This window comes from Bacillus sp. EU52 (assembly GCF_037964975.1).
Taxonomy (GTDB): Bacteria; Bacillota; Bacilli; order Bacillales; family Bacillaceae; genus Bacillus; species Bacillus subtilis.
Genome location: NZ_CP150177.1, coordinates 695,052 through 752,722, shown reverse-complemented (window position 1 = coordinate 752,722; position 57,671 = coordinate 695,052). Strand labels below are relative to the sequence as shown.

Here is a 57,671-nt window from a genome sequence, read left to right as displayed (position 1 = left end):
AAAAAACCCGTCCGATCCTGACAGGCTATAGCGTCTTTTCTTCTGCAGCCGGATACGCATCCGGCTGTTTTTTCTTTATGACCGTAACAAATATGCCGCCGATGACACATGCAATGCCAATCAAATGCACAAGCTCAAACGGCTCCTTTAATATCACGCCTGACAACATGACAGACGCACGACTCCACCTGCCTTTTTATGTATAGCAAAAAGGGCCTATCCAAAGACAGGCGCTTTTTCATTAATCATCACTGCTCAAAATGCCGAAGAAGCGGAGCAGGTTGATGAACAAGTTGATAAAGTCTAGGTACAGCGATAACGCCATAACCGGAATCAAGTCTTCCGTAATGTGGCGGTGTTTGATTTGATTCAAATCATACAAAATGTAAAGGGAAAAGACGATGGTTCCGATCACGGAATACGCCATCATCGCCGCTGAGTTTAACGGGCTGAAAATGTTGAAAATCCCTACCACAACGAGGGCGAGCACCGCTACCAGCAGAAAGGACCACAGGAAGGATAAATCCTTCTTCATTTTTGCTCCGATTGTGCCTAAGACGGCAAAAATGACAAATGTAGAGCCAAAGGCTTCAAGCACGACATAGGCGCCGGCGATGGAAGCGTAATGGCTGACGATCGGAAATAAGGTAATGCCGGAAACAAACGCGAATGTATATACAAACGCATACCCGACCGCTTTTCTTCTGCGCATCCAGAAGGCCAGAATAATCATCGCCACTTCAAGAATAGAAAGCGGCAGCATCAAAGCGGCAGGAACAAATTGGCCGATAAAAAGGCCGACAGTCGCGATCAGCAAAGTGAAGACAAAGACTGTCAAAATGCGTTGCATGATCGATTGCTTACTCTCGTGAACCGTAGCTTGCATGTCAAAAATCCTCCTAAAAAATGATCTTAAAGGTCTATTATATAAAAATTGGATGAAATATGTATATGTTTTAAGGAGAATTTAATGAAAACAAACGCCCTTTACATTATCATTTTGATTCTTTCCTTTTCAGCGAAAAACGGTGCTTTTCTATTTTCTCAATTTGGGTAATCTGAGAATCATGAACCGTAATCTGAACGGTGCCGAAATCGAGTGTTTCCAGCGAGCTGATTATTTTTTCAATCACTTCCGGATCAATCGTTGATTTAGAAACCAAAAGACCTTCCCCCCTGTTGAATAGGTTTTAATTCACAGTATTCTTATAAGAATTATAATATTATGTTTTTTTTGATAAATCAATGGTGATTTCTGTTCAAATCAAAAAGGCATATGATCACCCGGTGACGGTCAATCATATGCCTGGAAAATTCCTATTTGTTTTCTTCCAATTCCTCAACAATACAGCGGACACCCATATTTTCTAATGCCTGCTTCAGCGTGCCGTACGTTTCATATTCACTAAAATCAAGCCCCAATTGAATCGAAGTTTGGGCCACATCCGGGCGAATCCCTGAAAATACGGCTTTGACGCCTAATAAGAAAAGCGTTTTAGACAGGTTGTACAATTGCTGAGCCACCATGGTATCCACAATCGGAACACCTGAAAGATCAACGACGAGGCTTGTGATTTTTCTCTCGACACAGCGGACCGGCACTGTTTCTAAAATGACATGTGCCCGTTTTGTATCAATGGAGCCGATAAGCGGCAATATCCCGATTCCATCGGCAATGGAAATGACCGGGCAGCCAAGCTCTGAGATCAGTTCCTGCTGAGATGTGAGCCTCATCAGCATGAATTTTTGGTACTGCTCGGAGAATTCAATAATCAGCTTATCGAACGATTGATTCACAATGCGGTTCCATCGGTCTGCATCCTCATTTGTCACAATCTCCTGATTCTCTTTTATAAATGTGGCGACTGCGTCCCAGAATGAGATTCTAGAGTTGGATATGGCTTCTACGACCTCATGCACTTGAACATCCTGCTCTACCCTGTTTTTCGCAACGTTTTGCGCCCATTTTGTCATGTTTTCTTGAAAATCGGTTTGATCCTCCAGAAAAGCGCTTGCGATTGTTATATTGGTAAATGTATGCTGCTCGGTTAAAAGTGTTTTCGTTTCTTCACTTAAATGGCTGGCGGAATATAGCTCGCCTTTTAGCTGGCAACGCAAACTGAACCATTTCTCAGTAATATCCGCAGTGTTGTCTATGATATATTGATATAATAATTGATCGATATTCACGGTCTGTCTCCTTTTTCGTAATAGAAGCACTTTCATTATAAAATGATAAATCGGAATTGTGAATAAGACTAGAGAAAAATCAAATGATTCTGCTCTCTGAGAGCATTCCTGCTTCATATCCTTAGGCGAATGCACCAATAAGAGTCCGCCCGCATAAACTGCAATGTACAGTTTACAATGAGAAAGGACGTTATCACATGTATTATGTTGATCCTTATATGTTAGCGGGGCATTTTTATGAGCCTTGGCCTGCTTTTGAATATGAATACCGATATCCATGGCCTGGCATTGGCAGCGGTGCTGTTCCGGGCTCTGGCGGCGGCTCCGGCCCTGGCATTGGCGGCGGCGCTGTTCCGGGCTTCGGCGGCGGCTCCGGCCCTGGCATTGGCAGCGGCGCTGTTCCGGGCTCTGGCGGCGGCTCCGGCCCTGGCATTGGCGGTGGCGCTGTTCCAGGCTTTGGCGGCGGCTCCGGCCCTGGTATTGGCAGCGGTGCCAGCCCAGGCTTCGGCGGTGCGCCGCAGGGACCTCCTCCTTCCCAAATACCAGCGAAACCCCCAAAACCGCAGGGTTCTCAAGGAGCCGTTTTGTTAGTTGAACCAATCACCATTCGTCCTTGCCTTTTCCGATTTACCTATGTTTGGTTAACCAATGGCCGCTCATTTTGGTTCTACCCAATTATCCTTGGCAGAAGATCCGTCGGCGGCTTTTATTGGGATTCCTCACGGCGCCGCTGGGTTTATTTCGCCTTAGACACAAATCACATCGATGTTGTCAGCTGCTCATTTTAAAAATCAGCCGGTTTCCCGGCTGATTTTTTTATGTTACTTCGGCCGTAAACAGGTTATAGTATTATTATCTTTTCAACTTGGAGGTTTCCCTATGATCAAACAAATTGGCACTGTTGCTGTATATGTCGAGGACCAGCAGAAAGCGAAGCAATTTTGGACAGAGAAGGTAGGCTTTGATATTGCAGCGGACCACCCAATGGGACCTGAAGCAAGCTGGCTGGAGGTTGCGCCAAAAGGGGCCGAGACTCGTTTAGTCATTTACCCGAAAGCCATGATGAAAGGCTCAGAGCAAATGAAGGCTTCTATTGTGTTTGAATGCGAAGACATCTTTGGTACATACGAGAAAATGAAGACAAACGGTGTAGAATTTCTCGGTGAGCCCAATCAAATGGAGTGGGGCACCTTCGTTCAATTTAAGGACGAAGACGGAAATGTGTTTTTATTAAAAGAATAAACTGTTGCGCACGGCGGTTCGATTCCGCCCTGCGCTTTCTTTGACTTTGAGAATGAATTTCATTTACAATTATTCATATGTGAGAATGATTGGAGTGAGACAAATGTTTGTACAGTTGAGAAAAATGACGGTTAAAGAAGGCTTTGCAGATAAAGTCATAGAACGTTTCAGCGCTGAAGGAATCATTGAAAAACAAGAAGGTTTAATTGATGTGACAGTGCTTGAGAAAAATGTGCGCCGCGGTGATGAAGAAGTTGTTGTCATGATTCGCTGGGAATCAGAGGATCACTGGAAGCAATGGGAAAAAAGCGATGCGCATATCGCCGGCCATAAAGCAAACAAAGGCAAACCAAAGCCTGACTATCTGATCAGCACTGAAGTGAGCATGTACCATGTACGTGCTGTCAAACAAGGGACATACAATCAATAAAAAGCTTGCGCCTTGCTGCAAGCTTTTTTCTAAGAGTCATGTTGATCTGCTTTGTTCGTATGTTACGGTATACAGCGGCTTATTTTTATGCCATTCTGCAAATAACACGTCCTCTGTCTTATCAATGTTCTTCTTTTTCAATTCTTGCTTCAGCCACTGTTCATCCACACCTGCTTCCTTCAGATTATCCCGGACAAGCTCTCCATCTATGATTAACGTGATTGGCAGGGAAACAGACTTCGAAGGAACCTGCAAATCCTTATTGGTCGGTTTGTCAAAGTCTGATTTTGGAAGCACGCTGACCATCCCGTTTGTTTCCAAAATCGCATATTCTACTTCTTGGATCGAAAAGCTCCCAGCTTGCCTCAAAAGGCTTTGCAGCTGGTTAATGTCCATCTTATTTTTCTTCAATACTTTATATTGAAGCTCCCCTTTGCGGATGACGATATTCGGCTCGCCCTCCAAGAACTTTCGCGATGATTTCATTTTTTGCGTGATAAATTCAATAATATAAATCAGCACGCCCCACAATAGCGAAGCAAAAATAATTTCTTTGATTTTGATTTCATGATCGTAAACGGCATTTCCGACCAATTCTCCTAAAATTAAAGCAGAGATAAAATCAAACGGCGTAATTTGAGAAAATTGGGTTTTCCCGAGAAGCTTTAAGATGATAAATAAAATGCCTAGACCGCAGACCAGTTCTACCGCAACGCTTAAATAATTTCCCATATTGATAGCACCTACTTCTTGATTATACTATCAGTATGGTCAATGCTTTCCTTTCTAAACCGGAAAAGCTCCGCTCAACGTTGCATGGTGAATTGGAGCATGTCATTGAAAAGCTGCTCTGCATCACTGCGGTCAATCTTGACAAGCGGGTCATTGAGGAAGGCTTGAAACGCGAGGCCAGTGTCCTTTGTTAAACCTGCTTCCGCCACTGCCTCCTGATTGGATATATGCCTAGCCGCCAGCATTTCCACACCTTTCGGAAGCGCTCCGGACAAAATCGGCTGGACACGGTTCCTTGTGATGAATGCGTTTGTTTCGACAATGGCTTGTATAGGAAGGTTTGAGACCTGGCCTTGATTCGGCATATTTACATTTGTGACGAGTTCACCCAATCCGAGAAGAGCCGCTATGATATTCACGCCTTCTTCTCCCGAAGCTTTCTCAGCAACGCCTCGTTGTTGCACGATCAACCGTTCTGTTTCTTGTCGTTTCTCAGCTCTGTCTTGTTTTCTGAATGATATAGGTGTGAGATGAAATTTCCATACTTCAGGCTGTTTGAGGTATGGGCCGGGAAGAAACTCTGCCAGATGCCTGTCTCCCGCAGCAGGGATGGCGCCATACGTTTCAAATAAATCAAACGCAACACGGTGTGCCGAACAAAAGACGCTGTCCCTCCAGCTTTCCCCCTCCAGCTCATATCCTCCTGATTCCCCATAGTGCGCGCTGAATTCACGGAATATAGGCAGCAGGTCAATATGGCGGTAAGAGGCTTTTGTGATCCATGTAAAATGGTTAATGCCGAGCACATTAACGCGGATATCCTCACGCCGCGGCACCTCAATCCCCAGCCTTTCCGTGACCATTTCCGCCAATAACTTTTGCGTCCCGAATACCTCGTGGCAGCAGCCAATCGCTTTGATGCCGGGAAACACTTTATACAGCACTCTTGTACAGACAGACATCGGGTTTGTATAATTAATGACCCATGATTCAGGTGCGTAGTCTCTTATTGCCCGGGCAATTTCCGCAAATATCGGCACAGCACGCAAGCCCCTGATGATCCCTCCAGGCCCGACAGTATCACCTACAGACTGATAAATACCGCAGCGCTCAGGCAAGTGGACATCGACTTCCATATCATCCAGTGATCCCGGCAAAATGGAAATAATGACGATATCCGCGGCTGATAACGCCTTTTTCAAAGTAGAAACAGCCTCATATCTCCATCTGCCGTTCCCGCTGTGATTGCCGATCACTTCATTTTTCTGAGCGGCTTCAAAATCAAGATCATAGAGCGCCACCGTGCCTGACATCCGTTCATCAATCGACAAATCACTCATCAGGCTTCTGGCCCAGCCTTGGGACCCCCCGCCGATATAGGCAATCTTAATCCGATCTAATGTACTGATATGAAACACTCCCTTTCTCAGCCTTTCACCGAACCAATCAGCATCCCCTTTGCAAAGTGTTTTTGTAAAAATGGATAGACCGCCAAAATCGGCAGCGTCGCTATGACAATGACAGCGAGTTTAATTCCCTGCTCCGGCGGAACGGCATTTTGCATCGTATCGCCATTGGTCGCCGTTAAATCCGATAAAATCGTGACTTGGCGAAGCACCATTTGCAGCGGCCATTTTGCACTGTCATTGATATATAAGAGAGCGTGGAAGAAATCATTCCAAATCCCGACCGCATAAAACAGCGCAAAGGTCGCTATGACCGGCTTTGACAGAGGCAGGGCGATCCGCCAGAAGACGCCGATTTCGGAACAGCCGTCAATTTTTGCTGATTCCTCCAGCTCGCGCGGCAGCTGCTGAAAGAAGTTTTTGATAATAATAAGGTTGAACGGATTAATCGCCATCGGCAGAATCAATGCCCAATACGTATCCAAAAGGCCAAGTGATTTTACGACAAGGTACGTCGGAATCATGCCGCCTGAAAACAGCATGGAGAAAATCACCAGATTCAACAGCAGATTCCGTCCCTTCACATGCCGTTTCGCCAGCGGATACGCCATCGTGAAGGTAAAAAACAGCTGTACAGCCGTCCCAACCACCGTGATGAAGATGGACACGCCCATGCTTCGAAGGAACGTCGGTGTCGAAAACACATACTTGTAAGCATCAAGTGTAAAGGTTTTCGGGAAAATAAAGAAGCTCCGCTGGGCGAGTTCCGCTTCTGTCGCAAAGGAACCGGCGATAATATATAAAAACGGCAAAATGGTAATCGCGCCGACACCGCCGAGAAACAGAATGTTGCAGACGTCAAACACCCGTCCGGCTTTGGTGTTGTGCATCGTGTGAATTTCAGCCATACCTCTCCCTCCTCTAAAACAATCCTTCCTGATCAAACTTTTTCGCAATGTAATTGGCGCCAAAAATCAAGATAATCCCGACAACTGATTTAAACAAACCGACCGCCGTGCTGTAGCTATACGCCCCTTGGGTAATCCCCATCATGTACACATACGTGTCGAAGATGTCAGCCACACTGCGGTTGAGCGAGTTCGTCATCAAATACACCTGTTCAAAGCCTAGATTCAAAAAGCTGCCGATTCTTAAAATCAACAAAACGATAATGGTGCTTCTAATCGCCGGCAGCGTAATATGCCACATTCTCCTGAACCGCCCCGCTCCGTCCATGATGGCCGCTTCATACTGCTCTTGATCAACCGTAGCAAGCGCTGCCAAAAATAGAATCGTTCCCCAGCCCGTCTCCTTCCAAATGCTTTGCATCACAATCATTGGCCGGAACCAGTCTGCATCCGACAAGAAAGAAATCTGCTCACCTGTCAGGCTCATGATCATTTTGTTGATCACACCTGTATCGACAGTAAAAAAAACGAAGGTGATGCTGATCACAATTGTCCATGATACAAAATGGGGTACGTAAATAAAGGTTTGGATACATCTTTTATACACAGCCTTTCTTACCTCATTCAAAAGCAGGGCCAAAATGAGAGGCGCGGGAAAGGCAAACAAAAGATCCAGACTCGCCAGCATGAGGGTGTTGCGCAGCAGCCGGAAAAAATCCGGATTCATAAAAAAGTCTTTGAAATAATCAAAGCCGACCCATTCGCTTTTCCAGAAGCCGAGATATGGCGAATAGTCTTTAAAAGCGATCAGCACACCCCACATCGGCAAGTATTTGAAAATCAAGAAATAAAGCAGACCGGGAATAAGAAGAAGATAAAGCCATTTGTCCCGTTTGAGCGCAGCCATCCAGCTGATGCCTTTTCCAGCGGTGAGAACAGGTGCATCTCCCTTCTTCGGCACTGTTTCCATATCTGTTCTCCTTTCGTGATACCGGGGCGCCCGCCGAAAGGCAGGCGCATCGGTTTATTTTGACGATTGGTACAATTTGTTCAAGTCCTTCATCAGGTCATTGCCGCCGCTTTTTTTCCAAAGCTCCACTGCATCAGCGAACCCTTTTTCATCAATTTCTCCAATGATAAATTGTGTTCTCGCGTCGAGGATGATGTTGTCAAGCTGGGCTCCTTTTTGGGTATAGACATCAGATACAAGCGACTCAGCTGGGTTAAAGACGGCTATTTTTTCTCCTTCGGTTATGATGTCCTTGCGATGCTGGAAGAGCTTGGTTTTCTGGTCTTCGATGTAATACTCGCTTTTCGGAATCGACATGCTGAACTGTGCCAAGCCTTCATGCTCATACAGGAGAGATTTGTTGTTTTTTTCAAGTGAGGTGAATACGCCGTCCTTGAGCTCGTAATTGCGGCCCTTCACTCCGTTGTTCGTGAGAATCTGCGCTTCCTTATCATTCATCTTATCGAGGAAGGACAGCACCTCTTTCAGCTCTTTTTCAGTTTTGACGCTTGATTTTGGTATCGTGATCATGCCTGAATAACCAGATGTCGGGAAAGTGCGCTTGCCATTCGGTCCCTCAAGCGAGCCGACGATATCAATGATATCCTTGTTCGACTCATCCGCCTCCTCCATCGCGCTTTGGATTTGAGACGCTCTTGAGCCTGTATCAACGATGACACCCGCTTTTCCTTTTACAACCGGATCATTCCACTTCGCAGAATCCATGACAGCAAAATCCTTATTGATCAATCCCTCATCATAGAGCTTTTTAAAAAACGTGAGCGCATTCATGTATTCCTTCGTTGTAAAATCTGGAATCAGCTTTCCGTTTTCAACACCGTAGCGGTTCGGAGCGCCGAACCAGATTTGCAGAACATCCCATGGGCTTCCATTGCCGAGTCCCATCCATTTCGGCACGACCATGCCGTACGTATCATCCTTGCCGTTTCCGTCAGGATCTTTTTCCTTAAAGGCTTTCAGCACTTCATAGAAATCATCAAGCGTTTCCGGCATATCCAGACCGACATTTTTCAGCCAGTCGGTTCTGATGATCATACACGCCCTGATCAGATCCCTCGTTCTGTAGATTCCGTACACCTCGCCGTTCACCGAGCTGTTCTTCAAAATCTTTTCATCTGCCTGGCTTAAATTCTTGTAGTCTTTTAAATAAGGAGACAGTTCCCAAAACGCCCCTGCTTTGACAGACTTGATAAAGCCGGCTGACTTATCTTTAATGACAATCGCGTGAGGCATCTCTCCTGAAGCCATGACGATGTTGAATTTGTCGTTGTAGGATGAATCAGGCACCCATGTGACCTTAATCTCTTTGCCTGTGTATTTTTCGAGCGCTTTTAATGAAGGGCTTTTATCACTCGGGCTTTCCGGCGATAAAAGCGGCGCCATAATTTTGATCGTATCTTTCGAACCGCTTGCTGAATTGGATGTTTCCGAATGGCTGCATCCGGCGATCATCATGGCAGCAAGCGGCAAGGCCATCCATTTTTTTCGCATTCTTATTTTCATGTTGCGTAAGTCCCCCTTTTTTCAATTTGCATTTCCCCTTTGCCCCTCTCAATATAAAGCGCTTACATAAATTCTTGCAATCTTCATTTTTTGCACCATTTCTCCTATGAAATTCCGGCTGTTATCCTTTTTTGCCCGATGTTTCTTTTTTTGCCGGAAGGGAATCTCCGATCAGTTCCAGCGCCGCTATGACATTTAAACACCATTGAGAGACAGTGTTCGTTGTCACCCATGGAAGCTCCTCTAGCTGCGTCCATGTCTCGATGCGCTCCGGTTTGATCGGAAGCGGCGTATGGCTGAGCTTATCATCGAGCAAAAGATTCCACGCTTTGGCGGCGAGATGAGGATCTTGTTTTTTTCTCGCGGCGTAGGCTGTCATACCGGCGGCGAACATCGGCCAGTGAAAATGCCTGTCATGAAGAGCGCCTCCGCTTTTTTTCCGTTTTTCCTCATCACTGAGTGTGTAAAATTCGCCGAATTCACTCAGCATATCCTCCCATTCCCGGTCATCAAGAAGCTCAGCCAGCTCCATCCACACTTGCGGCGCGCCGAAGGCAATGATCATATGATATCCGCCCGCAATGCCGTCTCCCATGTGATGAAGCATCGAGGTCGCCGGGTCATATTCAAATGTCGGGCCGGATAATAAGCGGAGCGGCAGCAGCTTCAGACAGTTGATTCCCGTTTCGATTTTTTTGAGATATTTCGGATTTTCGGTCCGCTCCCATTCCGCCAGCCAGTTCGAGCAAAACGCCGCCCAGTCCGGTCCCGTTCTGGCGTGAGTCGGGTGCTTGCCTTTCTCGTAAAAAGCGCGCATCGGATCGGTTTTGACGAGGGCATAATCGGCATCCTTCACTTCTGTCAAAAGATCTCCCGTCCGCTCATCACCCGTCAGATAATAATAGAATTTATAAAGCCCGGCCATGCTGATTCTCGCTTCCTTGCAGCCGCATCCCCAGTGCACAACGTTATGCCGTGAACCAAGTCCGGCGTATTCACCGAGGTGAAAGCTGTCCGTTTCGCTCGTATGGCGGGTCATGGCTTCTGCCATGCGAAAGATATCCTCTCTGCCTGAGCGGAAAAACGCCTGCCACAGCCATAGGGTCGGAACGAGCTCATTGTTTTGCCATGCGTATCCACCGAGATCGTACCGCCACATATGCCGGATCGGGTCATACGTATGCATGACATCGCCATAATGCCAAAAACCGTACCATCTGCGTTGCTCTACTTCCTTTTTATAAAACAGAAAGGCCGCATCAAGCTGTTCTTCCAGCTCTTTTTTGAGCGGATGGGATGTGTCAATGATGCTCCATACCCCGAGTGCTTTTGATTCGTAATAGACGTCCGGCTCGCATACAATGAGCGGCGGCGCCTGCCATTTGTCAGCCAGCGCATTGAGGACTTCGTCAGACGGCATGTGCGAAAAGCACGCCAGGCTTATTTCATTTGTGTTCGCAATGCCTGTCGGATCAGAGCGCATTTCATCAAAGCCTTCATACGCGCTGGCCACGTGGGTGTTTCCTGTATAATGCCGCAAATCCATCGCTTCGCCGTCCGGAGGCCAAAGCCAGATAGTCATTTTGGGGCGGCTGCCGGCAAGACCTGTGATTTCCAGTGCTGAAGGATATTTCTCAAAGAAATACCGCAGGCCGAGAGCCACACCGCCATTTTCTCCGCCCGCATAGCAAAGCCCCTTCGCCCGGCTGCCATGCAGCATGCCGATCCACGCATAATCTTTTCCGGTCCGTTTAGACAGGCTGTAATGATCGCTGGAATCTTGCACGAGCTTGACATCGTCCCAAACCGCATTCTGTGTGCCATGTGCAAACCATTCCTTATGCTCTTCATCTGAAGACAGCATTTCTCCATTGATTTGTTTTTCATAAAGCGGATATCGTTCATTGAATTTACGTGTGCCAAACAGCTGGGCGGGTTCTTTGTACATCCCTTTCTCTCCCGCAAAGCGGAAATGGCGGTTGTACGGCTCTCCCTCCCAAAAAAGGGCAAATTCGATACCGAGCCCCTTTATGAATTCTTGTTTACCGCTCCTGTCAATCAGCTGCGTGTGCACAAGGCCGATCTCAGACAGCCCGGCATAAAACGTCAATCGGATGACAAACGGCAGCCATTCTTCATTCGTTTTATGGAGCACATGCACTCCCTCGATTTTGACTACTGCTTTGACAGGACCACTCTGCTCAATCGCCGCCCGTTTGATAACGCTGACAGACGTTTCTTGAAAAAGAACCGTTTCCGCCGCTGACTCCTTTCTCGTTTCTCTAATGGCAACGAGCCTCCCGCCTGCGGCGATCGGCTTTCCGTTGATCTGCAATGATTGAATGAAATCAGATCCTGTTTTATGAATGGTACAAACGAGTGCTCCTGTATCCACTTGGATATCGTGCTCTGTCTCATGAATACTGAGCGATTCAGTTGGCTGCGGGACTTCTCTTTTTTGTACGATAAAGCTTTGGTTTTCCTTACCGCCAAACACCGCCGCGTGCTTTGTCCACTTGATGCTCCCGTCCGGCCAATAGGCCGACGGTTCGCTTTGCACATATCGCGTTTCCGCGTTTTCATTCATAAGCGCCAGACGGTCACCCTTTTTTAATTCTCCTTTTTTCCATGGCACGCCCCACGTCACACCGCTTATCACCTTTGGCTGTCCTGATAACCATTTGATCTTTTTCATCGGTCTCTCCCTCCATAGAAAAAAGCTGATTCGATGCAAAGAATCAGCTGGGATTGTCAAATTGAATCACACGGTATTCATGCGGTCCGACCGCCAGCCTCCCCGCTTTGGTCAAACAGTTCGTCAACAAATCCATTCCCGCTTCCGGCAATGTCACGCTCCCGCCTTTTCCATCCATATTCACAACGATCCACACAAGGCCGTTTTCGCCTATACGCGGGGCAACGATCGTGCCGGGTGTCACATCCGACCGGCTGGAAATAACAGCTTCCTCCGCGTAATGCCTAACGAGCGCTTCCAGCATCGCATCCCCTTCTTTCCCGGATGGAAGCGAGCCCAGCATGACAATTTTCCCCTCGCCGTAATTCCGTTCCGTCAGAAATGCATGGCCCGCCCCCGGTCCTGATTCAACCGTGCCAAGGGTGTTTCCGCTCTCTGTGTCAAACACCGCGCTCCATAGTCCGAGCGGTGCCGTGATGCCAAACGCTTTTCCTGTATTCACGTTCTCATTCATCGGAAAGGTAAAAAGTGTTTTGATCCCTGACGTTTTCTCAAGTTCGCCAAGTCCGCAATCGGTATGAATGGTATGCTCGCATGTGCGCCCTCCTGTCAGCGGCCCAGTGATCCAGATGCCGCCCGCTTCAGCGAATGCCGAAGCTTTTTTGATAAATTCAGAAGACAAATACGGCACAAATGGCGTAAACAGCAAGCGATAGCCGTCCAGTGGAGCGCCTTCCGGAATAAGGTCACGGTGAATCCCCGTGTTGAGAATACGTTCATAAAAATGCGTCACAAGCGAACGATGCCGGAGTCCCCGGTGAGGCTCAGTTTTAATAAATGCTTTTGCTCTGTCAGAGTAAGTCATTGCCGCCTCGGCTTGAACGGGTTCAGTCGATAGAATAATAGGCTCGATTTCCTTTCTTGCCCGCTCAACCGCCAGCACATTTTGATAGCCGATGGTGGGTTCGCCCCAGGCACTGAGAACCGAACCGTGGGAAATCTCGCTGCCTGAACGCTGCTGTCGCCATAGCCAGTAGCAAAATCCCTGGCTTCCTAAGGCGTAGGACGATACGGCTTCGGCCTGCAAATACCCGTCTGCGTGCGGGTAAGCGGAGCTTTCAAGCGAGGCGGCATACGACGGACTCGTTTCCAAAATCCAAAACGGGCGTCCCTGTTTCAGATTTCTCCATAAATCACAGTTCAATAAAAAGGCAGAGGCGTTTTCCTGCGAAGCGTACGTGTCATAGGAGGCAAAATCGAGATTCTGAAACATTCGCTCATTGTCCACGCTGAACATGACTGATCCGTTATGCGTGATCGGCGCATCTGAATAGCAGCGGATGATTTTGGCCTGTTCATCCGCAAACGAAGCGATCATCTCCATCGAAAACAGCTGATACATGGTGCTTAGGGAAGCGTGATGCAGAAACGGGGCCGGTCCCGGCTGTGGGACTTGCTCAAACGTCTGATAGGTTTCGCTCCACACATCGGTTCCCCAAGCTTCATTCAAGCGCTCAATCACCCCGTAGCGATTTTTGAGCCAGTCATGCCATAAGCGCAAGCATGTCTCACACATGCATTCTGCAACATGGCATTTAAACTCATTGTCTAGCTGCCATCCGATCAGCCCCGGGAGCCGGCCAAGCTCCTTGGCGATGGCTGTGGTGATGATGGCGGCTTTTTTTCGGAAATACGGGTTGTTCGTACAGGCATGCTGACGGGAGCCATGCCCCATGATCTCTCTTTTTTCATTGACATGCATGCGTTCGGGCCGGCCGTGTGAGAACCAAATTGGCGGGGTAGGCGTCGGCGTGCACATAATCGTTTCGATCCCGCTTTCATACAGCCGGGCGATGATTTCTTTGAAAAAACCGACGTCAATTTTTCCTTCTTCAGGTTCCATGACAGACCAGGCAAATTCGCCGATCCGCACAACATTTACGCCAACTTCACGCATGATGTCAATGTCCTGCTGAATCGTCTCTTCATCCCATAATTCCGGATAATAGCAAGCGCCATGATACAGTTTTCTCATCCCATTTTCACCTTTCTTTGATGATCGATTCTGTCAATGGCAGGCCGAGCTCCTTTATGCCTTTTGCCACAAGTTTCGCCATTTCATTTGCGCCTTTTTTTGTAAAATGCGTGTAATCGTTAATCCCTTCTGAAATCATAAAATAGGTGTACACTTTTTCCTCGCCCTTCTCAGTAAAGAAAGCGAGACTTTTCTCCATCAGATCAATGAGCTGGACATTCTCCTCTTCAGCCGTCTGCTTCATGGCAATGCAGTAATCAGGAAAATCGTTCAAAAACACGCCGTTTTCGTAATGAAAGCGGGCTACGGGGGTAATGAGAAGCGGATGGGCGCCTTTTTCCCGCGCGCCTGCGATATACTGCTTTAAATATTGTTTATAAGTAGTATAGGGCTCGGTGTAGCGCTCCGGCTTATTTTTTGACGCGTCATTATGGCCCATCTGCACGAACAGCCAATCATCCGGCTCAATCACATCGAGGATTGCCTGAAGCCTGCCCTCTTCCACAAATGTTTTCGAGCTTCTTCCCCCGATCGCTCTGTTGATCACTTGAATATGCTCCGGCAGATGCGAGCCGAGAAACTGCCCCCAGCCCCCTTGATTTGTGCTGTCTCCATACGTTTGAACAGTCGAATCGCCGGCAAGATAAATATGATTTGCCATTTTTTCATTCCTCCTCGTTTTTTATACAGCTTCCATCACGGATAGCTCTTCCCTTGAAAAAGACCGGTGCGTACAGCGCTTGAGCATTGGTTCGTCCTGCCCGTTCGTTAATCATCTTGTCGTAGCGTTCAGCCTTTGCGTCTTATCCCTTAGTCCTCCTACAGCGGCGCCTCCGCTTTACTTCCCACTATGTACAGGGCGGGCTTCGGCGGTTTTTTCATTCCCGTTCCGAGGTAAAAGCTCGTGTGCGGCGGCTGGTTGTAGGCGGTATTCTGCCAGGCGATGCCGAGCCTGTAAACCGGATCATGCATCAGCGTGTAAAAGCGGTGGCGGGTGAGATGTGTCGTTGTATAGATACGGAGCGCGCTGCTGTCTTCCGTTCTCCATATCACTTCTTCCCGCCAGTCTCCGAACAGGTTGGCCTGAAGAACCGGGTTTCCTTTCGTGCCGTTGTTGGACAGCACGCCGGCCGGCTGAAATATCGTCTTCAGACAGCCGTTTTCAGCATCCCATTTTTCAATCTTTGGCCTGCCAATCGTTCCGTCCCAGTCATGATCAAGCAGTTCTCTGACCAAATCACCGTCCCACCAGATGGCGAAATTGGCTGAAGCGGGCGCTTTGTCGCTGATTTTTTCGCCTTTGCTCGTGAAAAGCCCATACGACATGCCATCATTGCCCGGCGGATCAATTCCCCAGACGAGCGACCCTTTGTAGCTTGGATCAATATGAGCTGCCATGCCCCGGCCAACGTCAGTTCCAGCATGGACGCCCCATAATATCTCACCGGTTCCGGCATCTCGCAGTGACAGTCCGTACGGCTTCGTGGCGTCCTCATGCACCTGAAACACTTCAAGCCCTTTTCGTGACGGGTCCAGATCCCCTACATGCATCGCGTCTCCGTGCCCGAGCCCCGTTGAGTACAGGCCGGTTCCGTCATGATCGACAGCCATTGCGCCGTATATGATTTCATCTTTTCCGTCTCCGTCAACGTCTGCCACGCTCAAGCTGTGGTTCCCCTGTCCTGCGTACGCTTCATGGCCCTGCTGGTTGGAGTCAAATAGCCAGCGTTTTTTGAGCCTTCCGTTTCTGAAATCGTATGCTACGAGAACGGCTCTCGTATAATAGCCCCGCGCCATCACGAGGCTCGGCCGCTCCCCATCCAAATAAGCGATCCCGGCGAGAAAACGGTCCATCCGATTTCCATAGCCGTCTCCCCAATCCTCCAGTTTGCCGCGGGGCGGTTCATATTCCACGGTCGTGAGCGCCTCACCGGTTTCTCCTTTAAACACCGTCAAATATTCCGGTCCGGACAGAATCCTTCCCTGTTCATTTCTAAAATCGGCATGCTCATCACCGATGATATGTCCTTTCCCGTCTGTTGTGCCGTCAGCTGTTTTCATGGCGATTTCTGCTTTTCCGTCACCGTCAAGGTCATACACCATAAATTGCGTGTAATGAGCGCCCGCTCTGATGTTTCTGCCGAGGTTGATGCGCCACAAAAAGGTGCCGTCCAGTTTATAGGCATCTATGAGCACCTCCCCGGTATAACCGTCATGAGCGTTGTCTTTTGAATTGGATGGGTCCCACTTCAGGATCATTTCATATTCTCCATCCCCGTCTATATCCCCGACACTGGCATCATTGGCGCTGTAAGTGTACGGCTTTCCGTCCGGCGCCACACCGCCTTCCGGTTTGGCAAGCGGAACCTCCAGGACATTTTCCTGCCAAACACGAGCTTCCTTGGAAAGCTTTTCTTCCCGTCCTTTATTGACAGCCGCCACTTGATAAACAGAGTCAGCCGTTCCATTTTGATCGAGAAAATTAGTGCTTTCATCGATTGGATCGCGGGTGATCCGCTTTCCATCCCGATAAAGGTGAAAAGCCGTCGTCTCATGATCCGTGCCGAGAAAACGCCAGCTGACAAACACGCCCTGTTCTGTCTTTACCGCAATCAAACCTCTGGTCAGGTATTCCATTTGCCTCTTTTTTGGTTTCATTTTAATGGGAACGGGCTGCGCGCAGCCCGTTCCTTCCCCCTTTCAGTTAAGGCGTATACATATTTGGTTTTGGCTGTTCCGCCATGCCGTCTCCTAAAAAGAAGCTTGTGTGCGGCGGCTGGTTATAGGCGACATTTTGCCAGGCGATGCCAAGCCGGTACACCGGATCGTGTATCAGCGTATACAGCCTGTGCTCAGTCGGAATGGTCGTCGTGTAAATGCGCAGTGCACTGCTGTCCTCCGTTCTCCACACCACTTCCTCGCGCCAGTCACCGAGCAGATCAGCCTGAAGCGTTGGTGTTGCTTTTGTGCCGTTGTTAGCCGCTGCGCCTGATGCAGTCAGCACATTTTTCGATACGCCGTTTTGATAATCCCACTTATCAATTCGGTTGCTGTCCAGCTGTTCCCGCAGCAGATCGCCGTCCCACCAGATGCCGAAGTTGGTCGAGGACGGAGCCCCGCTTCCGATTTTGACCCCTTTCGCTGAGTAGAGAGAACCGTTTGCCCACACCTCCTGTCCCGGATAACGCGGGTCAATATCAGCAGCCATTCCCCGGCCTACATCCTTGCCGGCATAAACGCCCCAAAGGATTTTTCCGGTTGCAGCATCCCGAAAAGATAAGCCGTATTTTGCATTTTTGTCCTCATGAACTTGAAACACCTCAAGCCCCGGCCGGCCCGGATCAAGATCTCCTGTATGAAGGGCATCCCCATGGCCTAATCCGGTCGAGTACATGCCTTTCCCGTCATGATCAACAGCCATTGAGCCGAAAATAATCTCATCTTTTCCATCCCCGTCAACGTCCGCGATGCTCAGGTTGTGATTCCCCTGTCCAGCAAACGCTTCATTTCCTGACTTTGAGGAGTCCAGCGTCCAAAGCTTTGACAGCTTTCCATCCCTGAAGTTATAGGCAACTAGCATGGTTTTAGCGTAATACCCTCTGGTCATGATCAGGCTCGGCCGCTGTCCATCAAGGTAGGCAATGCCGGCGAGAAAACGGTCAACACGGTTGCCGTAGCTGTCTCCCCAATCCGACACATTGCCGCGCGTCGGTTCAAAATTTGCGGTGACAAGCTCTTTCCCGGTTGAACCTTGAAACACAGTGAGATATTCAGGGCCTGAAAGCACACGCCCCTGTTCATTTCTGTAATCTGCATTGGCATCTCCAATTACTTTGCCCGTGCCGTCTTTTGTCCCGTCTGCCGTTTTCATTGCCACTTCCGCTTTTCCGTCACCATCAAGGTCATACACCATAAACTGGGTGTAGTGCGCGCCCGCTCTGATGTTTTTGCCGAGATTGATCCGCCATAACTTTGTGCCATCCAGTTTATACGCGTCAATCAGCACGTCACCCGTATAGCCATCCTGTGAATTGTCTTTTGAGTTAGACGGGTCCCATTTCAGGATCAGCTCGTATTGCCCGTCACCATCCACATCGCCAACACTTGCGTCATTAGCGCTGTACGTGTAAGCTTCACCCTTTGGCGTCGTGCCGCCAGCCGGTTTATCCATCGGGACGGAATGATACGGCTGCGCCCATACGGAGGCTTTTTCAGAAGCCGGCTGTTCGGTACCGTTTACAACAGCCCGAACCGTATACGTTGAGCCCGCCGATCCGTTTTTATCCACATAGTTCGTTGTTTTGACAGGCGCAGCATTCAGTTTTTGCCCGTCTCTGTACACATTGAACAAAACAGATGCGTTTTCGGTTCCAAGAAACCGCCAGCTGACAAAAATGCCCCCGTCCGTCTTGACCGCTACAAGCCCCCGGTTCAGCGCTTCCATCTGCCGCGCTGCCCCTTCAGCTTTCACAGGACATACAGAGGCTCCCATCACCAACAAGACCAGCAACGTAACAGCGGTAAACATGCGTTTCCTTCGTGTAATCATCAGACAGCTCCTTCTCATTTATCTGTAAGCGCTTACCTAAATTGGATTTTATGCGCTGTGTGAGCTGTCTTCAATTTCACTTTTTTGCATCTGCCTATTTCGGACAATGCACTTTTTTGCGTATTTGTCATTTTTTTGTTACCCGGCTTGATGATGCTGGGCCTCCGTCTTTTGAAATCCCCTAAGAGCAAAAAACATCAACACAAGCCCAAATAAACATGGGCCGTAAAACGGAATCAGGCCAGGAAGCGTATACAGCAAATAAAGGACAAATCCGCACCCGATCAGCATACAGCCGGTCGTCAGCGGCCTCATGGCGCCAAAAAGCAGTGCCTGCGGAATATATTTGCGAAGCGGGAGCTGGTAATGCACATAAAGGGGAAACACATACATCAGCGCGATGATATACAAAAGCCCTGCAAGCAGCGTGCAGCTTGTTACGGCAAAGGACAGCCAATCCGTACTGGCAGAAAAATAATGATAGTTCGCGGACAATATGAGCAAAAGAGCCCAAAACGCCAATCCGATCGCATTAACCTTGAGAAACTCTTTTTTATAGGTATCGAGAAATAACGGAAATATCGGGACATCCTTTTGCCCCATCAGCCATTTCCTTATAACGGCACACATCGCGGCTGTGCTCGGCGCCCATCCGAAAAGAACGCCGCCCAAAAGTGTAAACAACAGCCACAGCCCGTTGAGCCATGCTATTTTCACCACCGCTTCGCAGCCTGCATAAAGCGCATCCGTTACATTCGTCTTCATCTTCTCACCGCTTGATGCACGGCAAAATCCCTGTAAACGGCTTTCATGGGGGCCATCTGCCGGAACCCGATTTTTCCTTTTGTTAACACAGGCCCATATGTGCTGCCGTCGTCCATCCACTCAAGAATGGGCAGACCATTGATTGAAAAGTGCACATAGCCTTTGTCTTTGATCAGCTTCATACGATACGGAGAATCAGCGTCGTCTGGAGCAGGCAGCGGATCGGCACCCATTGCGGCGAGGTGGAAACCGCGGCTTTTTCTTAAATTGCAGGTGCGGAATGCTCTTTCCTCCGCGTATTTTCTGCGGAAATACGACAGGTGGAGAGCGTTGACGTCCCCCGAATGATACTCGGGGTATTGTCCCGTTCTTTTCTGGAGACTTGGATCAAACAAATCCTCGCCTCCCATTCCCGCAGCAGAAAAAAACAGCATACACAATCCCGGCTGCTCGATCGGAGAGAAATCCCATGTCACAATGATGCCGTCTGGAAAGGTTTCCGGACACCAAAAGACAAAGTGCGCTTCATCCTGGACATGTGACAGGTGCAAGCTGTGATCGTCAAATGAGATCTGTCCGCCTCCCTCCATCCGCCAGTCCTTCACATCGCTTTTAGACCGGAGCGGATTGCGGTACAAGCAAGCGCCTTCCTTATACATGTTCTTTTCCCTCCCGGCTCACAAGGTGGTCCTTAAGCGGAAGTCCGAGCTCTTCAATGCCTTCTGCCACAAGCTTCGCAACCTCCATTGCCCCTTCTTCCGAAAAATGCGTATTGTCCTCAATGCCGTCCGGGTAATTCGGATGTTCATTCGGCTGAAACCAAACGAACAATCGCTTCGACTCCTCCGGCCCGTATGCTTCATACAGCACCTTTGTTTTCGCAAGCAGATCAATCACAGGTACATCGAGCTCCTTCGCCAGTGCTTTCATCGCATCAGGGTACTCGCCGAGCGTATGCTCAATCCGTCCGTTTTCATCAAAGCGGCGGCGCTGCACCGATGTGACGAACACAGGATGCGCGCCCTTTTCGCGTGCCGTATCTGCAAACAAGGTAAGAAACTGCTGAAATGTGGAGTACGGCTTCGTCCCCCGCGGTTTTTGGTCATTGTGGCCGAATTGAATCAACAAATAATCGCCTTGTGTGATGCGTTCGGCAATTGCTTGAAGCCTTCCTTCCTCCACAAAAGAATTGGTGCTCGCTCCTCCTTTGGCATGATTGCGGACCAGCACATCTTCAGAAAACAATTGCCCGAATACCTGCCCCCACCCCGCCATCGGCGCTTCATGAGGCGGGCAGTCACTCACAGTGGAATCCCCCGCTAAAAATACTTGAATCGGTTTCTTCATCACATGTTCTCTCCTTTCACGGCGTTTCCTGATACATTTGCCTGAAGACACCCGGAGGCATGCCGACCTGTTTTTTAAAAATCCGGTTAAAGTAATTGTGGCGGTAGCCGACTTCTTCTGATACGTCATGAATTTTTTTATTCGTATTGACCAGCAGTTCTTTCGCCTTTTCGATTCTGATCTGGGTCACATAATCGATAAAATTAATGCCGGTCACTTGCTTAAATGCCTTGCTTAACGTATATGAATTCATGCCAAGCGCATCGGCACAGCTTTCCAATGAAATGTCCGCCATATACTGTTCGTGAATCATCGCAATCACACGTTCTGCCAGCTGCTTTTGCTGTCTGTTTTTTCTGCCCTCAAGCTTGGAAAGGTAAGGCGTCACCACTGCATCCATCAGCCAGGCCGCCGCTTCATTTGGTTCGCGCAATTCTGAAATATCAAGAAACGGATTCCGATGCTGAAACAGTTCGCTGGGATTGAGCCCGGAATGCAAAATATCCTCCTGAATGCGGGAAAACAGCTGAATCAGGGCGGAATGCACATGCCTGTCTATGGCCGCCTTTTCCGCCAGTTCCCTCATACATCCATCTATCAGTTCCTTGGCTTCCTGTTTTCTTTCCAGCCGGATGGCCTGAACAATTTGTTTTTCCAGCTCAAAGGGGTAATAAGGGGCGAACTGCTCATCCTGAGGGAAGTCGGCCTGCAAATCAATGACCTGATCCCGGTTAGCAAACTGCCTGCGGGATTTGCCGCTTTTCACATTCTGAAATAAAGAAGGAATTTCCGTGACACGCTCCGTCTCGCTGCTCAATGTCGAGGTCAGGCATAGTCCGGTTACATTCCCAAATTGGCGTGCCAGCTCTGTTATATACGCCTTCAGATCAGAGCTGTTTGTTTTTATCACAAGAACGGTGACAGAAAGCCGGCCGATATCAAGTATGGAGAGCTGAAAAACGCGTTTATCCGCCAATTCCTCAGCGATATTAGTCAGGGTAAACACGGCAAGCTGTTCATCACCTTCACGGAAGATGCTTTTTTCACAGCGGAGCCCTGTCACCTGTAGATCCAGCACATGAAACACGTTTCCGCCGATGTTCCAGCCAGCCTCCTCCATCCGAGATCTGAGACTGTCCTCGTTGTCATAGTAAAAATCCCCCTGCAAGAGGTGCTGCAAAAAACTCTTTTTCATATGGGGCGTCTGCCGCAGGAGCTGCTCTTGGAGCTTCCGGCTTTCAAGGGATAGATCCTGCCATCTCTTTTCAATCCACTTGAATTCATCCTGCCCGGACGCCTGCCATACTTTCTTCTCTCCACCGGTAAACAAGCCAAGCAAATGCTGAATGGGACGATAGATTTTTTTTGATGCATACCATGTCATGCATACCGCCAAACCGATGCAAATGACCAGCATCACGATGATCACTTTTGATAAAAACACCATCGGCGCTGTAATAGCTGAAAGAGGCGCCGCTGACACAAAGGTCCATTGCTGATGCATCCGGTTCATTTCTCCAAAGGAGACAGAATACACCTTGCCTTCCCATTCCATCTGAAAATGGCCGTTCTCAGCAGGCTGTTTTTTTATCTCTTGAAGTAAAGTCTTTTTAAAATCTTTTTCTCCCTCATGAAACAGCACCTCTCGATTTTGATCCAAAAGCAGCGCACTGCCATCAGGATAGGGGGACAAGCTTTGCAGGATTGATTCCATTTCTTTCGGATCAACCGCCAGCATGATCGCGCCGAACGGTTTCTCCGCCGCGCCCGGAATGAGCTGGATCAGCATCGCTTGGTTTCCCGACCGTTTCCAATAAATGCTGTGGTCTGAGGAAAGCAGCGAGCGATACTTGCGAAGCGCCTCCTGTTCTGTCAAAGCGCTGTATTCAGGGCTCAGCACAAGTGGCCGGGGGCTGTTCAGAAAGATGGAAGCCTGCTCGATCAGCGGCTGCTGGTCCCGCAAAAGAAACAGCTTTTTCGTTAATTGATAGGAGAACGTAAAGTCTTTCTCCAAATCCCTCTCGGCCAATCCGTTCATCAGTGAAGAATCGTAGGCCATCTGGGTGAGTGCCAGTTCAAGCACTCCCAGCTTCTCATCCATTCGGCTGACCTCACGCGCCACCTGTGTTTCATGCGATCTCTGCAGCTCTTTCTCCACCTTGTCGATCGAAAGAAAGTAGATTGCGCCGCCAGTCAGCAATCCGGGAATACAGGCAATCAGCAAAATGAAGACAAAGTTTCTTTTAAAATACGTTCCCTTCCAGCGAGAAACCCGTTCCTTCTGTTGAGGCTGTTTTTTCATCCCTTTCCCCCCGCCGCTGTCTTTACTGATACACGCGTTTTTTCGTTTTCAAAACATCAGCAAGAAACGTCAGCGCAAGTCCCTGCCCCCATCCTTGTATTCGTTTGTAAGGCACCTGTTTGTATCCTTCGGCATTTTTCATGACGGCTGTCCCGGCCGATACCTTGCTGACCCGTCCGTCCTCTTCCACTGCATCCAAAATGGCGGCAAGCGATTTCTGCACATATTTTGTATACAGCTTTCCGCTCGATATCAGAGCAGAAGCAATACCCGCTGATGCCGAAACCTCCAGATAAGAATCCGGATCATCCAAAATCGTATGCCACAGCCCTGATTCATCCTGAAGCCGGACAAGCGCGCTCAGCTGGTCTCTGAGCGATCCGTCGATGATCATAAAGGAAGGATGTGTCACCTCAATGAGCGGGAGCGCCTTTGCCATCGTGAGTGCCGCCCAGCCGTTCGCCCTGCCCCAATAAATCCCCGACAGATGATTTTGCGCTTTGTTGTCCCAGGCGTGGTAGTACAAATTCGTGACAGGGTCCTGAAGCACATCCTCATGTCCGTGAAACTGGCGCAGGCCGTCTTCAAAATAATCCTCACGCTCCATGATCCGCCCAATTCTCAGCATAAACAGCCCAGCCATCATCAGCGTATCCGCCCATGCCTGCTCAGGAAACACATATTCTGCCGCATTCACCGTATGCTGAAGGATACCCTCGCCAAAGCGCGGCGCCTTATGCAGCACATATTCCGCCATCTCGGCCGCTGTTTCCAAATACACGTCATCACCCGTCACCTTGTGGAGGAACAAAAGCGTATGCCCGATGGAAACTCCGTTGATTGAAAGCGGCGGCAGCCCATCCTCCAGCTGTTCATCCACCCACGTTTTTAACAGATTGATATATTCCTCGTTTTCCGTCGCTTCATAGGCCTCCGCCACGCCGTAAAACGCGACGCCGCCCGGCCAATCCCACGCAAAATCCATCTGAAATGTCCGTTTCACGATCCGGTCAATAACCGACGTCACCTTTTCTTCATCAAAGATAAGCTGTGCCATCTGCAACACTCCTTTTTATTTTAATCCGGTCGTACTGATGCCCTGAACGATATATTTCTGAAACAAAAAGAAAACAAGAATCACAGGCAATAACGAGACGGCCGACATGGCAAACATCGCACCCCAGTTCGAAGCCGACTCTGTATCGAGAAAAAGCTTCAGCGCAAGTGAAACAGGATAAAGCTCCGGCTTATTCAAATACAAAAGCGGCTGAATCAGCTCCTCCCACTTCCAATAGAAGGAGAAAATCGCAGACGTCGCAAGCGCGGGGGCAATCAGCGGGAGAATGATTCGCCAAAAGCAGGCAAAGCGCCCGCATCCGTCGATTCGCGCGGCTTCATCCAGCTCTTCGGGAATCGTCCGGATAAACTGGATCATCAGAAAGATAAAAAACGCATGCCCGAAAAATTGCGGAACGACAATTGGTTTAAAGGAATTCAGCCAGTCTAATTTCGCAAACATAATATACTGCGGAATCATCAACACTTCATGAGGCAGCATTAACGTCCCCATCATGCACGCAAACCAAAATTTTTTTCCCTTAAACGGAATACGCGCAAATCCGTACGCAATGACAGCCGATGACAGGACGGCACCGATTGTTGACAGTCCGACAATGATCGCCGAGTTTTTAATAAACGTCAGAAACGGCTGTCCCGCAATGCCCTTCCACCCTTCAGCATAGTTACTGAGAATAAAAGGGTCGGGAATGAGAGAATGTGAGGTTGTAAAAATACTGGCGCTTTCTTTAAACGAGCTGACAAACAGCCAAATGACCGGGTACAGCAGTAACACCGCCAGCGTTGCCGTACAAACATGGAACAGTATGCGTTTGGGACTGACGCGCCCGGCTTTTTTTCTTTCTAAAACCGGGGCTTTTCTGACAGGCTCGTTGACCGGCTCCATCCGTCATTCCTCCTTTGACTCGTAATGAACCCAATATGACGATGTTTTAAACAATATGAGCGTAATCAGCCCGACAATGACAAGCATGACCCACGCCATCGCCGATGCGTAGCCCATTTGAAAATAGTTAAACGCCCGCTGGAACAAATAGAGCGAATAGAGAAGTGTCCCGTCAAGCGGCCCGCCCTCGCCCTTCGAAATGATATAGGCAGGTGTAAATGTCATAAAAGCAGAAATCGTCTGCATCACTAGGTTAAAGAAAATAATCGGTGTAAGAATCGGAAGCGTGATCTTGAAGAAACGCTGCACCCGATTTGCCCCATCCACACTTGCCGCTTCCAAATAAGAAGACGGAATGTTTTTCAGCCCGGCCAGAAAAATCAGCATTGACGACCCGAACTGCCAGACGGACAGCAGAATCAATGTCCACAGTGCACTTGTCGGATTCTGGTACCAAAGAATTTTTTGATCAATTCCGACAAAAAACAGCAGCGCATTGATGACCCCGTCATTGCCAAAAATATTGCGCCACATAATCGCCACGGCGACGCTCCCGCCGATGATCGAAGGCAGATAAAAGAGCGTTCTGTAAATGGCCGTTCCTTTTGCTGCATTGTTTAAAATGACAGCGATAAAAAGCGCGAAGCCGAGGCGGAGCGGAACCCCGGCAAGCACATACGTAAACGTCACCTTCAGAGACTGCCAATACTTTTCGTCACCCGTAAACATTTCCTTAAAGTTGTCGAGCCCGATCCATTTCGGCGCCGTAAACAAGTCATAGCTCGTGAAGGACAGAAACAGGGACGCCCCCATCGGGATCACCGTAAAGCATAGGAACCCGATGATAAACGGAGAAATAAAAGCATATCCCGCCAGATTGTCTTTTCTTATACTCCGGCTTTTTTTCATTGCATCAGCCCCATTTCCCGTCAATTATTCCTCTCTAATATCTCATTGGCCTTTTTCCGGAACGTTTTGGCGGCTTTTTCCGGCGATACCTTCTGATACAGAATCTGATCTGACGTATCCTTCAGCAGCTTGATGACCTCCGCGCTTCCCACAGGCTCTGGCGGATCGGCTTTGCTGATGTTTTTTGACGCGGTTTCTACATACTCCACGATGTTGGTTTCTTCCTCATTCAGCTTCGGTTTAATCGCATCCGCCACCTTGTCGGAGACTGGAACACCTCGCTCGCCTTTAATCAGCTGGTTCGCTTCCTCATTATTCACGAAGAAATTAATAAATTTCGCTGCCTCTTTTTTATGCTCAGAGCTTTTCGGAATGGAAAACAGCATACTCGGCTTCAATGTCAGCGCCTTTTCCTTCATTTGCTCCGGCGGCAGATAGAGAGACAGCGGCGAGTCTGTCAGCCGGGCAAAGCCCAAATATTGATTGGAGTAGTTCCATGTAATCGCTGATTTGCCTTTGACGATAAAATCGTCTTCCATCCCTTTAATCTGTGCGCTTTCATCAGGTGTTGGGGACGTTTTCGCTTTCACCAGCCTCAGCTGCCGCTCAAAGTAATCGACAAACAGCTGATCATCTTGATACGCGAGGCCAGTGCCGTCTTCTTTATAAAAGCGCTCACCCTTTGTGCGCAAATAATAAGGGAAGAAAATATCAGGCGGATGCATTCCGTTGGAACCGTAGACACCGGCTTTTTCCTGAAGATCATACGCCAGCTTCTCGTAATCCTCCCACGTCCAGTTTTCCTGATTGATAGACACACCGGCTTTTTTCAGCAAATCTTCATTGGCAATCACAGACAGCACGTTGACACCTAGCGTAAATCCATATAGCTTATTGTCGATTTTTCCGCCCGACAGCATATTCTCGTCGATTGAACTGACGTCAATCGTTCCATCCTTTGTATACGGCGTTAAATCTTCCAGCTGGTTCTTCTTTCCGTATTGGGCTAAGTAAGCGGTATCCATTTGAATGACATCAGGAAGCTGGCCGGCGGCAGACATGGGCGCGAGCTTTTTCCAGTAGTCATCCCAGTTCGCAAATTCCGCTTCAATATGGACGTGCGGATTCTTTTCCTCGTAAAGTTTAATTACCCTTGTTGTATAATCATGTCTTGGCTGCCCGCCCCACCACGCGATTCTGAGTGTAACGTCTTCTTTTTTTCCTGAGGCCTCTTCACCAGCTGAACATCCGCTGAAAAAAAAGACGCAGACAAGGGATAACAGCACGTAACAAATCTTCTTCAAACCAATCCCCCCTTTAATGTAAGTGCTTACATTTTATTTTAAAGCGTTCGGATAGGGCGAAACACTCAAAAAACAGTGGCGAAAGTCAAAAAAACAGAGATGGCTATCCTGCGGAAGCGCCTCCCTGTTTTCTTCTGAATTCTGACGGTGTCAGACCGGTATATTTTTTAAAAACAAGACTGAAATACTTCGGATTATCGCCAAACCCGATTTCTTCAGCAATTTCTGATACACTCGCATCCCGCCTCATTTTCATCTGTTTCATCGCATGTTCAAGACGCACTCGTGTAACATATTGGGAAAATTTCTCGCCTGTTTCCTGCTTAAATAACTTCCCGAGATAATCAGGATTCATAAACAACATATCCTTCGCCGCCCATTTTAAGGACAGATTCGGATTTCCGAGCTCGTCGGCAATAAGCCTGATCATTTTCGAAATCACTGCGCTCCCATGCAGGTCACCAGACGCTTCAGCTGTGTCACGAAACAGCTGCCCCGCGTGCCGGAGTTCTCCCGCCTGACTGATGGCCAGCTTGCGGGTTGCAAAAACCTCCGCCACCTTTTCAGCGGCGTTCTCCTCTACGGCGAGTACGGTCCATTCTCCGCTGCTGCAAACCGCTGTCAGTGCCGACCCGAGTGCCTCTCTGGCTGCGGCATCAATAGATTGTTCCCCTTTTAAGATCAAGAGGCGGATCTTTTTTCCGGCAAGTGAAGGCGGCGGAGACAGCTGGGCCACACCGGCGATCAAGCCTTCCAAGTATTGATCGGCTGCAAAGGAACGGATATGGTCCAGCTCGTGTTTCAGATGGGCTGTTTTCTTTTTGTGCACATCTTGCCGCTTCAGCTCAGCAATGATTTCCTCCAGCGAGCTGATAATCTGCTGTTCATTGCAGGGTTTCAGCAAATAATGCTTCACCCCATATTTCATGGCTTCCTTTGCGTACTCAAACTCTCCAAACCCAGACAGGACGATAAATTTCACCGACGGGCTGACGGCTGACACCTTTTTGATCAGCTCAAGCCCGTCCATGCCGGGCATTTTGACGTCTGTGATGACGATATGCGGCTGCTTATGTACAATCTTTTCATATGCTTCATGTCCGTTCTGCGCTTTACTGATCAATGAGGCACCAAGCGACTCCCACTCAATGATTCCTGCCATTCCATCAAGGATAATCCTCTCATCATCAGCCAGCAGTATTTTATACATCACACCACCTCATTTCGGCACGGTATTGTGATCACAATCCTCGTCCCCTTTTCATGCTCACTCTGAATCCGCAATCCGTATGGATCTCCGAATGTCAGGCTGATGCGCTCGCGAATATTCCACAGTCCGATTCCTCTTCCGCCCGTTGATTCAAGAATCCGTCCATCCATGCCAGGGCCGTTATCTTCGACCGTAATACAGACACAGCCCTTCGCCTTTTTGGCCTGAATCCGGATGGCGCATGGCCTTGTAAAGGGTTCAAGCGCGTATTGAATCGCATTTTCCGCAAGCGGCTGGAGCGTCAGTTTCGGAATGAGGCAATGCTTGACCTCATCGTCAATATCCAACGTGAAGTTCAGACGCTCTTCAAATCGAAATCGCTGAATGGTCATATAGTGGAGTACGATGTCCGCCTCCTCCTGAATGGTCACGATATCCTTCTTCATATGTATGCTGTTTCGCAGAAGAAAACCGAGCGATTCCACCATTTTTGAGATTTGCTTTTGCTGATTCGCCTTGGCCAGCCAATTGATGGACTCGAGCGTGTTATATAAAAAGTGCGGGTTGATCTGGGCTTGCAGTGCTTTCAATTCGGTTTCTTTAATGATGAGCTGTTTTTCCACATTTTCTTCCATCAGCTCATTAATCCGTTTCATCATGACAGTAAAATGACGGTTCAGCATGCCGGCCTCATCCTGTGTATGTTCCGGCAGAGAAAGCGACACACCTGCTTCAATGCCGCCGTGCTGTACCGATTTCATCGCGGTCACAAGCTGTTCAATCGGCTCCGTGATGCTGTTGGCGATTTTCCTTCCGAAAAGCAAAACCACACAGAAAAAGAGGAGAAAGCATGTGCCGATCACTGTTTTCATAAAGGAAATTTTCGCGAATATCTGATCAAAGGGGATAACGTTATAGTAGCTCCAATTTTGGTAGGATGATTGAAGATAAGAAATAAAGTAACGTTTGCCATTCTTTTTTATCAAGTCATAACCGGGGTGCTTCAGCGTCTCTTTTGCTGCCTCAGGAACATGCGCTGATGCATGTGCCGTATACACCAAATTCCCGCCTTGGTCAGCAATCATAATGTCTCCGACTGAATCGCCCCAATCCTTCGGCACATCACGAATCATTTGTTTTACATTGACTTGGATCAGCACCATGCCCAAGCCGTTCAGACTCAGCTGGTGATAGGACCTGATCTGCCGTGCTGAAATCAGGACAGGATCTGACCCGCCGAGCGTCATCCAAAGATTTCTTCCATTTTTCGCTTTCACTCGCTTAAATACCTCTTCCTGCTCCTGCTGCAAAAGATCTGAAGAACTGCTTCCGGCTGAATACTCTGAGCCGCGGGCATCAATCAAATGAATGGAATCGATGTACTTTTCATCGCTGGCATATCCAGCCAGCTGATCCCAGAGCTCCTGCTTCATTTGATACTGATCGTACGTATCATCGCGATTTTGCATGCTCAGGATGCGCTGAATCTGTTCGTCCGTAATGATTTCATATGACACATCCTCTATCTTCTTCAGCTCGTCTTCGATCCTTTCAGAAGACATCCGAAGCACCTCCGAGGACTTGCGGTAAATCTGCTCATCATACACATGAAAGGCATACTGGACCCCGCTGTATACAAACAGAAAGGATACGGCCATAATCAACGATAGAAACACAAACAGCTTATCCTTAATCTTCATCCGCCTGTACCAGCCAGCAACTCTTTTCTTCATGCCGCCTTTTCTTTCTCCTGCCGCTGATCCATTGACCGAAACGCTTTAAAAGACAGCTTCGTTAAGATCAGGCTGAGTAAACTCCCGCTGAAAAACAATAGAAACGTGACATGAAACAGAACGAGACAAAGCACACCGACAGCGCCCGCCGCCATCAAAAGCGTCACCGCCGGACGGCTGAAGGCAATGAAAAAGCTGATGCTCAGCACCTCTCTGATTTTTACGTCAAAATGAGAAAACACCGGGAACACATACAGCACAACAAACGCGAAAATCAAACTAATGCTCAGGAATACATTGACGAGCACAGGCTGGTCCATCTGAGCCGCTATCCGCATATCCGCAAACAGAAACAGGGCAGCCGTCACAACGATAAGCCCGAGGATCTGTGATGCCCGCCATTCCTTTTTAAACGTCCGAAAAAAGACAGAAAACACCGGGGCATCTGTATTCCCCTTCGCCCATTCTCTCGCCACTGTAAACATCGCGGCAGTAGCGGGCATCAGCCCAAATACAACCAGGCCTGCAAGAGAAAACAAAATCCAAAGCACATTCAAATAGGCCAGTCTCATCACCCACGTACAAAAATGATTCAGCCCATTTGCCACACTGTGTATCATCAACATCACCTTCCTGCTTTGGAAAACGCTTTCATTTTAAAGTAATATGTATTTCTCCTTTCGAAAGAAAATTCCTGCCGGTCTGTGAAAATTTCGACCTGTTGAGAGACGGCAGCAGCCTTATCTTTTCCTGTAACGCCGGATGGCCTTATCGATCAAATATCCGGCAATGGCTCCGAAAATGACATTGAATCCAAGCATTCCGAGCGCAGCCCCTTCCCAGCCGCGTACATACACGAGGCTGTACCAGATCGCAAACACACCAAGGACGATCAGCCCGGCCAACATCCATTCCGGCCGACTTTTGTCAGGAAATCTCATCCGCATCAATACGGATACGCCAGCAAACAGACAAGCCGTCACAATCCCTGTCACAAATAATATTGGCCACACATCGCCTGCCTCCCTTTTAGAAAAAGACAAAAAAGCCCCCTGCAAAGGACGCTTATTCTGCCGTAATCTCTTTCTCAAACAAATGATATCCGGACGCATCAGCACCCATGAATTCATATCCCATACGCCGATAAAAGGAATGCAGGGCGTCACTATCAGCGACACAGTCAAGCCGGATCCGCGTTTTTTCCGGAAAGTGTATGCCCGTCTCCGCCCACTGAAGGACGCGGGCTCCAAGCCCCTGTCCCGCAAACCGGCGGCTTACTGCGAGGCGGTGTAAATAAATGGACTCCTCATGCCCATCGTCTCCCCAAAGCGTCCGGTCCCACTCGCTCGGTGCAGGCAGCAGCATCACGACAGCCGCAAGCTCTTCATCTTTTTTAAACACAAACACATGTCCCTTTTCAATTGACCCCGTGATATCATGTATATCTTGCCCTTTCAGAAGTCCGCTCCATTGGTTAGAACCCCGATCCCGGAGCCATTCAGCTGTTCGGACGAGCAACCCGGTAATCGATTCTGCATCCTCATAGACGGCCGGACACGCGTAAAATCCATCTGCAATCGTTTCGTTCTCAATCTTAAAAGCTGACATAAAGGCCTCCCAATCAAAAAGTAAGCTTGCACACACACCTTGATTATAATGCAGACCAAACTGCAAAAACAGACCATTTTCTCTGTATGTAAAAGGGTGTATGAAAGAGAGGCCAATCTGCCTATTAGAAAATCTTCTTTTTATCCCGTTCTTCTTTTAAAATTTCAACCGCTTCTCTGAAGCGCATAGAGTGTACGATTTCACGCTCACGCAAAAAACGCAGGGAATCGTTTAAATCAGGATCATCCGAAATATCAATCAGCCATTGATACGTCGCCCGCGCCTTTTCTTCTGCGGCAATATCTTCGTATAAATCGGCAATCGGATCGCCCTTCGCTTGGATATAGCTCGCGGTAAACGGCACGCCCGCCGCATTATGATAAAAAAGCGCGCTGTCGTGATTGACGTAATGATCGCCAAGCCCAGCTTCACGCAGCTGCTCCGGTGTGGCGTCTTTCGTTAACTTATAGACCATGGTCGCAATCATTTCCAAATGGGCAAACTCCTCCGTGCCGATATCTGTTAAAAGGCCGATGACCTTATCAGGAATCGTATAACGCTGGTTCAAATACCGGAGAGCTGCGGCCAGCTCGCCGTCCGCTCCGCCATACTGCTCAATCAAATACTTCGCCAGCGTCGGGTTGCACGTACTGACCTTGACAGGGTATTGCAGCTTCTTTTCATACACCCACATTCAGGCATTCCTCCTTATACTTGCCACGGCCATGGCCCTTTTCCCCAATCCCAATCCTTGCCCGCGGGGCTGTTGCCGAACTGCAGAAGCGGTCCGTAAGAGGATTCGAACTGTCTTTTTAAGTGCCTTGAATAGCCGGAATATTGATTGAATTGCTTCAACGCATCTTCATCATGAGGATGTGTATTTAAATAAAGACTCAGCTCAACAAGCACAAAATCAGCAGCCTGTATTTGCTCTAGCTGACGATAATATTCGGCGTCAACCTTTTTTGCCATGTGCGTCTCCCCCTCGATAAGGGTTTTCATAAAAATCATAGAGATCCTTCCAAAGGGTGCCTTTCCTCAAAGCCTCCATCGGCGAAAACTGCTCCATGTGCTCAGGCTGAAAGGTCATATAAAGGTTAGGGGGCGTTCTGTAATATTTCTTCCCTATGGGCGGACAGGGATCAAAACGGCTGTGAAAGGGCGTATATGATTTGACAGGCGTAAACGGCTGCATATCCTTCATTCCGGCTCCTCCTTTCTCAAAAACAATGACCTTAATAGGTATGAGGCAGGAGGCATGATTATGACTAAAACACGACTTAGCTTTTTCAATAAGAAGACCTTCGGAAGCGCCGAAGGTCTTTCTAGACTATTCAGTCCAAAACGAGGTCAGTGTTTCCAATATGCAGCATGAGCAGCCGCAAACTCTGACAGCGAACGAGGTTCTTTTCCCGTCACACGCTTCACTGTATCCGTTACCCGATGTTCCGCACCATGGCTGATTGCCTCATCAAGCCCCGCCATAAATCCCGCATAATCAGCCGGCAAACCAGCTGTCTCCATCCGATTCTGCAGCTCGGAACGAGAAATGCTGACATGCTCCACCCGGCGTCCCGCCGCAGCTCCAATGATCTCCGCCGCTTCGGCATAGCTCAGCGCCTCGGGACCTGTCAGAATATGATGTGTTTGATGAGGAACATCATCAATCAAAGCCCTGCCGGCTGTTTCTGCGATGTCATCAGCGTCAATAAACCCAAGTTTTCCTTCACCCGAAGCCGTTGTGATGCGCCCCTCCGTTTGAATAGACATGCGATGCTGGACATTGATGAAATTTTGCATAAAGTATGAGGGCCGCAGCACCGTCCATTCTGGAAACTCGCGCACTGCCTGGTGAAGCGCGCCAAACACGGGACCGTTCTCGGAGACAACAGACGCACTTTGCATCACTACCCGCTTTGCGCCGAGACGCTTTGCTTCCTTTAAAAAGGGAAGCACATAGGGAGCCGGATCAAGTACACCAACCGGAGCAACAAGATAGATGTCTTTTACCTGTTCTAGAGCAGGCGTAAAACTGGAGGCATCCTTCCAATCAAAATACACATACTCCGCGCTTGCAAGCGCGCCCTTTTTTCGGCTTGCAATACGCACTCTGTATCCCAGCTTTATTAAACGGCTGGCGATTCGGCTGCCGACTGTGCCAGTCCCGCCCGTGATTAAAATCGGATTCTGTTTCATCATTTCCCACTCTCCTCTGTTTGCAAAAATGATCCTCCAAAGGCCTCTTTTACAACAAGCGGATTCCAATAATCCCTATAACGCACAATGCGGCCGTCTCTCGTTTCGATGACACTGATATAGCTTTGGCGATAAGGCAGTCCAGTCTCAATCACATGGCCGTCACATTGAAACTCCGCAATCACCGTATTCGAGTCTGCTGAACGGTACACTGTCGGAGTGGTAAATGAAGAAAGATGGATCTGCTTAGGATAATCCTTAATATAATCGTAAATGGCCGCTTTTCCTTCTATTCTTTTTGGTGATCCCTCCGGCGCATAAGGGAACTCAAATACAGCATTCTCATCCCAAAGCTCCGTCCAGCTCTTCATGTCCTTCTCAAGCATATAAGCCATAAACTTTCTCAATGTTTCACATGCTTTTTCAAATTCATTCATCAACATTCATCATCACCTCATTTTTATTTCTAGACTATTCAGTCCGAAAAATACATACATGGGCAAAGAATCCTTTACCACATGTTAATCAAGCACTGATAAACTCACGTCAACATGGTCCTGAAGCCGATCCATATCAGCCGTCACTTTCGCAACAAATGTCAGAGACAGCCTGCTTTGATTCAGGTACCGGGCAAGCGCAGATATATCAGTATCTTCGCCATTCAATTCTCCTTGGTCCTTCGCTCTTAAAAGCGCCTGATAAAAAGCGTCCTCAAGCTGCTTGGATTGTCTTTCAAAATACAGGGCAAGCTCAGGGTCATGCGGAATCTGTTCAATCGCGCTGTTAATGATATAGCACGCCTTCGCCCGTTCAGGGTCCCTCAGAGCATTGACACCTTCCTGAAAAATATCACGAATGGCTTCCTTTACAGCTCCTGGCGCTTCAAGCCTTTCCATAACGGCAGTGTTTTTCCCTTCAAGATACGTTTTCACAGCGGACAAAAACAAATCACGCTTCGTGCCATACGTATCATACAAGCTCTGGCGCGCAATGCCTAAATGAGAGAGCAGATCCTGAAGAGACGTTCCTTCGTAGCCATACTCTCCGAAAACCTCTATCGCCCTGTGAAGAACAAGCGCCGTATCAAATTCTTTATTCCTCCCCAAAAGACGATCACCTCCCGAAACAAATGTTACCAGTTTCCAGACTGAACAGTCAAGAAAAAAGATAAAAAACACTCTTGATCTGCAAGAGTGTCCTCTTTATACCATCATCTTCTTTATTTATAACCGTCTTTTCCCCAGTGGCCCATATGGTGGTGATGGTGGCCATAATGACCATCATGATGGTGGTGGTGATTATCCTTTCCAACATGGTGATGATGGTGATGAAGGTTATCTTTTCCATCATGATGATGGTGATAATAGTGGTGATGGCCATCATTTTCATGGTGCATGTTCGGATAACTTACAGTTCCCGGAGAGCCTCCATAGCCGCCGCTTGGGTAACCACCGTACCCACCACCATAGCCCGGATAGCCGCCGACTCCGCCATGTATGCCATGATCTGGGTAGCCTCCATACATGCCATAGCCCGGATAGCCTGTGCTTTGCATGCCATAGCCCGGGTGGCCAATACCAAAGCCCTGATAATGACCAAAACCAGGTCCGCCATACATATGTCTTGTATCAGTCATATTCACTCTCTCCTTCACATAGGTTACAGTCCAGAGTATGAGAATATCTTATAGATCGTATAGGCGGCCGCCTACATACAGCTAAAACAATTTCCGGGACAAAAAAAGCAGGCCATAACAGCCTGCTCACTCCTTACTCACCTAAATCAACGTTATGATATACCTGCTGAACATCTTCCAAATCTTCTAATGCATCAATCAATTTTTCAAACTGTTCCTTTGCATCATCCGGAAGCGTTACTTCACTTTGCGCAAGCATTGTCAGCTCCGCTACTGTAAATTCCTCGACACCCGCGTTTTTAAACGCCTCTTGCACCGCATGGAATTGATCAGGCTCGGCATACACGATCGCGCTGTCATCCTCTTCTAAAATGTCACGTACATCAACATCCGCTTCCATCAGGATTTCAAGCGCTTCGTCAGCAGTTTTGCCTTCCACACCGATTACAGCCGTCGCGTCAAACATGTAAGCAACAGATCCGCTCACACCCATGTTTCCGCCGTTTTTCCCGAACGCCGCACGCACTTCCGGCGCCGTACGGTTTACATTATTCGTCAGCGCATCAACGATAATCATTGATCCGTTCGGCCCGAAGCCCTCATAACGAAGCTCATCGTAATTCTCTTCCGCTCCGCCCTTCGCCTTCTCGATCGCACGTTCAATGATGTTTTTCGGCACGCTATAAGTCTTCGCACGCTCAAGCACAACCTTCAGCGCCTGGTTGGATTCCGGATCAGGCTCGCCCTGTTTCGCCGCCACATAAATCTCACGGCCAAACTTCGCATAAATCCGACTCGTATTTGCGTCCTTAGACGCCTTCTTCTCTTTAATATTGTTCCACTTACGGCCCATGATGTTCCACTCTCTTTCATATATATCAATCTAAATACTGTTATTCACTTTATCCATTATACCTCAAATGGTTTGGTTGTTTCGAGTGTCTTGCGTTAGAAATAGAAGGAATGCCGCGATGTGGAAAATGGAACGTCTTCCGTAAAGCAAGAAAAAGCCCTAGCTAAGGGCTTTGGCTTTCTTCTGATCACTAAGTTTGTAAGGGGAATGATCGATATACGTCGTATTTCGATCTGTTGATTCCTTAAATCCACCGGAGTATGCCAGGAATGGAAACGACATGCTTCCGAAAACTAGAGTAACAGCCAGGCACATCATCACTTTTTTCTTAATAGGCATATAAACACTCTCCTTTTAAAATATCTTCTTGGGCTTTCAGCACTTTCCGATAAAACGCAGCAGCTTGTTCAAAGTGACAGCTGCTTTCAAAAACAGCGGCAGCACTCCGGGCACATGCTTCAATGTAAGCGTGCAGGTTCTTTTTTTCGAAATAGCTTAAAAGATCATGAATTTTTCGTTCATCAACAGTCTCCTTGTACACGGCCTGCAAGAACAGAAACAATTCTTTATAAAATTTGTGAGAACGTGCTGTGATATGGTCTAATCCTTCCTCTATGAACTGAAACGCCTTCTGTGTTTGGCCCGCTTTACATAATGTCCAGCTTAATCCAAACAAGACTTTCGGAAGCAGATCAGGCACTTTCTCTCTGCTTACTTTCGCCGCTTTTTGGAAATGTTCTACAGCCATCTGATCGTCTCCTGATCTGTCATAGCTGTTCGCGATGTTCAATAGAGAAATGGCGATAAACCTGTCATTTTGAATGTCCATTGCCAAATCTAGCGCCGCCTCTAAATGCGGGAGCGCTTTATCATAATGTTTGAAATCATCATAGTTGCCGGCGATCACAAACAAGCTTTGTATCGTCCTAATGCTGTATAGAGGATGGTTTTGATAAATGTCCAAGGCTTGAAGAATATGATGCATCGATACATGGGTTTGCTTCATGTGATAATACGCTTCGGCCACTTTAAAATGGAATTCGGCTTTCTCAATATCATCTGACACAACCGGCAGTTCTTTCTCCGCCTCGCGATAATACCCGATCGCTTCCACATATTCTTTTTGGTCAAATTCATACATGCCGCGGAAAAACAAAGAGTAGTATTTCAAAAGGCCTGTGAGTTTTTTCTGAGGGGTCTCAATCGTTTCAAGAAGCTCTGTCACTGTAGGGCGATTTCCGTATGTTTGTCCAGGCTCCAAATAATCAAGCATCAGCTGGTGCCGAAAACACATCAGAGAATAATAGATCAGTAAATCCTGGTCTTCTTCCATTTGCTGAATGTCCTGCTCCACCTCAGCTTTCAGAATCTCAGCATCCGGAACACTGAACTGGCGAATCATTTTATACCATTCATTAATCTTAACACCTACACGCGAAGACGGTATGGCTTGACTCAACGGCTTCCCTCCTTCTCTATGAGATATGTCATATTCTATCAATCCCAAATTTTGAAAACAATATAGAAGGAAGAAATTGTTTTTTCATCCTGTCAATTTGTTTTTCTCCGCAAAAAAGACCCTTTACGCAAGGGTCTTTGTCTCACTTAATGTCAACCACAACAAAATCCTGCACCTTCGCGTGTTCCTCAGGCAAATCAAACTGATAAAGCATCTTCTTAGAATGGATATCAAACACACCCACGTATCCGCCAATGCCCTTTTTATGCTCTTCCTGGGTAAGAATATACAGTTGATTCCCCTTGAACTTCGCCTCCATATAAGGGAATGTCAAGCTGTATGTGTGAAAAGAAAAATCCTCCCCATATTCCAGCAAGTTTGCTTCATCCTCTTTGTCCTCGTACGCCACGTAAAAACTGCCGCTTTCTTTGTCATAATACACAGTATCTGCATATTCAAGGTCGTCAGGATACGGAATATATGTCGTCTTCCATGTCCCTTTTTCAATCACAGTCAATTTGTGCTCCGAGCTCGTGACAATAAATTCCTTCGAGTCTGCGAATTGATCAGCGTATGAAGCTAAACTCAGGGTCTCAATCATTTCCTCTGTTTTTCTGTCAATCACGTAAATAGCCATGCTTTGAATGATATAAATAAAGTTCTCATCACTGGCCCCCATCGTGACAAGCGAAGGCAAGGTAAGGCTATATTCCTTTTTCGTTTTTCTGTCGTTTATGTGGATCTCATTTCCCGTCGTATCAACATTATAGGCCTTAACAGACACATCCTTCCCCTCATACCAAAACGCAAATGGATCTGACAGCGGATGCTCTATGATCGCATCCTTCTCCAGTGTGTAGTAAAAAGGCTCGTGCTCCGCTAATAGTACAAGGTCTGTTGATGCATAAGATTTCGTTTGGATATAAGGCACATCCGCCACCTTGAACGTACGCCTGTTAAACCGTTCGCCTGTAGAGGTTGAAACCAGCACGCTTTCTTTTATGAAAGGATTGGAGTAGATAAAAAAGATGCGGTCTTCTTCGGGGTGGATGGCGGAAGATTGGACAGGAATACTGTCTTTATTGCGTAACTGAACATACAGAACAAACAGGATGACACATACCATTAAAACTAATAAACCAAATGTAATCCGTTTTTTCGTCATCAACATGCTCCTTAAAAAACAATATAGAATACAAACTTCCAAAAAATGTGTAGCAATCAATATCATTTCGACCATGTTTCCGCCAATCCCTCCACGAATAAAGACACATGCCAAATGACTCATTTTTCCACCAAAACACGTTCTCACCCCCACCTTATCCCGACCCGTGGTAAAATTTTGATATTGAGCGAACAAAAGAAGGGAAATGGTCATGAAAGTATTTGAAGCGAAAACACTACTTTCGGAAGCGACAGACCGTGCAAAAGAGTACAAAGAACTAAGAACGCAAATGGTGAACTTGAGAAAAGCGTTAAAAAGCGTCGCTGATCTCAGTGACAGCGAATTCTCAGGAAAAGGCGCCAGCAACATCAAAGCCTTCTACCACGACCACGTCGGCGTCACCGACCAATGGATCGACTACATCGACATGAAAATCGCATTTTTCAACAGCATCGCCGGAGCCGCCGAGGACAAAGGCCTCTCTGACGCATACATCGAAGAATCCTTCCTGGAGCATGAACTGGAAAATGCGCACAAAAAATCGAAATCCATCATGTCTGAACAGAAAAAAGCGATGAAAGATATCTTAAACGATATCGACAACATCCTCCCGCTCAACTTGTTTTCAACAGAAACCTTCAAAGACGAGCTGGCTGATGCCAACGACAAACGCAAAAAAACACTGGAAAAATTGGACGCCTTGGACGAAGACCTGAAGACAGAATACGCCATGTCAGAACCAAACGAACAATTCATTAAGTCCGACTTCCAAAAGCTCCAAGAAGCAACGGGCAAAGGCAAAAACGCCACACCCATCCACTACAACGCCAAGGCGTACCGTGAGAGTGACATACACAAGAAAAAAGGCGACATTGAAAAGCGGACTGAGGCTTACTTGAAGATTAAGAAAGAGGAAGCGAAGGAACGCGAGATTGAAAAATTAAAAGAAAGACTGAAAAACTACGATTATGCGGATGCCGATGAATTTTACTCAATGGCAAAAACGATCGGCTATGAAAATCTGACAGCAGAACAGCAGAGATACTTCACCCAAATTGAAAACACGCGTGAGCTTGAAGCTGGCTTCAAAGGGGTCGCCGTCGGCCTTTATGATTCCGGAAAAGACGCGGTCGTAGGACTATGGGATATGGTCACAGATCCGAGCGGAACCGTTGAAGCGATTACCGGAGCGATGGCTCACCCGATCAAAACGTATGAAGCCATTTCAGCGGCAATCGAAGAATCGTATCAAAAAGACATGGTGAATGGTGACACCTACTCAAGAGCAAGATGGGTGTCATATGCGGTTGGCACTGTTGTCACATCAATTGTCGGCACAAAAGGCGTAGGAGCCGTCTCAAAAACTGGCACAGCCGCCAAAGTGACGACCAAAGTCAAAACAGCAGCAAGCAAATCTGCAACAGCCCAAAAAGCCATAACAGTCTCAAAACAAACCGTTGATCACATCAAACAAAAAGTAAACACAGGCATTGAAGCATCAAAAAAACACGTCAAAACCAAGTTAAATCAAATCGGAGATCTCACACTTGCGGATATTCTCCCGTATCATCCCCGTCATGATTTAGTGCCGGCAGGCATTCCTTACAACGCAGTCAACGGGGTCACACTTAAAGAAGGACTGCAAAAATTCGCCAAGGTCATTCTTCCGAAACCATACGGAACGTCATCAAGCGGAAGACGAACTCCAGCGCCACATGTACCGCCGGTAACCGTCAAATACGGCGAGCATTTCGCAAGATGGAGCAGAAAGAAAGTACTGAAGCCGAATGTCATCTATAAAACAAAAGAAGGCTACACGTACACGACTGACAACTATGGTAGAATTACAAGTGTCAAAACAGACTTACAGCTGGGAGAAGCAAAACGAAACCAATATGCACAGACGAATGCTGGAAAGCCCCAAGACCGAAAGCCTGACGATGACGGAGGCCATTTAATCGCCACCCAATTCAAAGGCTCAGGCCAGTTCGACAATATCGTGCCGATGAATTCTCAGATTAATAGGAGCGGCGGGAAATGGTATGAGATGGAGCAGGAGTGGGCAAAAGCTCTTAAAGAAGAACCTCCGCAAAAAGTTAACGTTAATATAAAAGCCATATATAAAGGTGATTCACTAAGACCAGACAAATTCATCGTTAAGTACAGAATTGGAGATGCTGATTTCGAAAAAGTAACATTAAAGAATCAATCCGGAGGTTGAGATCATGGAAACACCAAAAATGGGTGACTTATATCAAAGAATAGCAAATCAGATAAATGAAATCATTCCCTCTGAATGGGATAACGTATATCTTTACGCTGAAATATTAGACGACTCTTCGGAAGTGTATTTTTATTTTAATATACCGGGCGAGAATGAATTCTTATACTCACATAACATTCCAGAATATTTTAATGTAAGCGAAGATATTTATGATGATTTATTAATCGAACTTCAAGAATCATTCGAAGAATTACGCGAAGAATACAAGGAAAATAATCCAGAAACTTGGACGAACTTGACTTTGAAACTAGATAGGACAGGCCAGTTTTCTATAGATTATAATTATGAAGATGTAATTGCTTCAGAGCTAAATGGATCTCAAAGAAAGGCTGTTTGGGTGTATAAAAATCTAGGTTTAATGCCAAAAAGGAAAACGGTAAGAGACTTTTTAGAGGATTATATCAAGACTAACGAAGGAAAAATTTAAATTAATTTCTGATATGGGACAGTTATATCAACAAATAGCAGAACAACTTAATGAAATGATTCCATCTGAATGGACAAAAATCGTTCTTTATGCGGAAATATTAGATGATTCATCAGAAGTTTACTTTTTCTTCAATACACCGCAAAGTGAAGAATATATCTATTCTCATGATATACCGAAACAATTCGATGTTAGTAAAAAAATATATGTGAGTTTATTAATTGAACTTCAAGAATTATTCGAGGAGTTAAGAGAAGAATTTAAAGCAAACAACCAAGATATTTGGACTAATTTAACGCTTAAACTAGAGAATACCGGCAAATTCTCAATAGACTACGATTACACCGATGTCATTGCCTCAGACTTAAACGGAACACAACGGCAAGTAGTATGGGAATATAAGAATTTAGGTATCTTGCCTGAAGATTAGAAAGACAAAGATTTTGTAATAAACTACTTCAGTCTATAAATCAAAAATGGCTCAGCTCTTTACTGCAGGGCTATTTTTGATATTGAAATCTTTTCAATTGTATTCGTAAATTCCCATATTTCACGCTAACCCCAATAATTCATTACTATTTATTTTGATTAAATCAATTAAAGTTGCTGACCGTCCAGCATGTCTCGGGTCGCCATGTTCTGTTAAGATTGTGTTTGTATTTCCCATATTAAATACAAAAATATCTTTATCAGTATTCGAAATTACCTCTATGATTTTATATACTTGAGAATAGTAATAAAGGTTGTGTACAGTTTTCACATTTGGTTTCCCCCATGCAAGGACAACTATATCTGAATCATTTATCATTGAACTAACTGTATTAATATTATTCTTTTGAACATGATTTAATAGATTTGCACCGTGAATACTTTTCAATTTTGCTGAGGTGTCTGCTGGATTTGGAGCATAGATAGGTATAACATTTCCTACGTAAAGTTTTTTTACTTGAATTTTCTCATGGGTATAACAGTAGAAAAAATCAATTAATTTATTTACAGTTCTATCTGAAATATTTGATTCAGCTTCCGATGGATTCATTAATATTACTGTAACAGTAATACCTTCCATTCGATTTTTAAAAGGAATTGATAAGCTATATCTTAAATTTACACCCGGTATAATATTTTGCCTATCATCAATAATAATAGACGAAATATCTACTTTATTAGAATCGTAATAATGCGTCAATATAAAACTTCCTTTCTGTAAATAATATATGTAACGGAGCCAAGACTAACCTTAAAAGATTAATATCATAACTCCGTCCAAACTAAAAAGCTAACTATTCACTTCTCCATAAACTTCATTCATCATATCTTCCATAATATAAGCCTTAAACTCGTCGTTCTCTAAAATCTTCATAAAGAACTCTTGATTGCTGCTCATACGGTCAATAACGAAGTCCATAAAGGATTTTTCAAAGGCGAATTTGAAGTTTTCTTTTGTGTTGTTTTTTGCTTTTTGACAAATATCTTCGTCATTTAACATATCCTCTTTCACTTGCTCGCGAGAAAGGAAATCTGTTTCTGTGAATTGCGTGCCAAAGCGCTCATTTAACTTTTCTAACACGCTCGATAAACGAACCTTCTCATCTTCAGCTGCACCACCAGCACCATGTTCCTGAGGATCTAAGTCGTAGCCGCCCGTTTTCTCAAGCTCAATGCTACCTTCGAATACTTTTTGATTACGGTAGTATTCAAGTGCTACATCATCCGCCAAGTAAACGTCCTTATCTACTCGACCACGGGGCAATTTACGTAACAAGTACGTCAGGTAAATATATTGCTTGTGTAGATCTAAATCGATAAATGTTACTACTTGTAGTACAAAGCCATACGTACGTATAAATTTCGTAGCCACTTGTTTAAATGCGAATTGTTCTTCTCCCGAAAGTTTTTTAAAACGCTCCACACCTTTATCGAGAAGCGCATTTAACTCGGCTTGAGCCTTCGTAGACTTCTTCACACCACCCGTTACTTCAAGCTCATTTACCTTTTGCACCTCTTCCTCAGTAAATACTTGATAGGGCTCTAGCTCGGCCTGCATATCATATAGGATATTCGGATCAGAAATTTTTGATAGACCTGTCGATTCATAATAAGGCTGGAAAGACGCTTTTATGTCTTCTGGATCATTTACAAAATCCAAAACAAATGTATCGTCCTTACCAGGGCATGTGCGATTTAAACGAGATAGTGTTTGCACTGCCTTAATACCGCTTAATGGCTTATCTACATACATTGTGTGCAACAGTGGTTCATCAAATCCAGTTTGATATTTCTCTGCAACAAGTAGCACTTTGTATTCATCAGAATTAAACTTTTCAGGTAACTCTTTTTCAGAGAACTGATTCATTTCTGACTCAGTATAATGAATCTCACCATCTTTCACAGTACCGGAGAAAGCAACTACTGTTTTTAAATCATCGTAGCCCATTTCATTAATATACTTATCGAAAGCCATTTTGTAACGTACTGCGTGTAAACGGCTTGCTGTAACAACCATTGCCTTTGCACGGCCGCCAATTTTGCGCTGTACGAAATTGCGATAATGCTCGATAATAATTTCTGTTTTTTGTGCGATGCTATGTGGATGTAGTGACACGTATTGTGCTAGCTTTTTAGTAGCTTGTTTTTTTGATACCTCTGGATCATCTTCAACTGTCTTTGCAATTTTCCAGAACGTTTTATAGGTCGTATAATTTTCAAGTACGTCTAAAATAAAGCCTTCTTCAATCGCTTGGCGCATTGTGTATTGATGGAATGCAGCTGGCTTGCCATCTATGCCAATTGTACCGAACTTCTCTAATGTCTTTGGCTTTGGTGTCGCCGTAAACGCAAAGAAAGATACGTTATCTTGTTTACCACTTTTCATGATGGCTTCAACGATCTTTTCGTCCACATCACCTAAGTTTTCTTCCGCAATACGATCTTCCTCATAAGCTGCTTCTAACGTTTTATCTGATAACACATTCGTTAATGCAGTTGAAGCTTTACCACCCTGGGATGAATGCGCCTCATCAATAATGACCGCATACTTTTTACGCTCTAAGCCCGCTACTTTTTCTAAAATAAACGGGAACTTTTGGAGCGTCGTAATAATAATACGAGTCTCATTATTAATGGCACGTGCCAATTGCTCTGAATCTTTATCAATCGGCTCTACCATTCCTGCTTTATGCTCCAGCTGATACACTGCATCTTGCAATTGCTTATCTAAGACTCGGCGATCGGTAATTACGATTATACTACTAAAAATTGATTCATTGTCCTCGTTATGTAGCTTCGCTAAACGGTGTGCAAGCCACGAAATCGAGTTCGTCTTGCCCGATCCCGCAGAGTGCTGAATTAAATAATTATGACCGACAAGCTTTTGTGCAACATCTGCTTCTAACTTACGTACAACATCAAGCTGATGGAAACGGGGGAAAATGAGCATTTGACGCTCACCAATCGTTTCACCGTTTGAATCTTTAATATCGTCTTTCTTAATAAAGATAAAGCGATATAAAATATCGAGCAAGCTATCTGGAGCTAAAATTTCTTCCCATAAATAATGAGTACGATAATTGTCACCATAAGTTAATGGATTACCTTTACCACCATTATTGCCTTTGTTAAATGGTAGGAAGTAGGTTTTGCCTTTATCAAGCTTTGTTGTCATAAATACTTCATCTGGGTCAACTGCAAAGTAGACAGCTACACGCTCATTAAATTTGAACAGCTGCTCACGTGGATCACGGTCCGTCTTTAATTGCTTCATCGCTTCTTCAACTGTTTGATTTGTTAATGGATTTTTCAGCTCCATCACAATAAGCGGCAAACCATTTAAAAACAGGACCATATCTAAGCTATTATTATGCTTATCACTGTAATACACTTGGCGAGCAACATTAAAGCGGTTTTTCGCATACTGTTCATTTAACATCTTGTTCATATCTGTAGGTGGCTTATTATACGCAAGCTGTAATGTCACACCTCGGTCTTTGATACCTTTACGTAAACATTCGACTAAACCTTGTTTATGCAGCTGGGCTTTAATACGTTTTAACACTTCTTCTTTATAAGAAGGACCATACGATTTCTCTAAGGTACGCATACGTTTTTCCTGCGTATCCTCTAAAAAAGCAAATAGCTCTTCTACGTCGATTGCATGCTGCTTGAAAGAAGCACTCGTCTCACCTTCAAGCACACGCTTTTTATATCCATTCGCAATTAATGCTGCTTCTATATTCGTTTCAAAGCCTTTTTCTGAAGTATCCAACGCCATCACAACTCGCCTCACTTAATCAAGTTTCATATCACGTACATCGATTTTACCTGTTACTGCTTCGTAGATAAGGGCTTGGCGGTATTCTTTTAGGTTTTCGATTTCATTTTCTACAATTCTTTTTAAATTATCTACTTCGGAAATTTTAACTTTTAGGAATTTTACTATTTCATTTTGTTCAAATAATGGAGGGACAAAAATAAAAAATTCTTTGACTTTATCAAGATGTAAATTAATAATAGTACTCTTTTTACTTCCAAATGCAATTTGTTCGTCAACCAATTGACTTTCAAAGTAGAAACTAGCGAAATAAGTATTTAGTTTTTCATTATTCATTTTAATTAAACATAAACTAACAAAAATACTAAATTCCCAATCCCAATCAATAACTTTAGGAATTCCTATAGTTCCATTTTTCGACACTAAAAGATCCCCATTTTCAGGTCTACAGCGTTTAATTAATTCATTGTGTTCTCTTTGAGAAATATATTTTACATCAGATAAATTAATATCCTTGCCTTTAGATTGAGTTATATCAGTAACCCTTAAAAAAGGGACACCTTCATCTTGATAATCAGGTGTATGATGTGTTCCATCAATAATCTGCCTTGTTAAGTATTTAAGTTTAGATTTTCCCCAATGCTGAGGAATCTCACCAATCCACTTAACACCTGAATCTTTCATTTTCACATTCGGATTTAAACCTTTTGTAACAGCTTCTGTAATGATTGATTGGCGTTGTTGATTCAATAAATCAATTAAGAAATTTTTTGAATCTATCAATTGATTTAATTGTGTGTTCTTCTTTCTAATATATTTTAAAATAACCTTTTGTTCTTCTATAGATGGAAGAACTAATTTAAGATTTTTTATGATACTGGAATTTAAACCAGACATAATTGAGCCTTTACTATATAAGTCGATTTGTACTTTGATATAATACGAATCCTGTATCAAGTATGCTGCAAATTCTGGTAAAATTAGATTTTCATTAAATCGAATTCGAATAAGGTGAGAATCCATAATTCCTTTTTCAATATTTGGCGGAACAACTTTACATTTACCTATAGTACCCATCATTGAAATTAAGACATCGTTCTCAGAAATCTCATAAACCTCTAACTCTTTAAATTTTTCTTCACTTATAAATCTATGACCTAAAGTAAAATCATCTTTTATTAAGTTTTCTTGACCGTAAACTTTATATCCTTCTTCAATTAACATCTCTGATTTTAATGCGCTTCCGAATGGACCTATCTTTATTCCTTCACTCCCTGGAAGTAAACAAAATTTCAATTCTTTAATCTCCCAATGTGATGGAATAGCACCTATTCCTTTGATATTTGATTCTTTAAACCTCATCCCATCACCTTCTTCAACTGTACAGCAATCTCTGCTTCTAACGCACGAATTTCTTCCATAATTTCTGCTGAGCTGCGTAATGCTGTGTATTTGTAGAAATGGCGAGTGAATGGAATTTCGTAGCCAATTTTTGTTTTTGATTCATCAATCCATGCATCTGGTACATGTGGTAATACTTCACGTGCAAAGTAGTCATGAATGTTTTCTTTTAACGGTACGTTTTCAGTATCACGTAAATCTGTATCTGGTTCGATATCAGTTTTATTTTTCATACATACGTCAGCTGTTTCATCTTTTTCAGATAGACCAGCTAAAATTGCTTTTAATACAGGTGCTCCGATAGTAATACCCGCTTGCTTCAATGCATCTTTTAGTACTTTCGTGAACTCGTCACGATTTTTATATAATGTATCGCTTTCTAACGTGCGTAAAACATATAAAATTTGCGTTTGCAGCTTCTTACCTTCTTCAATTTCAAAGTGACCTGCATCGCCTTTTTTCTTTGAGGTTGCTAAGTTTGCAAAACCTTTTCCCTCTGCAACACGAGCAAGACGCTCTTCATTGACTTGGAAGTTTAAACGTAATGGACGTTCTACTGTAATTTTTGCGTAGCCGAAGTCCTCATTATCAAAAATCTTCACGTACTCATTTGGCTGTGCATCACCGTATAAACGAACAATCTCATTAATTTGCTCTTCTGTAATTTCGTTACGCTTGCTCCCCATCGACTTTTTCATTTTTTTCGAAAAGTCTACAGCATTGACTAACCGTACTTTCCCTTTATAAAGAGGTGCTTTATTGTTCGTTAAAATCCAAATGTACGTTGCAATGCCTGTGTTGTAGAAAAGATCGTTCGGCAATGCCACAATACCTTCTACTAAATCGTTTTCAAGCACATACTTACGAATTTCGCTTTCACCAGAACCTGCATCACCTGTAAATAACGGCGAACCATTCATAATAATGGCTAAACGAGAGCCTTGTGGATTTTCTACTGTGACTGGCTTCATTTTTGACAGTAAGTGCATTAAGAATAGTAGCTGTCCATCACTCGTTCTTGGTGTACCTGGACCAAAACGACCGTTAAACCCTTGTTTCTCATGTTCTTCTTTAATTGGCTTCTCATACGATTTCCAGTCTACTCCGTATGGCGGATTTGAAATTAAGTAATCGAATTTATCTCGTGGGAATTGGTCTTTTGATAACGTATTCCCCAAACGAATGTTACGCGCGTCTTCCCCCTTAATCAGCAAGTCTGCTTTACAAATCGCATATGATTCAGGATTAATTTCTTGGCCGAAAAACTCTAAGTGTGCTGTTGGGTTTTGACTTAGTAAATACTCTTGTGCTACAGAACCCATCCCACCGGTACCAGCTGCACAGTCATACAAGGTTTGTGTTAAACCTGGCTTCGTTAAAATGCTGGCATCGTCATGTAAGAATAATAAGTGCGTCATAAGGCGAATTACTTCACGTGGCGTATAGTGATCCCCTGCTTCTGCATTTTCATTGAAACGACGAATTAATTCCTCAAATACATAGCCCATCTCAATATTTGACACTGTTTCTGGATGTAAGTCGATTTCACTAAAGCGTTTAATCGTTAAGTACAACAAGTTATTTTGTTCGAGCTTATCAATTTGGCGATCAAAGTCAAATTGATCCATAATATCACGAGCCACTTTTGAAAAACCATTTATATAATCACGTAAGTTATCCGCAATGTTATCTGAATCTGTTAATAGCTTGTTGAAATCATATTTGCTAGTGTTATGGAAGTTTTGCTTTGAGACACGATTTAAAATCTGCTCACGAGCATCTTCATTCATTGCTGCAAACTGCTCTGCCTTAGCTAATACTTCCTCTTTTGTGCTCTCTAATACGCAATCAAAACGACGTAATACTGCTAATGGTAAAATGATTTTACCGTAGTCTTCTGGTTTATAAGGTCCACGTAAAATCTCAGCAATTGACCAAATGAAGTTTACTTTATCTTGGAAGTTAATCATGTTATATACCTCATTTAAAAATTTTTTTCGAATCTAATTCCATGTAGCTAGATTGAGATAATTTGAGCAAGATTTAAGGATGCTTATCTCATTGTAATAACTGAGCATTTTTTCGCTCATATCACCTACTGACACCCTATTCACTGATTCATCAAAATAGATATCATTACCTATTATTATAAGAGTTTGTACAACAAAAAGTAATACCATATAAAAATCTCCCTCTACATTTGCTACTACATGTTTCTTTTTTTAGTAAGCATCCAAATTTTATGGAGTGTCCCTATAAAGTAAAGAGGGGGGCACAAAACTCCAATATTCGATGAGAGGTCAAACGCTACAAATATTCAGACTCTTTTAAAAACCCACTTATATAAGGGGCTTTTATACTAATTATTTAGATTATTAAAGAATAATAAAGGAAAATTTATGTATTCAAATTGTGTTACTACATTTCTAAATAAAATTGTCGATCTATTGACACATTGTTTCATCAATCCTGAGCGAAATAGTGTCTATTTCTACTCTTAATTATTAATATTAGAAATCAGCTGTGATCACTACAATTCATTCTCAATAGTTTAAAACATCTAGCATCGATTTGGACAAAATTTTCATATCAATGTAAGCAATCTATTCAACAGAAAAAGAATTCAGTAAAGCAAATTAGAATCTTTGAGAAGGAATTAGAACGGCTCAAACAAAAGAAAAAGAAGTCACTCAATTTGTTTATTGACGAAAAAATATCCAAAGCAGATTATGATGGAGTGTCAGCGATATCAATGACCAGACGGACATTATCAATTCTAAAACCGAGCAATTGAAGTCTTCTCTTGCAACCATATCAATGATATTAAACAACAGTTAGATGCTTTTATGGAATTTCAAGAATTAACTCAAGAAATGCTTCATCGCTTTCTTGAGACAATTGAAATAAAAGCAGATGAAGTCCGAGAATTTTTTATCGATTCTCGAACCCACCTGCTTCTTATTTAATTAATTTTAGCACAGCCACACACTCCACATGATTCGTATGCGGAAACATATCCACAGGCTGCACTTCGAGCGTCTGATACCCGCCATCCTCAACCACCCGCAGGTCTCTCGCAAGCGTGCCAGGATTACAGGACACATACACCACCCGCTTCGGTTTCATCTCCACAATCGTCCGCAGGAGGGCTTCGTCGCAGCCTTTTCTTGGTGGGTCGACGACTAGCGTATCAGCTGTAATGCCTTCTTCATACCATTTTGGAATCACAGTTTCCGCTTCCCCGACCGCGAACTCAGCGTTTGTGATGCCGTTGAGCTCGGCGTTTCGTTTGGCATCCTCAATTGCTTCCGGTACAATTTCTACGCCGTACACTTTTTTCGCTTGCTTTGCCAGAAATAAAGAAATCGTTCCGATGCCGCAGTAGGCGTCGATGACGGTTTCTTCCCCTTGAAGCTCAGCGTACTCAAGCGCTTTGTCGTAGAGCACTTTGGTTTGCTCCGGATTGACCTGATAGAACGATCTGGCGGAGATGGCGAATTTGACGTCTCCAATGAGGTCGTAGATGTATTCTTCGCCCCAGATGACGTTTGTTTCGTTGCCAAAAATGACGTTTGTTTTGTTTGGGTTGATGTTTTGCACGATGGATTTGACGTGCGGGAATTGCGCTGTGATGTCTTCGATGATCTTCGCTTTGTGCGGGAAGTCGCTTGTTCTTGTGATGAAGACGATCATCATTTCGCCCGTAACAACGCCGTATCTGACCATGATGTGGCGGAGCCAGCCTTTGTGGCGTTCTTCGTTGTAGGCTTTGACACCGTAGTTTGCGCAAATGTCTTTGACAGCTTGAACGGCTTCGTCGTTTTTGGATTGCTGGATCAGGCAGGCGCTCATGTCGATGATGTCATGGCTTCTTTGCTGATAGAATCCCGCGACGAGTCCGCCTTCCCGTTCTCCTACCGGCACCTGTGCTTTGTTTCTGTAGTTCCACGGGTCTTCCATGCCGAGTGTCGGGTGCACGGTGACGTTTGAAAGGTCCAGCTTGCCGATGCGTTCTAAGACGTCTTTGACTTGTTTCTGTTTAAACAAGAGCTGGCCTTCGTAGGTCATGTGCTGAAGCTGACAGCCTCCGCATTGCTTGTAAATCGGGCATGGGGCATCCGTTCTATGCGGGCTTTCTTCCTTCAGCTCAATCAGACGGCCGAAGGCGAACCCTTTTTTGACACGTGTGACTTTGATTTGGGCTTTTTCCTCCGGCAGGGCGTTCGGCACAAAGATCGGGAATCCTTGGACCTTTGCGACACCCGCTCCTTCGTGGGTCAAATCCTCAAATGTCACGTCATAGTATTCGTTTTTTTCTACTGGGGGTTTCATTTTCATGTATGTTCACCTCTTGTTTTAAGCGAAAGAAAAACTTGGCCTATTCAAGCCAAGTTTCAGCGTGTAGGCAAACCTTCGCATTCGTTGTCAGTCCTGTGCTTCGGTGCTCACGAATTCAACATTCGCTGTGCTCCGATGCTCGCCCTTCCTAGACTTCAAAGGTTTTCAATCACGCTGAAAAGATGACAAAATCCTAAAACGAAAACTGTTTTAGGATTTTGTCAACATTCTGAGCTTGGCTTACAAAGCCAAGTTTTAGTCATCCAGCTGTTCCGCTTTCTCCTTCGGCATGACGACGTGAATGTGCCGGTACAGATTCACGAATTCGCCCGGCAGCATGCCGCCGTACTCGCCGTCCAGGTTCAGCTGCATCTTTTCTGATACATTGACTTTCACGCGGTTCGCTTTTGTATAAATAATGTGCTGGTCGTTGATGTGTTCGCCGCGAAGCGCCATCGTGGCGACCCTGATAAATTCAGCAAGGTTTGCTTTCTTTAGTATCATCAAATCAAACATGCCGTCATTCAGGCTGGAATCCGGCGCGAGCTTTTCGAACCCGCCGACGGAGTTTGTCAGCGTGACCAAAAACAGCATGATTTCACCTTGAAACAGCTTGCCGTCATATTCAATCTCGACTTCTGTCGGACGAAGTGAAGGCAGCATTTCCATTCCTTTTAAATAATAAGCAAGCTGGCCGAGCATTGTTTTGAGTTTGCTTGGCACGTCGTACGTCAGCTCCGTCAGGCGGCCTCCTCCGGCGATATTGATAAAATACTGGCCGTTGACCTGTCCGATGTCAATCGGGCGGGCAACGCCGTTAATGACCGTATCTGCTGCTTTTAAAATATCCTCGCGCGGAATGCCGAGCGCTCTGGCGAAGTCGTTCGTTGTGCCGACAGGAATCACACCGAGTGTCGGACGGTTGTCTAAAGGCGCAAGCCCGTTGACGACCTCGTTGATCGTTCCGTCTCCGCCTGCCGCAATGATCAGGTCAAACTCACGCAATGCCGCTTCCTTGGCAGCGTGTGTAGCGTCTCCTGCGCATGTCGTCGCATGGGTGGAGGTTTCATAGCCGGCTTGTTCAAATTTTTGCAGGACCTGGGCAAGATGCTTTTTAAAGATCTCCCGTCCTGAAGTCGGATTGTATATTATGCGTGCACGTTTCATTATCTCATCATCCTACTTAAGAGTATCCGATCCATTTTTACACTAACAACCTTTAATTATACTATGAGTTAAAAAAATCGCAACAAAATGTACATAATCTTACAGGTGAAAACGCACAAAAGCTCAAAACTGATTCTTGTTTTGAGCTTTTGTCATCCTTAACATTCTTTCAGCTTGATTGAAAACCCTTGTAGTCTAGGAAGGGGGAGCATTGGAGCGGAGTGAATGTAGAATTCGTGAGCACCGACGCGCAGACCTGACAACGAATGCGAGGGTTTTTCAACAAGCTGAAAGCCCCAGCATAGCTGAGGCTTTTTGTTTTTTTACTCTTCTTCCGTTCCCGGTTTTTTCTTGCGGAACTTCGCCAATACTTCATATACGATTGGCACGATCAAGAGCGTCAGAAGCGTTGAACTGATTAAACCGCCGATAACCGTGACGCCGAGTCCTTTTGAAATGACCTGGCTTCCGCCTTCGAAGCCGAGGGCTAATGGAATCAAGGCGCCGATTGTCGCAATGGCTGTCATCAGGATCGGACGGAGTCGTGTAGAGCCGGCTTCCAGGAGCGCTTCTCTCGTAGACAGGCCTTCCGCTTCCTTATGAATCACGCGGTCAATTAAGACAATGGCATTCGTGACAACGATACCGATCAGCATGAGCATACCGATCATGGCGTTCAGACTGATCGTTTCACCTGATACGTAAAGTCCGACCAGGGCACCGATGACTGTGAACGGCAATGAGAACAGAATCGCAAATGGCGCTAGTGCTCCGCCGAAGGTAATCACGAGCACAAGGTAAACGATCGCTATTGCTGCCAGCATCGCTAAACCGAGCTTCGTGAAGGAATCAGCGATATCCGCTGATACGCCGCCTGTGTCAATCGATACGTTATCAGGATGGTCAAGCTTATCGATTTTCTTCTGGATAGCAGTTGATACGGCTGTGACGTTGTCAGATGTAACCTCACCTGTGACATCCGCATAGACTTTTCCATCACGTTTTGACACGGTATCTGATGTTGATCCTTCCTTCACTTTTGCCACATCGCCGATTTTGACTTCCTGGCCAGTCGCGGAAGTGATCTTTTTATTCTCTAAATCTTTCACACTCTTATACTCGTCTTTTTCTGTCTTAATGTTCACATCAAGCTCTTTGCCGTCTTTTTTCACGGTGGTAAGCGGTTCTTGCGATGTTTGTGACATTAAGGCCTGAGAAATTTGAGACGCGGTTAAACCGAGTTTGCTTAGTTTTTCTTGGTCAGCGACAAATGTGTACTCATCATATGTGCTGGAAAGGCCTGAATTTACGTTTTTCAGATCCTTTTCATCCTTCATGATTTTTTCAATATCTTTGACCGTGTCTTTAATATCGTTTTCAGAATCGCCATACACATAGTATGTTAATTCGTTGTTATTGCCTGAAGAGCTGAAGTCCTGTGACTTCCATTCTCCGCGGTCAGATTGCTTTTGGATTTCCTTCAGAACGTTATCTTTTTCTTTATCAAAGTCAGGTGTGTCGCTTTCATATTTGATATAGAATAACGCACCGTTAGAATCTCCTCCGGCAAGCGGGCTGCCAGAGCCTAATGAATACTGAACCGTATCGACATGCTTGCGGTCAAGCAGGATTTTTTCCGCTTTTTCAGCTTCATTTTCGGCTTCTTTTTTCGTTTCACCCGGTTCTGGGCTGTATGTGAGCTGCATCGTTTTTTCTTCCTCAGACGGCAGGTAGCTGGCACCGATTAACGGTACGAGGAACAAGCTTCCAAGGAGCATCAGAACAGCGATGATAGACGTGATCCATTTGTGGCTAAGCGCCCAGTTCAATACTTTTTTATAGATGTTTGCAAGTCTGCCTGGTTTGTGTTCTTTCGCTTTAATCGGCGCACCGGTTAATGATTTTTTGAACAGGCTGTGTGCGAGCATCGGCACAAGCGTGATCGAAATCACCAGGGATGCGGCAAGCGCAAAAACAATCGTTAAGGCAAACGGAATAAACAACTCACCGATTTGTCCGCCTACAAGTGCGAGCGGCAGGAATACCGCAATTGTCACAATCGTCGATGACATGATCGGTTTAAACATTTCCTTCGTCGCTTCACGAACCAAGGCTTTTCCGCGGAGCGGCTCGTCTTTGAGTCTCATTCGGCGATAAATGTTCTCGATCACAACGATGGAGTCATCGACCACACGTCCGATGGCAACAGTCATTGCGCCGAGCGTCATAATATTCAATGTGATATCAAGCTGCTGCAGCACAAGGAGTGCGATCAGCAATGATAATGGAATTGAAACTACCGAAATTAATGTTGATTTGATATCTCTTAAGAATAAGAGAATAATCACAATCGCAAAAATAGCACCGAAGATGGCTTTGCTTAACATCGTGTCAACTGACTGTGTGATCGGCTCCGCCATGTCGAGAGTTGCGCTGTAATTGAAGCCTTTATGGTCTTCTTTGAACTTCTTCAGCTCAGCTTTGACATTGTCGGCAACCTCTACCGTATTCGCATCGTTTGCTTTGACGATGTTGATGCCGATGCTGTCTTTGCCATTTGTGCGTGAAACGGATTCAGCTTTTTTCACATCTTTAATTGTAGCAATGTCAGAAAGCTTGACCGTAGGCACTGCTGTGCTTGCGCTTTGCTGCGCCTGTGCTGCCGCTTGTGCGCTTTGGGCTGCCTGTGCACTCTGCGCCGCCGCTTGAGATGCTGAACTGCTGCCTGCACTTGAAGCTGATGCCGTCGGGATTCTCATATTCTTCAAATCTTTAATTGTTTCAATATCGCCGCTGACGACGACAGATTTTTCTTCATTTCCGAATGTGTACAATCCAAGCGGAGTTGTCACATCTGAACCTTGAATCACTTTCTTCACAGTATCTTCATCAAGGCCGTATTCCTTCAGTTTGTCTTCTTTGAAAGAGAATTCAACCTCTTCCACCTGCTGGCCCGATACTTGGACGGACGCAACGCCTTCTATGCCTTCAAGTTTAGAAACGAGGCTGTCCTCCACTTGTTTCGTCAGCTCTTGCAGGTTATCTTTATCACTGGACACGCTCAGCGTCAGAATCGGGAATGAGTTCAAGCTGTAGCGTGAAATCTCCGGATCTTTCGCGTCATCAGGCAGGTTGACGTTTTCTAACGCTTCAGCTGCTTCTGTTTTCGCTTTGTCCATATCTTTCTCATAATCATATTCAATCATGACCGACGATGCGTTTTCATAGGACGTCGACGTCACAACGCTGACACCGTCCAAGTTCTGCACGGCTTGTTCAACCGGTTTGGTCACTTCATCAGCCACTTGGCTTGGTGTCGCACCCGGATATGTCGTGCTGATCGTCAAGTAAGGCATGTTCACGTCAGGAATAGACTCTTGCTTCATATTCATACCCGCATACAAGCCGGCTGCCGTTACAATAATCGTCATCAGCCATACGGCGAATTTGTTTTTCAGAACGAAATTAATAACGTGATTCATCATATCCTCCATTACATTTTTTTATTGACTGACTGGTCATTCTATATAATACTAAACGTTATAACGCAACAACGTCAACTCATATACCAGAAAATTTTACTAAATTTTTCAAGGATTAAGGGGAAGCACGTCATGAATGAAAAAAAAGAGAGAATTATAAAAACCAGCATTCGTTTATTTGCGAAAAAAGGATTCGCAGCTACGACGATCCAAGAAATCGCCAGTGAATGCGGCATTTCGAAGGGCGCTTTTTATTTGCACTTCAAATCGAAAGAAGCGCTGCTGTTATCTGCCTGTGAATATTATATCGGTATGTCTATGAACAAAATGAAAAATATAGAAGAAGATCTCGCCGGAAAGCCGCCTAAAGAAGTTTTGAAAAAACAAATTGGCGCACAATTTGAGGATTTTCGTGATCATAAAGATTTTATCGTTCTTTTGCTTACCGAAAATATCATTCCGGAAAACCAAGAAATCAAGCAATACTTTTACAAAGTAACCATGGAGACGGATAAGCTGTACCGGAACGCCTTGCTGGTATCCTATGGCGAAGGAATCAAGCGGTATGTCGCAGATCTGTCCATCATGGCAAGAGGCATTGTGCATTCTTATATGAACGTGATGGTATTTAACGGTGAGCTTAATATCGATGCAGAAGAAATCTCAGCCTTTATTATTGAGAGACTGGATGATCTTGTACAGGGGCTGAGCCGTTCTGCACTCAATCCGATTGTGTCAAAAGACATTTTCAACCCGATGCCTGCGGGGAAAGACCAGCTGCTTGAGGACATTCAGAAAGTGAAAGAAAACAGCACGCTGCCCGAGGATATCACCGTGTCACTTGATGTTATCGAGGAAGAATTGACTCAGGATAAACCGCGCAAACCGATTATTAAAGGCATGCTGTCCAATTTGACCGGAACCAACGACAAAGAAGTTGAAAAGCTTCGGGCCCTCATCTCTGTCTTTATCTCAATTTGACCATAAAAAAAGCAGCCTCTAAGGGCTGCTTTTTTATTAGCGTTTTTTAATTTCTTCAAGCAGAATTTTGTTGACCATCGGCGGGTTGGCTTGTCCTTTGGACGCTTTCATAATCTGTCCGACTAGGAAGCCGATAGCACGGTCTTTTCCG

Annotated in this window: 51 protein-coding genes and 3 pseudogenes (2 of these 54 cut by a window edge); 8 read left to right on the top strand and 46 right to left on the bottom strand. The window is 45.6% G+C overall.

Annotated elements, in window-relative coordinates; genetic code table 11:
• Positions 1 to 2, top strand: a 2-nt sliver of a protein-coding gene (gene yetL / locus NSU05_RS03865; protein WP_038428583.1) for a transcriptional regulator YetL. 502 nt of this gene lie to the left of the window's left edge; a 2-nt sliver of its 504-nt coding sequence is all that appears in the window; the start codon falls outside the window, past its left edge; the stop codon is cut by the window's left edge — 2 of its three bases fall inside, at positions 1 to 2.
• A gap of 23 nt (positions 3 to 25) precedes the next feature.
• Here the strand turns inward: yetL and NSU05_RS03860 are convergent.
• From NSU05_RS03860 to NSU05_RS03845, 4 genes and pseudogenes are all read right to left on the bottom strand, one after another.
• A pseudogene (locus NSU05_RS03860) lies at positions 26 to 178 on the bottom strand (EamA family transporter); the annotation flags it as partial.
• 63 nt (positions 179 to 241) lie between these two features.
• On the bottom strand, positions 242 to 886 hold the full coding sequence (locus NSU05_RS03855) for a Bax inhibitor-1 family protein (protein WP_038428581.1): 645 nt from the start codon (positions 884 to 886) through the stop codon (positions 242 to 244).
• A 109-nt stretch (positions 887 to 995) separates the two neighbouring features.
• A complete protein-coding gene (locus NSU05_RS03850; protein WP_003244522.1) occupies positions 996 to 1,163 on the bottom strand; it encodes a YezD family protein in 168 nt (55 codons plus the stop codon).
• 154 nt (positions 1,164 to 1,317) lie between these two features.
• Entirely contained in the window at positions 1,318 to 2,190 is an 873-nt protein-coding gene (locus NSU05_RS03845; protein WP_038428579.1) for an STAS domain-containing protein, read from the bottom strand.
• A 197-nt stretch (positions 2,191 to 2,387) separates the two neighbouring features.
• Here NSU05_RS03845 and NSU05_RS03840 point away from each other — a divergent pair, with 197 nt between their 5' ends.
• The 3 genes from NSU05_RS03840 to hmoA all read left to right on the top strand — a co-directional run bounded on the left by NSU05_RS03840 (position 2,388) and on the right by hmoA (position 3,862).
• The gene (locus tag NSU05_RS03840) at positions 2,388 to 2,978 is read left to right on the top strand and encodes a hypothetical protein (protein ID WP_038428577.1); all 591 of its coding nucleotides are present in this window, start codon (positions 2,388 to 2,390) and stop codon (positions 2,976 to 2,978) included.
• Between the two features lie 91 nt (positions 2,979 to 3,069).
• Positions 3,070 to 3,432 carry a VOC family protein gene (locus NSU05_RS03835; RefSeq protein WP_003233803.1) on the top strand — a complete coding sequence of 121 codons (363 nt, stop codon included), beginning with the start codon at positions 3,070 to 3,072 and terminating at the stop codon, positions 3,430 to 3,432.
• A 103-nt stretch (positions 3,433 to 3,535) separates the two neighbouring features.
• Complete coding sequence (hmoA, locus tag NSU05_RS03830; protein ID WP_003243958.1) at positions 3,536 to 3,862, top strand: heme-degrading oxygenase HmoA; 327 nt, start codon at positions 3,536 to 3,538, stop codon at positions 3,860 to 3,862.
• 36 nt (positions 3,863 to 3,898) lie between these two features.
• Here the strand turns inward: hmoA and NSU05_RS03825 are convergent, their stop codons facing one another.
• From NSU05_RS03825 to NSU05_RS03660, 34 genes and pseudogenes are all read right to left on the bottom strand, one after another.
• Positions 3,899 to 4,594, bottom strand: a complete 696-nt coding sequence (locus tag NSU05_RS03825) for a DUF421 domain-containing protein (RefSeq protein ID WP_015252601.1) — start codon at positions 4,592 to 4,594, stop codon at positions 3,899 to 3,901.
• Positions 4,595 to 4,668: 74 nt separating this feature from the next.
• Complete coding sequence (lplD, locus tag NSU05_RS03820; protein WP_038428576.1) at positions 4,669 to 6,012, bottom strand: alpha-galacturonidase LplD; 1,344 nt, start codon at positions 6,010 to 6,012, stop codon at positions 4,669 to 4,671.
• A gap of 8 nt (positions 6,013 to 6,020) precedes the next feature.
• Complete coding sequence (locus NSU05_RS03815; protein WP_003242715.1) at positions 6,021 to 6,908, bottom strand: carbohydrate ABC transporter permease; 888 nt, start codon at positions 6,906 to 6,908, stop codon at positions 6,021 to 6,023.
• A 13-nt stretch (positions 6,909 to 6,921) separates the two neighbouring features.
• Entirely contained in the window at positions 6,922 to 7,878 is a 957-nt protein-coding gene (locus NSU05_RS03810; RefSeq protein WP_038428575.1) for a sugar ABC transporter permease, read from the bottom strand.
• A gap of 54 nt (positions 7,879 to 7,932) precedes the next feature.
• The gene (locus tag NSU05_RS03805) at positions 7,933 to 9,441 is read right to left on the bottom strand and encodes an extracellular solute-binding protein (protein ID WP_029726637.1); all 1,509 of its coding nucleotides are present in this window, start codon (positions 9,439 to 9,441) and stop codon (positions 7,933 to 7,935) included.
• Between the two features lie 121 nt (positions 9,442 to 9,562).
• Positions 9,563 to 12,136, bottom strand: a complete 2,574-nt coding sequence (locus NSU05_RS03800) for a hypothetical protein (protein ID WP_038428573.1) — start codon at positions 12,134 to 12,136, stop codon at positions 9,563 to 9,565.
• Between the two features lie 43 nt (positions 12,137 to 12,179).
• Entirely contained in the window at positions 12,180 to 14,171 is a 1,992-nt protein-coding gene (gene yesZ / locus NSU05_RS03795; protein WP_038428571.1) for a beta-galactosidase YesZ, read from the bottom strand.
• A 7-nt stretch (positions 14,172 to 14,178) separates the two neighbouring features.
• Positions 14,179 to 14,832, bottom strand: a complete 654-nt coding sequence (locus tag NSU05_RS03790) for a rhamnogalacturonan acetylesterase (protein WP_003233813.1) — start codon at positions 14,830 to 14,832, stop codon at positions 14,179 to 14,181.
• A 158-nt stretch (positions 14,833 to 14,990) separates the two neighbouring features.
• Positions 14,991 to 16,829 carry a rhamnogalacturonan exolyase gene (gene rhgX / locus NSU05_RS03785; RefSeq protein WP_339204489.1) on the bottom strand — a complete coding sequence of 613 codons (1,839 nt, stop codon included), beginning with the start codon at positions 16,827 to 16,829 and terminating at the stop codon, positions 14,991 to 14,993.
• A gap of 46 nt (positions 16,830 to 16,875) precedes the next feature.
• Positions 16,876 to 18,738, bottom strand: coding sequence for a rhamnogalacturonan lyase (rhgW, locus tag NSU05_RS03780; RefSeq protein WP_082200927.1), 1,863 nt, complete (start codon positions 18,736 to 18,738; stop codon positions 16,876 to 16,878).
• A 120-nt stretch (positions 18,739 to 18,858) separates the two neighbouring features.
• On the bottom strand, positions 18,859 to 19,485 hold the full coding sequence (locus NSU05_RS03775) for a YesL family protein (RefSeq protein WP_038428567.1): 627 nt from the start codon (positions 19,483 to 19,485) through the stop codon (positions 18,859 to 18,861).
• A complete protein-coding gene (locus tag NSU05_RS03770) occupies positions 19,482 to 20,144 on the bottom strand; it encodes a YesU family protein (RefSeq protein WP_038428566.1) in 663 nt (220 codons plus the stop codon). Before NSU05_RS03770 ends, NSU05_RS03775 begins: the two co-directional genes overlap by 4 nt.
• Complete coding sequence (gene rhgT / locus NSU05_RS03765; protein ID WP_082098068.1) at positions 20,137 to 20,835, bottom strand: rhamnogalacturonan acetylesterase; 699 nt, start codon at positions 20,833 to 20,835, stop codon at positions 20,137 to 20,139. Before rhgT ends, NSU05_RS03770 begins: the two co-directional genes overlap by 8 nt.
• A 13-nt stretch (positions 20,836 to 20,848) precedes the next feature.
• Positions 20,849 to 23,134: a transcriptional regulator YesS gene (gene yesS / locus NSU05_RS03760; RefSeq protein WP_038428563.1), complete on the bottom strand. Its 2,286-nt coding sequence runs from the start codon at positions 23,132 to 23,134 to the stop codon at positions 20,849 to 20,851.
• A gap of 22 nt (positions 23,135 to 23,156) precedes the next feature.
• Positions 23,157 to 24,191 carry a rhamnogalacturonyl hydrolase YesR gene (gene yesR, locus NSU05_RS03755; RefSeq protein WP_038428562.1) on the bottom strand — a complete coding sequence of 345 codons (1,035 nt, stop codon included), beginning with the start codon at positions 24,189 to 24,191 and terminating at the stop codon, positions 23,157 to 23,159.
• 15 nt (positions 24,192 to 24,206) lie between these two features.
• Entirely contained in the window at positions 24,207 to 25,097 is an 891-nt protein-coding gene (locus NSU05_RS03750) for a carbohydrate ABC transporter permease (RefSeq protein WP_038428560.1), read from the bottom strand.
• Between the two features lie 3 nt (positions 25,098 to 25,100).
• Positions 25,101 to 26,030, bottom strand: coding sequence for a sugar ABC transporter permease (locus tag NSU05_RS03745; RefSeq protein ID WP_003233835.1), 930 nt, complete (start codon positions 26,028 to 26,030; stop codon positions 25,101 to 25,103).
• Positions 26,027 to 27,310 carry an ABC transporter substrate-binding protein gene (locus NSU05_RS03740; RefSeq protein WP_038427505.1) on the bottom strand — a complete coding sequence of 428 codons (1,284 nt, stop codon included), beginning with the start codon at positions 27,308 to 27,310 and terminating at the stop codon, positions 26,027 to 26,029. Before NSU05_RS03740 ends, NSU05_RS03745 begins: the two co-directional genes overlap by 4 nt.
• Before the next feature lie 103 nt (positions 27,311 to 27,413).
• On the bottom strand, positions 27,414 to 28,520 hold the full coding sequence (yesN, locus tag NSU05_RS03735; protein ID WP_038427504.1) for a two-component system response regulator YesN: 1,107 nt from the start codon (positions 28,518 to 28,520) through the stop codon (positions 27,414 to 27,416).
• Entirely contained in the window at positions 28,520 to 30,253 is a 1,734-nt protein-coding gene (gene yesM, locus NSU05_RS03730; protein WP_038427503.1) for a two-component system sensor histidine kinase YesM, read from the bottom strand. Before yesM ends, yesN begins: the two co-directional genes overlap by 1 nt.
• Positions 30,250 to 30,879, bottom strand: a complete 630-nt coding sequence (locus NSU05_RS03725; RefSeq protein WP_082200926.1) for a YesL family protein — start codon at positions 30,877 to 30,879, stop codon at positions 30,250 to 30,252. The genes yesM and NSU05_RS03725 overlap by 4 nt, the downstream gene beginning before the upstream one ends.
• A gap of 114 nt (positions 30,880 to 30,993) precedes the next feature.
• Positions 30,994 to 31,296 (bottom strand): YesK-like family protein, encoded by a 303-nt coding sequence (locus NSU05_RS03720; RefSeq protein ID WP_038428556.1) that lies wholly within the window; start codon positions 31,294 to 31,296, stop codon positions 30,994 to 30,996.
• Positions 31,297 to 31,318: 22 nt separating this feature from the next.
• Positions 31,319 to 31,861 carry a GNAT family N-acetyltransferase gene (locus NSU05_RS03715; protein ID WP_015252620.1) on the bottom strand — a complete coding sequence of 181 codons (543 nt, stop codon included), beginning with the start codon at positions 31,859 to 31,861 and terminating at the stop codon, positions 31,319 to 31,321.
• 124 nt (positions 31,862 to 31,985) lie between these two features.
• Positions 31,986 to 32,555 (bottom strand): spore coat protein CotJC, encoded by a 570-nt coding sequence (gene cotJC / locus NSU05_RS03710; RefSeq protein WP_003233850.1) that lies wholly within the window; start codon positions 32,553 to 32,555, stop codon positions 31,986 to 31,988.
• Between the two features lie 14 nt (positions 32,556 to 32,569).
• A complete protein-coding gene (gene cotJB, locus NSU05_RS03705; protein ID WP_003219491.1) occupies positions 32,570 to 32,833 on the bottom strand; it encodes a spore coat protein CotJB in 264 nt (87 codons plus the stop codon).
• Complete coding sequence (gene cotJA / locus NSU05_RS03700) at positions 32,817 to 33,065, bottom strand: spore coat-associated protein CotJA (protein WP_003219489.1); 249 nt, start codon at positions 33,063 to 33,065, stop codon at positions 32,817 to 32,819. The genes cotJB and cotJA overlap by 17 nt, the downstream gene beginning before the upstream one ends.
• Before the next feature lie 129 nt (positions 33,066 to 33,194).
• Positions 33,195 to 34,060: pseudogene (locus tag NSU05_RS03695) on the bottom strand (NAD-dependent epimerase/dehydratase family protein); the annotation flags it as partial.
• The gene (locus tag NSU05_RS03690; RefSeq protein WP_038427500.1) at positions 34,057 to 34,500 is read right to left on the bottom strand and encodes a nuclear transport factor 2 family protein; all 444 of its coding nucleotides are present in this window, start codon (positions 34,498 to 34,500) and stop codon (positions 34,057 to 34,059) included. The pseudogene NSU05_RS03695 and the gene NSU05_RS03690, both read right to left, overlap by 4 nt.
• Positions 34,501 to 34,578: 78 nt before the next feature.
• Positions 34,579 to 35,163: a TetR/AcrR family transcriptional regulator gene (locus NSU05_RS03685; RefSeq protein WP_038427498.1), complete on the bottom strand. Its 585-nt coding sequence runs from the start codon at positions 35,161 to 35,163 to the stop codon at positions 34,579 to 34,581.
• A gap of 113 nt (positions 35,164 to 35,276) precedes the next feature.
• The gene (yeeK, locus tag NSU05_RS03680) at positions 35,277 to 35,693 is read right to left on the bottom strand and encodes a spore coat protein YeeK (RefSeq protein WP_038427497.1); all 417 of its coding nucleotides are present in this window, start codon (positions 35,691 to 35,693) and stop codon (positions 35,277 to 35,279) included.
• Positions 35,694 to 35,826: 133 nt separating this feature from the next.
• The gene (locus tag NSU05_RS03675) at positions 35,827 to 36,546 is read right to left on the bottom strand and encodes a YebC/PmpR family DNA-binding transcriptional regulator (protein WP_003242611.1); all 720 of its coding nucleotides are present in this window, start codon (positions 36,544 to 36,546) and stop codon (positions 35,827 to 35,829) included.
• 159 nt (positions 36,547 to 36,705) lie between these two features.
• On the bottom strand, positions 36,706 to 36,885 hold the full coding sequence (gene phrH / locus NSU05_RS03670) for a phosphatase RapH inhibitor PhrH (protein WP_038428551.1): 180 nt from the start codon (positions 36,883 to 36,885) through the stop codon (positions 36,706 to 36,708).
• The gene (gene rapH, locus NSU05_RS03665) at positions 36,875 to 38,005 is read right to left on the bottom strand and encodes a response regulator aspartate phosphatase RapH (protein ID WP_038428548.1); all 1,131 of its coding nucleotides are present in this window, start codon (positions 38,003 to 38,005) and stop codon (positions 36,875 to 36,877) included. Before rapH ends, phrH begins: the two co-directional genes overlap by 11 nt.
• A 142-nt stretch (positions 38,006 to 38,147) precedes the next feature.
• Entirely contained in the window at positions 38,148 to 39,170 is a 1,023-nt protein-coding gene (locus NSU05_RS03660) for a hypothetical protein (RefSeq protein ID WP_038428546.1), read from the bottom strand.
• Between the two features lie 211 nt (positions 39,171 to 39,381).
• Here NSU05_RS03660 and yeeF point away from each other — a divergent pair, with 211 nt between their 5' ends.
• From yeeF to NSU05_RS03645, 3 genes are read left to right on the top strand one after another with little or no spacing between them, the layout of a single operon-like run.
• The gene (gene yeeF / locus NSU05_RS03655; protein WP_038428544.1) at positions 39,382 to 41,391 is read left to right on the top strand and encodes an LXG family T7SS effector deoxyribonuclease toxin YeeF; all 2,010 of its coding nucleotides are present in this window, start codon (positions 39,382 to 39,384) and stop codon (positions 41,389 to 41,391) included.
• A 4-nt stretch (positions 41,392 to 41,395) separates the two neighbouring features.
• The gene (locus tag NSU05_RS03650) at positions 41,396 to 41,881 is read left to right on the top strand and encodes an antitoxin YezG family protein (RefSeq protein ID WP_038428543.1); all 486 of its coding nucleotides are present in this window, start codon (positions 41,396 to 41,398) and stop codon (positions 41,879 to 41,881) included.
• A gap of 13 nt (positions 41,882 to 41,894) precedes the next feature.
• Positions 41,895 to 42,311: an antitoxin YezG family protein gene (locus NSU05_RS03645; protein ID WP_052124595.1), complete on the top strand. Its 417-nt coding sequence runs from the start codon at positions 41,895 to 41,897 to the stop codon at positions 42,309 to 42,311.
• Positions 42,312 to 42,431: 120 nt separating this feature from the next.
• On the opposite strand, the gene NSU05_RS03640 is transcribed toward NSU05_RS03645, so the two are convergent.
• From NSU05_RS03640 to srfP, 7 genes are all read right to left on the bottom strand, one after another.
• Complete coding sequence (locus tag NSU05_RS03640; RefSeq protein WP_038428542.1) at positions 42,432 to 43,070, bottom strand: DUF1643 domain-containing protein; 639 nt, start codon at positions 43,068 to 43,070, stop codon at positions 42,432 to 42,434.
• Between the two features lie 90 nt (positions 43,071 to 43,160).
• Positions 43,161 to 46,151: a type I restriction endonuclease gene (locus tag NSU05_RS03635; RefSeq protein ID WP_038428541.1), complete on the bottom strand. Its 2,991-nt coding sequence runs from the start codon at positions 46,149 to 46,151 to the stop codon at positions 43,161 to 43,163.
• A gap of 15 nt (positions 46,152 to 46,166) precedes the next feature.
• On the bottom strand, positions 46,167 to 47,513 hold the full coding sequence (locus NSU05_RS03630; RefSeq protein WP_051047173.1) for a restriction endonuclease subunit S: 1,347 nt from the start codon (positions 47,511 to 47,513) through the stop codon (positions 46,167 to 46,169).
• A complete protein-coding gene (locus NSU05_RS03625) occupies positions 47,510 to 49,522 on the bottom strand; it encodes a class I SAM-dependent DNA methyltransferase (protein ID WP_038428539.1) in 2,013 nt (670 codons plus the stop codon). Before NSU05_RS03625 ends, NSU05_RS03630 begins: the two co-directional genes overlap by 4 nt.
• Positions 49,523 to 50,510: 988 nt before the next feature.
• Positions 50,511 to 51,890, bottom strand: coding sequence for a 23S rRNA (uracil(1939)-C(5))-methyltransferase RlmD (gene rlmD / locus NSU05_RS03620; RefSeq protein WP_038428538.1), 1,380 nt, complete (start codon positions 51,888 to 51,890; stop codon positions 50,511 to 50,513).
• Positions 51,891 to 52,145: 255 nt separating this feature from the next.
• Positions 52,146 to 53,057, bottom strand: coding sequence for a diacylglycerol kinase (locus tag NSU05_RS03615; protein WP_003233894.1), 912 nt, complete (start codon positions 53,055 to 53,057; stop codon positions 52,146 to 52,148).
• A gap of 323 nt (positions 53,058 to 53,380) precedes the next feature.
• Positions 53,381 to 56,539, bottom strand: coding sequence for a surfactin resistance protein SrfP (srfP, locus tag NSU05_RS03610; RefSeq protein ID WP_038428537.1), 3,159 nt, complete (start codon positions 56,537 to 56,539; stop codon positions 53,381 to 53,383).
• Between the two features lie 132 nt (positions 56,540 to 56,671).
• Between srfP and NSU05_RS03605 the strand changes: the two are divergent.
• A pseudogene (locus NSU05_RS03605) lies at positions 56,672 to 57,542 on the top strand (TetR/AcrR family transcriptional regulator).
• A 14-nt stretch (positions 57,543 to 57,556) separates the two neighbouring features.
• Here NSU05_RS03605 and gatB read toward each other — a convergent pair.
• Positions 57,557 to 57,671, bottom strand: partial view of an Asp-tRNA(Asn)/Glu-tRNA(Gln) amidotransferase subunit GatB gene (gatB, locus tag NSU05_RS03600; RefSeq protein ID WP_003219444.1) — the 3' end only. 1,316 nt of this gene lie beyond the right edge of the window; the window shows 115 of its 1,431 coding nt (coding positions 1,317–1,431); its start codon lies off the right edge, out of view; the stop codon is at positions 57,557 to 57,559.

What these genes read in the sequence shown, in the direction of transcription:
- NSU05_RS03855 (WP_038428581.1), bottom strand. Translation starts at nt 886, where the DNA reads ATGCAAGCTACGGTTCACGAGAGTAAGCAATCGATCATGCAACGCATT.
- NSU05_RS03840 (WP_038428577.1), top strand. Translation starts at nt 2,388, where the DNA reads ATGTATTATGTTGATCCTTATATGTTAGCGGGGCATTTTTATGAGCCT.
- NSU05_RS03835 (WP_003233803.1), top strand. Translation starts at nt 3,070, where the DNA reads ATGATCAAACAAATTGGCACTGTTGCTGTATATGTCGAGGACCAGCAG.
- hmoA (WP_003243958.1), top strand. Translation starts at nt 3,536, where the DNA reads ATGTTTGTACAGTTGAGAAAAATGACGGTTAAAGAAGGCTTTGCAGAT.
- NSU05_RS03825 (WP_015252601.1), bottom strand. Translation starts at nt 4,594, where the DNA reads ATGGGAAATTATTTAAGCGTTGCGGTAGAACTGGTCTGCGGTCTAGGC.
- NSU05_RS03815 (WP_003242715.1), bottom strand. Translation starts at nt 6,908, where the DNA reads ATGGCTGAAATTCACACGATGCACAACACCAAAGCCGGACGGGTGTTT.
- NSU05_RS03810 (WP_038428575.1), bottom strand. Translation starts at nt 7,878, where the DNA reads ATGGAAACAGTGCCGAAGAAGGGAGATGCACCTGTTCTCACCGCTGGA.
- NSU05_RS03805 (WP_029726637.1), bottom strand. Translation starts at nt 9,441, where the DNA reads ATGAAAATAAGAATGCGAAAAAAATGGATGGCCTTGCCGCTTGCTGCC.
- NSU05_RS03800 (WP_038428573.1), bottom strand. Translation starts at nt 12,136, where the DNA reads ATGAAAAAGATCAAATGGTTATCAGGACAGCCAAAGGTGATAAGCGGT.
- yesZ (WP_038428571.1), bottom strand. Translation starts at nt 14,171, where the DNA reads ATGAGAAAACTGTATCATGGCGCTTGCTATTATCCGGAATTATGGGAT.
- NSU05_RS03790 (WP_003233813.1), bottom strand. Translation starts at nt 14,832, where the DNA reads ATGGCAAATCATATTTATCTTGCCGGCGATTCGACTGTTCAAACGTAT.
- rhgX (WP_339204489.1), bottom strand. Translation starts at nt 16,829, where the DNA reads ATGAAACCAAAAAAGAGGCAAATGGAATACCTGACCAGAGGTTTGATT.
- rhgW (WP_082200927.1), bottom strand. Translation starts at nt 18,738, where the DNA reads ATGAGAAGGAGCTGTCTGATGATTACACGAAGGAAACGCATGTTTACC.
- NSU05_RS03775 (WP_038428567.1), bottom strand. Translation starts at nt 19,485, where the DNA reads ATGAAGACGAATGTAACGGATGCGCTTTATGCAGGCTGCGAAGCGGTG.
- NSU05_RS03770 (WP_038428566.1), bottom strand. Translation starts at nt 20,144, where the DNA reads ATGTATAAGGAAGGCGCTTGCTTGTACCGCAATCCGCTCCGGTCTAAA.
- yesS (WP_038428563.1), bottom strand. Translation starts at nt 23,134, where the DNA reads ATGAAAAAACAGCCTCAACAGAAGGAACGGGTTTCTCGCTGGAAGGGA.
- yesR (WP_038428562.1), bottom strand. Translation starts at nt 24,191, where the DNA reads ATGGCACAGCTTATCTTTGATGAAGAAAAGGTGACGTCGGTTATTGAC.
- NSU05_RS03750 (WP_038428560.1), bottom strand. Translation starts at nt 25,097, where the DNA reads ATGGAGCCGGTCAACGAGCCTGTCAGAAAAGCCCCGGTTTTAGAAAGA.
- yesN (WP_038427504.1), bottom strand. Translation starts at nt 28,520, where the DNA reads ATGTATAAAATACTGCTGGCTGATGATGAGAGGATTATCCTTGATGGA.
- yesM (WP_038427503.1), bottom strand. Translation starts at nt 30,253, where the DNA reads ATGAAGAAAAGAGTTGCTGGCTGGTACAGGCGGATGAAGATTAAGGAT.
- NSU05_RS03725 (WP_082200926.1), bottom strand. Translation starts at nt 30,879, where the DNA reads ATGTTGATGATACACAGTGTGGCAAATGGGCTGAATCATTTTTGTACG.
- NSU05_RS03715 (WP_015252620.1), bottom strand. Translation starts at nt 31,861, where the DNA reads ATGTCAGCTTTTAAGATTGAGAACGAAACGATTGCAGATGGATTTTAC.
- cotJC (WP_003233850.1), bottom strand. Translation starts at nt 32,555, where the DNA reads ATGTGGGTGTATGAAAAGAAGCTGCAATACCCTGTCAAGGTCAGTACG.
- cotJB (WP_003219491.1), bottom strand. Translation starts at nt 32,833, where the DNA reads ATGGCAAAAAAGGTTGACGCCGAATATTATCGTCAGCTAGAGCAAATA.
- cotJA (WP_003219489.1), bottom strand. Translation starts at nt 33,065, where the DNA reads ATGAAGGATATGCAGCCGTTTACGCCTGTCAAATCATATACGCCCTTT.
- NSU05_RS03690 (WP_038427500.1), bottom strand. Translation starts at nt 34,500, where the DNA reads ATGTTGATGAATGAATTTGAAAAAGCATGTGAAACATTGAGAAAGTTT.
- yeeK (WP_038427497.1), bottom strand. Translation starts at nt 35,693, where the DNA reads ATGACTGATACAAGACATATGTATGGCGGACCTGGTTTTGGTCATTAT.
- NSU05_RS03675 (WP_003242611.1), bottom strand. Translation starts at nt 36,546, where the DNA reads ATGGGCCGTAAGTGGAACAATATTAAAGAGAAGAAGGCGTCTAAGGAC.
- phrH (WP_038428551.1), bottom strand. Translation starts at nt 36,885, where the DNA reads ATGCCTATTAAGAAAAAAGTGATGATGTGCCTGGCTGTTACTCTAGTT.
- NSU05_RS03660 (WP_038428546.1), bottom strand. Translation starts at nt 39,170, where the DNA reads ATGACGAAAAAACGGATTACATTTGGTTTATTAGTTTTAATGGTATGT.
- yeeF (WP_038428544.1), top strand. Translation starts at nt 39,382, where the DNA reads ATGAAAGTATTTGAAGCGAAAACACTACTTTCGGAAGCGACAGACCGT.
- NSU05_RS03650 (WP_038428543.1), top strand. Translation starts at nt 41,396, where the DNA reads ATGGAAACACCAAAAATGGGTGACTTATATCAAAGAATAGCAAATCAG.
- NSU05_RS03645 (WP_052124595.1), top strand. Translation starts at nt 41,895, where the DNA reads ATGGGACAGTTATATCAACAAATAGCAGAACAACTTAATGAAATGATT.
- NSU05_RS03635 (WP_038428541.1), bottom strand. Translation starts at nt 46,151, where the DNA reads ATGGCGTTGGATACTTCAGAAAAAGGCTTTGAAACGAATATAGAAGCA.
- NSU05_RS03630 (WP_051047173.1), bottom strand. Translation starts at nt 47,513, where the DNA reads ATGAGGTTTAAAGAATCAAATATCAAAGGAATAGGTGCTATTCCATCA.
- NSU05_RS03625 (WP_038428539.1), bottom strand. Translation starts at nt 49,522, where the DNA reads ATGATTAACTTCCAAGATAAAGTAAACTTCATTTGGTCAATTGCTGAG.
- rlmD (WP_038428538.1), bottom strand. Translation starts at nt 51,890, where the DNA reads ATGAAAATGAAACCCCCAGTAGAAAAAAACGAATACTATGACGTGACA.
- NSU05_RS03615 (WP_003233894.1), bottom strand. Translation starts at nt 53,057, where the DNA reads ATGAAACGTGCACGCATAATATACAATCCGACTTCAGGACGGGAGATC.
- srfP (WP_038428537.1), bottom strand. Translation starts at nt 56,539, where the DNA reads ATGAATCACGTTATTAATTTCGTTCTGAAAAACAAATTCGCCGTATGG.